Here is a 53,700-nt window from a genome sequence, read left to right on the forward strand (position 1 = left end):
AGGTAGCGGACTACTCCGACTTGAAGCAGAAGGCATTGACGTACTGCCGACTGCATTCGGTAACGGTGATGTGACGTTTCAGCTAAACCAAGGCTTTATTGAACGTTCAAATGTAGATGCTGCACAAACAATGACGGAGATGATGAATGCCTTCCGTTCATTTGAAGCAAATCAAAAAGTATTGCAAGCATACGACCGTAGCTTAGAAAAGGCAGTTAATGAGGTTGGTCGAATTGGATAGAAAGGTGTTAAGTTAACATGAACACACAAATGCTAATGTCGTCTGTTACCATGGGTCAACTGCAAAAGAAACTAGATACAATTTCTCATAACCTAGCAAATGTTAATACGCAAGGATATAAACGTCGTGAAGCTACATTTTCAGATCTTCTTTTTCAACAAGTAAATAATCAGTCTTCTGACCGTTATGAAGAGGGACGTTTAACTCCAAATGGAATACGTGTTGGTTCTGGTGCGAAGATAGGACAGACTGCACTTCGGATTGAACAAGGCTCCTTGCAAAGCACGGACCGACCTTTAGATGTGGCAATCACTCAAAAGGGTCACTTCTTCCAAATTGGGGTTAATGTTGACGGTGCACTTGAAACCCGTTACACAAGGGACGGAGCTTTTTATTTTTCACCTGTCCCGGGAAATGAAGCACTTCTAAACTTAGTTACACAAGATGGAGACTATGTTTTAGGTCAAGGTGGTCCAATTACGATTCCTGCTAATCATTCAGAGATTCAAATTAGCAATCGAGGAACGATCACTGCTCGCTTTGAAGATGGGACAACAGAACAAGTCGGTCAGCTTGAGCTTGTAAATGTAGAAAGACCACAAATGTTAGTTCAAATGGGTCAAAATAACTTTGGGTTACCTGGTAACCTAGCAGAGCTTGGATATGTAGCTGCAGATATTCTCGGAGTTATTCCTAATGGTCAGGTTTCCGTTGAACAAAACATGTTAGAAATGTCCAATGTCAATTTACAAAAAGAAATGAATGACCTGATGCTTGCACAACGCTCTTATCAATTTAATTCAAGATCAATAAGCATGGCGGACCAAATGATGGGACTAGTAAATGGTATTCGTGGATAAGGGGAGGTAGGATAGATTATCCTAGTAACTACCTCTTTTATATAGTATACGAGTATGAAAAAAAGGAACAAATGAGGAGAAACTATGAGTACTGAAGAAAAGCAGTCGCGACTGAGCAAAAGAGAAGAGGAAAGAGAAAAGCAAAAGGAAAAGAAGCGAAGTAGAGGACGAAAGAGAGAACGTATTCGTCTCATTCCTATTTGGGTTCGTTTAATCATTGTTGCTGTTCTTGTGTTCCTCAGTCTAATAGCTGGTGTAATGTTCGGTTACGGCATTGTCGGGGATGGTACTCCTACAGACGCTCTAAAAGCAGAAACATGGCAGCATATTTTTAACATCCTTAGCGGCGTAGAAAAATAAAGCAAAGGATGTTTTTCCTATACATATGAAAAATTTATTGGAGGTCATACTATGTCTATGTTAACAATTGAAGAAATAAAAAAAATCATTCCTCATCGTTACCCATTCTTATTAATTGACCGTATTGAGGAAGTAGAAGAAGGAAAGCGCGCAGTTGGTCTGAAAAACGTATCAGCCAACGAAGAATACTTCAATGGACACTTTCCTGATTATCCTGTTATGCCAGGCGTTCTCATTGTTGAAGCATTAGCACAGGTTGGCGCAGTAGCAATCCTTAAAAAAGAAGAAAACCAAGGAAAGTTAGCTTTCTTCGCTGGAATTGACAACTGCCGTTTTAAGGAGCAAGTAAAACCAGGAGATCAACTTCGTTTAGAAGTAGAAATTGTTCGCCTGAAAGGTCCAATCGGAAAAGGTAAAGGTATTGCAACAGTTAACGGGAAAACTGTTTGTGAGACAGAGTTAATGTTTGCGGTGAAGTAAAAATTAAATGTTAAAAGTGTTAATAGTCGCCTTACTTAAATGAGTATAGGCGGCTATTTCTTTTTATTACAAGTTTTAAAAATAAAAGAGGAATTTGTCACTTTTTATAGAATATTTAGTAATTAGATATTTAAAAATAGCTTTGTTTCAAAATAAAATGATTAATTTCACTAAAAGATTCAACTAATTTAGACTAACTAGTTATCAAAAAGCTTGTAAGATATTTATAATAGAAGAAACAGATATTTTTTAGAGGGAAGGGGGAAGGCAGCACCCCAATTTAGGCTCATCGAGGGAATGCCACAGCATATGAAAACATTATTTGAAAAATTCACTAGTGATAGTGAGAATGTATGGAAATTATTTACCTTTATGAAGGATGGCTTGATTATTACAGACTACCATCAACGAATTGTTGCCATAAACCCAGCATTTGAAAAGATTACAGGTTATAAATACAAAGAGGTTTATATGCAAAACCCTAAAGTCTTGCAATCTGGTAAAACAGAGCCCAAGACATTCCATTCTATGTGGGAATCATTGAGTAATGAAGGAACATGGACTGGCGAAATTATTAATAAACGGAAGACCGGCGAAGAATTTTGGTCGTATATTACAATCACTTATATAAAGAAAAAACGAAAAGAAGATTGCTATTACATCGGGATTATGAGAGATATCACAGAGCAAAAGCAGAACGAAAAGAAAATATCACATTTAGCCTATCATGATACGTTAACTCAGTTACCAAATAGAGCACTGTTTGTAAAAAAATTACGACAATCATTAAAAGAGGCAAGTGAGAGTAATAAAAAACTGGCTCTACTCTTTTTAGATTTGGACCGTTTTAAAAACGTTAATGATTCACTGGGCCATCAGGCTGGTGACCAGTTATTACTTGAAGTCTCGCGAAGGCTACAGCAAGTAATTGGCGACCGAGGAATTGTGAGTCGATTTGGTGGGGATGAGTTTACGATATTACTTCATCCAATTGAATCTGAAGATGAAGTCCATAAGTGTATTAATAACATATTCCATTCGTTAGATTTACCGATAGAGGTAGTCGGAGAATCAATTTATATTACATTAAGTATAGGAGCGAGCTTTTACCCTGAGCACGGTAGTGATATTCATACGCTTTTAAAAAATGCCGACAGTGCGATGTATCGAACGAAGGATGAGGGTCGAAATAATTTTCAATTTTACGACCATGATATGAATGAAGGCTCGTTGGAAAAATTTTATTTAGAGCATGAACTCCATCGTGCGATTGAGAATAATGAATTCGAAGTTCACTATCAGCTCCAAGTCGATGTACAAACGGGAATGCCATATGGTGTAGAGGGGTTAATTCGTTGGAACCATCCTAAAAAGGGCCTTATCTCACCAGCACAGTTTCTACCTTTGGCTGAAGACACAGGCCTAATTGTTCAGATGGACCACTGGGTGATGAAAACAGCTTTTGCTCAAACGAAAAAGTGGCATGAGAAGGGTCATAGCGACTTAATGATTTCTGTTAATATTTCTAAACAGCAATTTGAAAGCTACCACTTCATTGATAAGGTGAAGCAAACAATTCTCGAAACTAGAATTGACCCTCATCTTGTTTGTCTTGAAATCACTGAAAATATGGCAATTAATAATGTTGAGCAAGCAGTGAATAAATTAACTGAATTAAAAGAAATGGGTATTCATGTGTCACTTGATGACTTTGGAACGGGATATTCATCATTAAGTCAGTTGAAAAACTTCCCAATTGATACGTTGAAGATCGATCAATCATTTGTTCGAACACAAAGCGGTGGGGGTAAAAATGATGCGATTGTAAAACTAATAATCGCGATGGCAAAAAGCCTCAATTTTACCGTTACATGTGAAGGTGTAGAAACAGAAGAGCAACTAATTCTTATCCGTAATGAGGGCTGTCACCATGCTCAAGGGTTCCTTTTTAGTAAACCGCTTACACACGAAAAATGTGAAGCGATGATGGGACAAATGAAGGAAGTAATTGAAGAAGAGTAATCAACTCAAACTATGGGATACTCTCTTTAAATATGTAAAAATGTCAAATGAATACCAAAAAATCCCGAAAACTATAGACCCCCGGAATCTGATTTGCTAAGATAACTTCAGATTAACGAAGAAGTTAATCCTACATACAAACCATTAGGGGGTTTATAATTATGAAAAAATTCTTATTATCAATAGCTTCAGGTGCATTAGCATTAAGCGTATTAGCAGCATGTGGAGAGACACCAGCAGAAGAAGAAGCACCAGTAGATGAAGATACAAATATCGAAGAGCCAGCAGGAGAGGAAGCACCAATCGACGAAGAGCCGGCTGAGGAAGAAGAGCTAGAGCTTGAGATTGAAGAAGCTGAAGAGCCAGCAGAAGATATTGAAGAAGATGAGGAAGACGAAGCGTAAGGGTAATCCCTTGTTATAAAATCATACACATACATTGAAACAGCCTTGCCATAATGGTGAGGTTGTTTTTGTCTTCTAGTTAGATTAAAAAATCTCTTGAGATGTATCCCACTTCGTTATATATATAGTGCGACAACAAGTACAATTAAGTGAAAAACTTGGTCTGCTATAATCCCAAGCCAAAATGATTCTTTTCCCTTTGCTTGCATTATTGTAGATACCCACCATTGGACAAAAGTTCTTCGGTCTAAAAACACATGTGATAGAAAAATGAATAAGATCGCCCAAATTGATAATCCACCAAAACCAATATAAGCTACTACTGACACAATCAATGTGTATACAAATGAGTGTGTAATGAGTGCTCCCCAATGTTTGGCTTTGTTCATTGCCATCCAACTAGTTTGAAATAAATAATCACCAATAAGGTGAGCAATAAATAAAAATGCAAAAGGAGACATGAGTTCTCTTCCCTTCTATAATCAGGTATTATGTCATTTCTCTCTGCTATTTCCACAGCTAGGATTAAATATGTATCTATTTCATAGTTAGTACCAAATACTTCCGTTAAATATAATTCTACCATGATTTTCTCTAGCTTTCTATAGAAGGCAGTAACCACTTACGTAAACATTAGTAAAATCATATCTTCTTCCAAACTTTATAAAATGGTATGATAATAAAAATACGATAATAAGAAAAATTTGTTAATAGTCTGTAAAATTATAATAAAATATAATTGGTGGTCAATACTTTTGTATTAAAACCTCGTAAATAAGATTAAAAGGAGAATCTATATGCATAATGAACATGATTTAGATATTGATAAGTCCTATTACAAGAGAGATTTAACATCAGAAGAATTGCTCTCTGTCATTTTTGACTATGCTTCCAAGATAGCTAATGAAAAGGTTCTGGATCGACTTCTTTTATTAATGGCTGATATGGGAAGAGATCTTGTAGTATCTGACCGTTGTACACTCTGGCTGTTAGACAATCAACGTCAAGAATTGTGGACGAAGGTTGCGCATAACATTGATGACATCCGAGTTCCATGTACTGCAGGATTAGTCGGGCATGCTGTACAAACAGGTGAACCTATTTATATTGATGATGCATATGAAGATGACCGATTTAATCAAGATGTAGATAAGCAAACAGGTTATCGCACAAAAGCTATCCTAGTCATTCCTATTCGTAACAATGAAGGTAAAGTGATCGGTGCTTATCAGGCTATTAACAAAATGACAGAAGGAGAAAAGTTCACTGAAAAAGACCAGAAACACCTAACTTTAGCAGCATCATATACGGGTAAATCATTAGAATCGGCGCTTTTAAACAAAGAAATAGAAGATACGCAAAGAGAAATCATTTTTACAATGGGTGAAATCGGTGAAAGTCGCTCAAGAGAAACAGGCAACCATGTCAAGCGTGTAGCAGAATACTCCCAGTTACTCGCCTTAAAGTACGGACTTTCTGAAAAAGAGGCAGAATTAATCAAAATGGCTTCACCGATGCATGATATAGGAAAGGTAGCAATCCCAGATTCAATCTTGAAAAAACCTGGTAAGCTAACAGACGAAGAATTTAATGAGATGAAGATGCATTCGTCAATTGGCTACAATCTTTTAAAAGGGTCAAAAAGGGAACTTCTGCAAACCGCTGCCATTATTGCATACGAACATCACGAAAAATGGAATGGTCGAGGTTATCCTAACGGAAAGAGAGAGGATGAAATTCACCTATATGGTCGAATTACTGCAATTGCAGATGTGTTTGACGCCCTTGCCAGTAACCGAGTGTATAAAAAAGCCTGGGAGCTAGACCGAATCCTCAATCTGTTTAAAGAAGAAAAAGGTCAACATTTTGATCCCACTTTAACTGAATTATTTATCGAAAGCTTTCATGAGTTTGTCCAAATAAAAAACAAGTATGAAGATGTCTGAAAAATAGTTAAAAGAACACTAGTCTGATTGGTAACAAATAGATAAAATGAAAGAATAATAAAAAAATTGATAATTAATTTACTAAAAGATTCCCAGATGTAAGGAGGGCTACTAGATATGAAGCAAACTAGCTTGAGAAAAACAGTATTGACGACGACAATGGCGACTGGCGTTCTATTCACATCTCCATTAGTAATTGATGCAGCGTTAGGAGACCAAACACTAAAGAGTGGGATGAATCACACAGACGTGAAGGAACTTCAAGATTTATTGAAGGAAAAGGGATACTTTGATTACCATACATCTACAGGGTATTACGGGACAATAACAGAAGAAGCTGTTAAGCAATTTCAAAGGGATAATGGTATCCAATCAACAGGAGTCGCTGGCAAACAAACACTAACAGCTCTATTACAAGTAAGTTCTGCGAATAATGGAGAAACAACAAAACCAACACAACGAAAGGTATTAACATTAGGTGCTCAAGGGGATGAAGTTAAGAAGCTCCAGCAATTGTTAAAGGAGCAGGGACATTTTAATCACAAAGTTACAGGGTACTTTGGAAGAGTTACCGCAGCTGCGGTAAAAGAGTTTCAATTAAAGAATGAATTAACAGTTGATGGAATCGTAGGAGAACAAACGAAATCAGCACTTACACTTCAGCCGATGGCGATTGCCACTTCAACGAGAATCTATCAACCGTCATCACAAGTATCTAGTACAAGCTCTACTTCAGAGATCCTCCGTATTGGTGCAAAGGGAGAGCAAGTCATTCACTTGCAAAAGCTTTTAAAGGATGCAGGATTTTTTAACAGAGAGATTACAGGGAACTTTGGAGAGGTAACTGAGCAAGTGGTTAAAGAATTCCAAAGACAAAATGGATTAGCTATTGATGGAATTGTGGGCCCAAAAACGATAGGAGCACTAAACCAATCAGCAAGTATAAATACACCTCAGACTACTACAGGAGAAACGAGCCAAGAAGTCAAGTCTACTTCTATTTTAAAACATGGTGACCGCAGTCAAGCGGTAGCTAGCCTCCAAACTCAGCTTCAGTCATTAGGCTACTTTTCACAAGAGCCAACAGGCTACTTTGGTACGGTCACAGAGACAGCTGTACGAAAATTTCAACAGGATCAATTGTTAAAGAACACAGGACAGGTTGATTCAGAAACAAAAGCAAGGCTACTAGAGCAAGTAGCAATAATAAACATGGGACAAGCTTCAACTACGAAGTCAAGTATAATCAACATAGTTGCAGATGCAGCGGAATTAGTAGGAGTACCTTATCAATGGGGCGGGACAACCCCGGACGGATTTGACTGCAGTGGTTTCCTTACATATGTCTTTAAGAAAAATGGAGTCACGCTTCCAAGGACTGTAGCTGCTATGTATCAAGTAGGAGAAAAAACAAATGAGCCACAAGTAGGGGATCTACTATTCTTTGAAACATATACAGAAGGGCCCTCTCATGCAGGAATCTATATTGGAAATCAACAATTTGTCCATAGTGGTACATCAACTGGAGTAACGGTGAGTAGCTTACATACACCCTACTGGAGTGAACGTTACCTTGGGGCTAAACGATATAAGTAATATATGCAAGGGGGATCAATAGATGATTGATTCTCTTTTTTAATGCAGGAATTACATAAAAATATTCATGAAAATAAGACAATATAACCATCTAATCGACAACCTTTCATGGTACAATTTTTCTGTATGAAAACAAGTCAAGTAAGGTGCACTATCTAATAAAAGTAGATTGAAAGAGTATAAGGAGTGATACTATGCGGAGAGTTGTTTTGCTCCTACTTGCGGTCGTATTAGTAACGTCTCAGTTCATTTATCAAGGAGAGGAAGGAACAGCACAGGCTAATACGCAGTTTCCAGACTTAGGAACGTCCGGTCGAGTTGAGGTAAAAACCTTAGTTGATCAAAGTATTATAACAGGATTCCCTGATGGTAGTTTCAGGCCGAACACGCATGTGACAAGAGCCCAAGCAGTCACAATGATTGCAAGAGCTTTACAACTAGACGAGGGTATGGAGGATGAGTCTTCTGTTTTTCGTGATGTACCTGCAAACCACTTTGCTATAAATTACATAAACCTAGCTGTGGAAAAAGGCATTGTTAGTGGATTTGAGGATGGAACCTTTCGTCCAGAGCAACCAGTCACAAGGGGACAAATGGCGATTTTCCTTGCAAGGGCTTTTCAGCTAACGGAAACGAGTAACCAAACTTATTCAGATGTTCATTCGTGGACACTTGGGGCAGCTGAAATCAATCGTATTACCGGAGCTCGTATATCTGCTGGCTATCCAGATGGAACGTTTCGTCCAAATCAAGCAACTACAAGATTAGAGTTCTCGCTCTTTCTCGCTAGAACGATTGAACCAGCATTTCGTCTGTCGGTTCAACAGATCACAGACCAAAAAGGAGCAACATTACACCGAGCGACTGTAGTTAATGCTCCAAATGGCTTAAATGTCCGTCCGACACCATCAACAAACAACACACCATTAGGTCGTATCTCTAATGGAACGGTAGTTGAGTACACCACTACAACGAATGGTTGGGTCGAAATTAACTATGGCGGACAGATTGGATATGTCTCCTTGCAATTCCTATCATTAGTAGGTAGTGGGGAATCAGAAGTTCAAAAAGGTTCATTAGAGGGAGTGACTATTGTAATTGACCCTGGTCACGGGGGGAGAGACCCAGGAGCAACAGCTTATGGAGTGAGTGAGAAAAATGTGGTATTAGCTGTTGGCCTTAAGCTAGAGAAGAAGCTCAAAGATGCTGGAGTCAATGTCATCATGACCCGTAAGACAGATACATTTCTTGAGCTTTCAGAACGAGTGGCGATTGCAAGACAACACAATGCAGATTCCTTTATTAGCATTCATGCCAATGCTGCAGGAAGTGAAGCCGCACATGGAACAGAAACATACTGGAATCGTACGGCATCAGACAAGGAAAGCAAAGAATTAGCAGAGAAGATTCAAAAACATTTAATTGCTACTTTAAAAACAAGAGACCGAGGTGTGAAGGAAGGAAACTTCCATGTTATCCGTGAGACAAGAATGCCAAGTGTACTAGTCGAACTTGGGTTCATTACAAATCGAAGTGAAGCGCAACGGATGAGTACAAATACGTTCCATGAAGAAGCAGCAGAAGCGATCTACAAAGGGATTGTTGAATTCTATCAATAAATACCAAAAAAAGATAAGGCTATTCCAAAAGGTTTCCTCTTTTGGAATAGCCTTTTTTGATAACAAAACTGATATGTATATAACAATTTTTCCCTATATTCAAGCGCATAAGCTTAGTTTATGCTAATCTATAAGAGTGAATCTATTAAAAGTAGAGGTGTCTCATCATATGAAGCAACGAATTATTGCACCAATGATTTTACTAGCTTTTCTTTTTGCTTTCATAGGAACGGTTACAGCGATTACAGCTGAAAGTAGATACATTGTCATCTACCAAGAAGAAATCAATGAACAGCTAGTTGAGAAATACCAAGGAACAATAGAAGAACGCTTGGACAGTATATCAGCTTTAGTCATCACACTACCAACTGAAAAGGTAGAAATGCTATCTCAGTATCCTGAAATTGAATCAATAGAAGAAGATGGACAGGTTCAGGTGCAGCAGCAGCGAATTGAATGGGGAGTCAGTAAAGTCAATGCCCCTAAAGTATGGGAAAATAACCTCACTGGAAAAGGGGTTAAAGTAGCTATCATCGATACCGGAATTGCCACTCATAGTGATTTAGAAGTGAAGAAGGGAGTCTCTGTAGTTTCTTATACGAGCTCCTATGAAGATGATAATGGACATGGAACACATGTAGCTGGTGTTATTGGTGCTAGAGACAATGGAAGAGGAATTGTTGGAGTAGCACCAGAAGCAAATCTATACGCCGTAAAAGCACTAGATGCTGATGGCAACGGCTATCACTCAGCTATTATTAAAGGGATTGAATGGTCACTAGAAAATAATGTAGATATTATCAACTTAAGTATGGGAAGTATGGACCATTCCACTTCATTAGAAAGAGCATTGAAAAATGCCTACGATCAAGGTGTATTAATTGTTGGTGCAGCTGGTAACAGTGGGAATCCAACTGGAAGAGGAACAACGATTGAATTTCCGGCTTCTTATAGTGCTGTAATCGCAGTAGCGGCTACTGATGAAAATGATAGAAGAGCGCACTTTTCAGCAACAGGAAATGCCGTAGAAATAGCAGCACCAGGTGTACGTATTCGAAGCACATACTTAAATAACGGCTATGAGTTAATAAGTGGAACGTCAATGGCAGCACCTCACGTAGCGGGTCACCTTGCTCTTTTAATGGAAGCAAGGCCTCACTACACACATGAAGAAATACGTGTACTTCTACACGAGCAAACGGTCGATTTGGGAGAACAAGGAAAAGACCCATGGTTTGGACATGGGAGAATCTCAATGCCATCAACACTTCAGTTAGAAAAGCCAGAACCACTTGCTCCAAAGGGAGTAGAGGGTCAAGTTGTTGCAGTTGATGAACAAAAAGGACTTATCCGTTTAACATGGAAGTCCGTCGACAATCCATTAATAAAAGGCTATCGCATCTATAGAAATGGGAAGAGAATCAAGGAGTTGACTTCTCAAGAAATTTTCTATTCAGAATACGTAGATGAAGGAATTCATCAATATGAAATCACGGCCTTTGATAGTTTTGGAGATGAATCAAGAAAAAGTGAGCCAGTCGTTCTGGAACTTGTCCTTCAAGAGAAGGAACTAGAAGCTCCGATTGAAAATAACAAACCAGAGCCATCAATAGAGCCATCACCTCAAGAGGAAGAACCAAGCATTCGACTCAACTTCAATGATGTAAGTAACACCGATTGGTTCTATCAATCAATTACGTACCTTGCACAAAAAGGTATTATCGAAGGCTATCAAGACAAAACTGCAAGACCAAATGACAGAATCAAACGTGCTGATGTAGCCATCATGCTGGGGCGAGCGTTAGATCTACCGGCAACTGAATATAATCAGGCATTTAGCGATGTACGATCAACACACTATGCTGCAAATTACATCCAAGCAGCGTTCAATCGTGGACTAATAGGTGGATATGACGGGGGCTTATATAAACCAGAACAACAAATTACGAGAGGAGAAGTAGCAGCAATTTTAACACGAGCCTATAATGTCTCAGGCACAAATCAATTAACCTTCTCTGATGTTCATTCAAATTACTTTGCCTATCATGCAGTCAACAGAGTAGCAGCTGCTAACATTGCAAGAGGGTATCCAGACGGAACATTCGGCCCACATCGTTCAGTAACAAGAGGAGAATTTGCAACATTCCTAGCGAGAGTACTTGCACCAGATTTAATCAATTAAGAACAAAGTCGCTTTTTTAGAATCATTATTCGAAAAGGTTGCATGATTTAAAAAGTCAAGGACAAGGAGACTTCTTTCCATTTGACACGCAGTCTGCTTGAATTCAATTACTATCAAACGAAATAATATCTTCCATAAGAAAGAAACCCTCCTTGCACTTCAAAGCAAGGAGGGTTTCTTTCTATCTATATTTAATTCAAGGCTGAATGCAATATCTTTGCAAATTGTGCTCGTGTAACATCCTCGGAAGGACGGTATGTATTGTCTGGAAAACCGCTAATCACTCCGCTAGATACTAAACCATTAACTTCTTCATAAGCCCAATGAGAAGGATCTATATCTGTGAATGTTATACTCGTAGATTCATTTTGTAGCTCGAAGGCTGTTGCAATAAGGTAAGCAACTTCTTCACGAGTAAGTGCTTGAGAAGGTTTAAATGAGTCTGTCACTAAACCACCGAAATACCCTGCGTCAGTTACAGCTTTAATGGAACCAGCTGCCCAATGGTCATTTGAAATATCATTTAAAAGCGATGTATAGTCATCTGTTTCTAAACCAAGTGAGGTAGCTAACATAACAGCAGCTTGTGCTCGTGTTACAAGTTCATTAGGTTTAAAAAGTTGTTGCTCAAATCCATTAATAATACCTCTTGTACTTAACTCTCTGATTTCTGCAACAGCCCAATGGTCTCTCGCTACATCATGAAATTGTCCAACCGGTAATGTTGCAAGGATGTGATGTGTTTTTTCTTCCTCGACTGCTTGTCCCTTTTCTTCTTCTAACACTCGTTTGGCTCCTAAATACCGCGGTCCCCAATAGTGAGGATCATTAATAGAAGAAATTGTGATTCCTCTTGATGAAGAAGCATGAATAAATTGGTTATCTCCAACATATATTCCTGAGTGGGATGGACCTGGTTTATAGGTTTCAAAGAAAACCAAATCCCCAGGAGTAAGTTCTGACTTCTTTACAGCCATACCTGTATTATATTGTTCAGTGGCTGTACGTGGCAATGTAATCCCTGCTTGTTTAAATGTATATAGGATAAAACCAGAACAATCGAAGCCGTTAGGTGTTGTACCTCCAAACCGATATGGAACTCCAATATGTTTCTTAGCGTTTGCAACAATGGTATCAGTTGTACTTGCATATGTAGTTTGAAGATTTGATAGTATGGAAACTATCATAGTAAACACTAAAACTATAGTTAATTTCTTTCGACTCACAAAAACCCTCCTAAGAAATAAGAATATAATCTATGACTATCAATATTTCGACATTATTATGTAACACAAGATACAGTCTACCATACATAAACTAGATTAATATTACAGTCATGTAACAAAAAAATAATAAATGATTTACATAAGTAACGTTTATTTTTATAATAAGGAAGTAACTAAAAGGCTAGAAGGTATATACAGTAAAAGTAAAAAAAATGTAGAAAAATGCTTTGACAATTACTTTCAATATAGTAGAATGATGATAATATGTCTCATGTTAATTGCCACAAGACTAGTATTTTAATTGGAAATGTGAACAATTTAGTAAATGCCTGGTAATTGCCAGATTTTCTTTTAGAGCAGTTGACATTGGAATGAAAGGTAATTATACTAATCTTGCAGGTAAAATTGGAGACTCACTAATTTAAGGGGGCGAGTTATTGAAATAGAAACAAACATATTAAACTATTAAAGTTAACTGACTAACAGCTTAGATTGTTTCTAGTAAAACGCCCTATTAAAATTAGTACATCGTACAACCTTAAAATTGTACATAATAAAAGGAGGATTTTTTAAATGGCTTATCAACCAAAGTCTTACCGTAAGTTTTTAGCAACATCATTATCAGCAGCAATGGTAGCTACTGTAGCAGCACCATTAGCAGTACCTACAACAACAGAAGCAGCTTCTAAGTTCCCGGACGTAGCAAGTAATGCTTATTATGCAGATGCAGTAGAATACCTTGTAAACAAAGGTGTTATCGAAGGTATGCCGAACGGAACTTTCGCACCAAACGAAGGAGTTACTCGTGCACAAGCAGCTAAGATGCTTGCTGAAGCTTTAGAGCTTGAAGTTAGCACAACTGCAACTCTAGGATTCTCTGATACTAAGAATGACGCTTGGTACGCACCATACGTTGCAGCATTAGTTGAAGAAGGAATCATCGAAGGTCTTCCAGACGGAACTTTCGCTCCAAATGCAACAATCACTCGTGCTCAATTAGCTAAAATGGTAGTTGAAGCTTATGAATTAGAGCAAGACGCAACTGCTATTATCCCATTCACTGATACTGTAGCTGGTGCTTGGTATGAAGATTATGTAAATACTTTATTCTCATTAGGTGTAGTTAATGGTATGACTGACACTACATTTGCACCTGGTGCAACTGTAACACGTGCTCAATCAGCTGTATTCTTACACAGAACATTAGAACCAACTGAGCGTGTAGACGTACCTCGTGACGAGCCTGTTTACACTTCTCCAACAATCGTATCTGTTGATGCAGCAGTAAATGCTAACAAAACAGTACTAGTAACTGGTGATGCAGCACTTCTTGATGAAGTAACTGTTGAAATCTTTGAAGTGGATGTTGAAGAAGCATTAGTAACAGCAGAAGTAGAAGTACAAAATGACTCATTTGAATTCACTTCAGAGGAACTTGCTAACGGAAACTACGTAGTTGTTGTATCTGCTGAAGATGTGGATGCTGTTGAAGTTGAGTTCAGTGTTACTGATGTAACAGCAGCTCCTGGAACAATAACATTTGAAAATCAACCACAGACTACTACTCTAGCTTTTGGAGCACCTTTAAATGAAGTATTTAAATTCCAAGTAACTGCTGGAAATGATGATATTACATTACGTTCTATCCAATTAAATCAGTATGGTACTGCTAGAACAACTACTCAAGATATTGTAAATATACATTTAATGGTGGATGGAGAGATCGTAACTTCTGGTACTATTAATACTCATAGTCAAGTTCGTTTAAACCGCCAAGTTACAGTGCCCAAAAATTCAACTCTTGAATTTGTGGTTTTAGCTGACATTAACTCTACAGCAGGTGCTACAAGAACAGTTCAGTTTGGTCTTGATAGTGTAAATGGAATTAATGCTAATGCTAATATTAACGGTTCTTTTCCAGCAATAGGTAACTCATTCTCACTAATTGCAGGTAATGTTGGTAGTTTATCACTTACTCAAAATACAACACCACGTACTGTTGAAGTAGGGAAAGAACAAGAGACTATTGGACAATTCTCTTTACAACCAGTAGATGAAGCTGTAGAGGTAAGATCGGTAACGCTTACTGCTAGAGATTTAGATACTGATAAATTTGCCAATTACTACCTATATAACAATCGTACTGGTGAACGTATTGATGTTGAAGGTATTATACGTTCAAACGATAAAGTAGTATTTAATTTAGCAAACAATCCAATTAAGGTTGATAGAAATCAAAGTTTCCAGTTCCAACTTAAAGCTGACCCTACTGATGTAACTGGAGGGAATCCTAATTCAAGATTTGAAATTCAGAATTCTTACGATATAATTGCAAAAGGACTAAATAGTGGCTTTAATAACAATACTACTGTAACAAGTCCAATTCAGTTATCGGGTCAAATTACAGTTAATGCTGGACTACCTGAGTTATTAATTAGTACAAAATCACCAAGAGCTAATGATACTATCGTTGCTACTTCTTCAGAGGCAGGTGTTGTACGTGAGTATAACTTTGTAACTAAAGGTGAAGATTTAGAGCTTCGTAACGTATCATTCCATGTAAATGCACAAGATGCATTACAAAATCCTGTTGCACTTAACCAAATCCGTGAAGTACAACTTATTGATAAAAATTCTGGTTCTGTAGTAGCTAATGTTACTAATTTAACTGGTACAGGTGCAAATACATTTACTGTTAATAATATTAATTGGTTATTTGACCGTGCAAAGACATCGGAGTTACAAACTCGTGTGATTTTAGCTGATAGTTCAACTGTTCGCTATGTAGATGTACGTCTTGGTGAACTAACATATAGGCTAACGGATACAAGAACTGATAATACTATTCATAATGGTGGGTTACCAACATCAGCACAGTTTAAACAAGTGGCTGCAGAAGGCACAGTGAAAATTAGTGATGATGGCGGACAAATTAAGGGTTACTCTTTATCATCAGGATTATCTGAGGCTTCTTTAGGAGGATTTACATTTAAACCTGAAAATGAAAATGTAGACCTTCGTAAAGTATATATAAATGCATCTGCTTTAGGTTCAGGTACCGCATTAAATAATGTGTTAGCTAACCCTGTATTAAAAGTTGAAGATACAGTTGTTGGTTATGGTACATTTAACGGCAACCAAATTAGATTTGACCTATCTACAGCTTACCAGTTAGAAAAAAATGAAGAAGTTGAACTACAATTATACGCAGATGTTCTGGACTCTCCAAGTGTAACAACTGCAGATGTACTTAACCTTAATTTAACTAGTTATGAAACTCGAAGTTCTACTACAGGAAACATTGTTCCAGTAACTGGTTTGACACAGTCTTTAACTGAAGAAACTAGTACATCTGGTGTTTACGAAACGTTCAACTTCCGTGATACATCAGTTGTAGTTGATGTAAGTAATGAAGCGGTTGATACTAGTTGGGGAACTTCTCGTACCCTATTAAGGTTCACTGTAGATAATCTTGCTAGCGTAGAAACTAATGAGAAACGTGCAACATTAGAGCAAGTACAGTTTAAAAACTTATTTAACTTTACTGCTGCTGCAACATCGAATGATGTACTTACATTTGTAGTTAGAAGAAATAATTTAAACCCGGTTACAAGCGGTACGTCAGTATTCTCTACAGATGCCAATGGTAATCATGTTATTACAGCAACTGGTGGAAGCCGTGTAGTTGGTGGTACAAAATCTGAAACATTCTTACTTAATGCTGACTTAAGCGAAGCTGGTTTTGAGGGTACAAGAATGCGTTTAGATGCTGTACGTGGTAATTGGATTATTCGCGATAACAGTGGTAATGTAATTACTCCTTTATTCAAAAACGATAAAGGACCTGATATTAGAATAAACTAAAATTGGTGTTCATAATAAGGGTATTTAACTTAGCCCTATAAAGAAGAACAGGCTATCCTAAAAGTCAAAATGGACTTGGGATAGCCCTTTTTATTTGGCCTTCCTTTAAAAATTAAGGACACAATTTCTTAATTCTATCTCTTTAGAACCAATGTGGGCTAACCCGCATTGGTTCTAACCATTTGGTCCCACATAGTTTTCTTTAAGTTGGATGCTTCTTTACTTCTTTAGCTGGTGATATGCCAACTCCTTTAACACAACACAAGTCATCCAACCCTGCATCATAAACCGCTTTTGGTGATTTAAAATACCCAATTAATCGCTCTTGTAAAACAGGACCGACTCCTTTACCTCGTACTAAACCATATCCAATATTCTAACAAGGCTACCACGCTTTCAATTTACTAGTAGCTAGGAGGTTAACTAAACAATAACAAATTCTTTTTCTAACGCTCTAAATCTCTAGATAGTAAGGTAGCCAACATATGCTTCCTCGATATTTTTTCGTTCCCATTCATCAAGAAAAAGAACACCATGGTGAGCTAAGGCAATTTCGCCTGTTAAGGGACGATCTCTACCGCCAATGAGAGAATTCGTTGAGGCATTATGAGGAGCACGAAACGGTCGACTCGTAATCAAACCACCATTTTTTTCAACACTGTAGATTTTTGTGATTTCTAACGCTTCTTGCTCGGTCATTGGTGGTAAAGTGGTCGGCAGTCGTTAGAGAGCATCGATTTACCGCATCCTGGTGGACCAATCATGAGCATATTATGACCACTAGCTGCCACAGCTAAGTATTCACTCAGTATGTCTTGCCCTTTTACATCTGCAAAATCTAAGATGATGAGTCTTCTGTTTGTTTGATTCGGATAAAATCATAGTGGGAATTTGTTCTCGATGTTTCAAAACATCAATGATCTCAAAAAGTGTCTGACAACCAATCACTTGAATGCCCTTGACAAGTGTAGCTTTTTGTAAGTTTTCACAAGCGACAATCAAGTGGAAATGCCATTTTCCTTTTTGTGGCAATAGCCATTGGTAGAACCCCAGCCACAGGACTAATCTGAGCATTTAGAGAAAGTTCTCAAATAAGGCAAAGGAGGTTAATAATCATCTTTTTCTCAGGAAATTGAAAATTACAATACGTAATAGCAGATTCAATTCATTCTTTTGATTCTTTTACAGCAGTGTCACCAAGACCTACAATCGAAACACTTTGCTGTCCACTAATCGTATCAGCTTCAACTTCAATTATGTGACCGTCTACACGGCAAGTTGCAAAACTATGAAAAATGGAAGTCATTTTCTCACTCCTTTTGTTAGGGAATAGCACTTAACCATTAGCAATTCGCTTTTAATATTAAGACTAAAGATTTAGAAAGGGTTTATTGTGGTCGGGAGGCTAAGGCAGTTCGTCTTCCTTTTCAACAAATTGTTGATAATGAAAACTATGTGGTTGGGGGAAGTATGATAAAAAACGCTTAGTTTGTACATGGTCATTCTTTTCATAAAAAATATAAGTCCTATAGCTACTATATGGATAATGCTCAGGATTTTTTACCATATTTGCTTCATATGGATTGAGGTAATATATTTACTTACTTTTAATTCATATTGCTTTGAATCAATCAATTCAGCACCATACCTTCCTGGAAACAGTGCCCAACAAAATGGTGTTTTCGATTGAAATATTTAAAGTTATAAGAAACATAATTTTATCAATAGAGTCATTAGAAGTTTGGATTTGAAGATAGAATAGAAAAGAAAAATGAATTTTAGCGGAGTACAACGTCTGACGTACGGCGGTGGAAGAGGACGTTCAAGGTACCTTGTAGTATTTACTTCTACTCTATCAAAAATGATAGAAAGTACTCATTAATTATGCAAAAATATGGTATTCTTATAAAGACTATGTAATTGTATGTAAATAATACTTTATAATTCAAGCCTAATTAAATTTAGCAAAGGTGGTGTTATTCTTTTTGCGAAAGCTGTTATCAGTGATATCAATCTTTTTAGTTGTTGCAACACTCTACTTCTTTAATTTCTTTTACATATTTTCTAATAATCTAACAGACTTATTTGTACAAGAGCCTGGTGAGGCTGATCCGTCTATTAAAATACTTGCGATTAATGACGAGAGTCTTGAACAGGTAGGAAGGTGGCCGTGGTCACGTGACGTGATTGCTGGAGTTTCGGAGCTATTAGCTGAAAATGGAGCCACAGCTGTGTTTGTAGACGTCTTATATACTGAATCAAGTGAAACCCATGCTGAAGATGATGAGTTTCAACGAGTACTTAATGAGCATCAAAATATCTTCTTACCCGTTTATTTTCATTTAGATCAGTACCAAGTGAATCGAGACTATCTTTCCTATCAAAGATTAAACAAACCAATCTATCAAATCGATAGAAGTCGAAAAGGACATATAAATGCGTGGGAAGGTAGTGACCGTGTTGTACGTGAGGTTTTGTTAGGAGTTCCTGATGAAGCAGGAGAGATTATTCCTGCAATGGGAGTACAATTGGCAAATCTGAAATTACCCGAAGAAAAACAAATCAATTGGAATGAAAACAATGAGTGGTTTTTTGGTAAGGAACCGATCAAAACTGGTTCCTATAGTGAAGCCTACTTCTCCTATACATCTACCCCTACCCAATCATCCTTTGCAACTTACTCTATTGGTAGTGTCTTAAATGGAGAGGTAGAAGCGGGTTATTTCAATGACAGTATTGTCCTTATTGGACCTTATACTGTTGGGTTACAAGATTTATTTTATGTTCCGCAAAGCCAAACGAGGATGTTCGGTGTTGAAATTCATGCGAATATCGTTCAAAGTTTGCTGGAGCATACAATCTTTTATGAAGTTTCAAAGCTAATTGGGCTTTTAATAATAGGAATGGTAACGGTGATATCTTTCATTACTATGGAACGCGTTACCGCAAAGTGGGCCATCTTGGTATGTGCTACCTACATAACTTTATATACAATGCTATTTAACTTCTTAATTGAAACTCAGAATATGATTTTACCGTTTTTCTATGCGCTCTTGGCAATTGTCTTTTCTTACGTGACATCTGTTGTTTCTCATTATTTAAAGGAACGTCGAGAACGTAGCAGAGTAACAGGGATTTTTGGGCGATATGTTGCAAAAAGCGTTGTTACAGAAATCTTATCAAATCGAGAAGAAATCCAGCTTGGTGGGGAACGGAAGGATGTAACATTACTGTTTGTAGATATTCGTGGATTTACCACCCTTTCAGAAAAGATTGAGCCGGAAGAAGTAATTAATATTTTAAATGAATATTTAGATTTATGTACACGAGCGATATTTAAGTATGAGGGAACACTTGATAAATTTATGGGTGACGGTGTTATGGCTATCTTTGGAGCACCAGTTCCACAAGAGGACCATGCTAAGCGAGCTGTACAAACAGCCTTAGAAATGAAAAGAAATGCAGGACATTTAGCGTTAAAATTAGAAGAAAAATATGGCCGAACAGTCAGTTTCGGAATTGGTATCAACACTGGGCCAGCCGTTATCGGAAACATTGGTTCAAAGGAGCGTCTTGAATATACAGCGATAGGAGACACAGTAAATCTAGCAGCTCGTTTGGAGTCTAATGCAAAGCCAGGTCAGATTCTCATTAGTGAAGATACATATCATAGGGTTAAAGGTGATTTTGAAATAAAACCATTAGATGTAATCAGCGTAAAAGGGAAAGAAAAAAAAGTAATGATTTATCAAGTAGAAGGAGAGAAGTAATGAAGATAAAATGGGTTATTCTATTATCCACTATTCTAGTATTTTTCTTAGTTCCTACAATTAATACTGAAGCGAGTTCAACGGCTCTATTAAAGGAGATAGAGGGAGAAGTGTTTGTTCAAAAAGTAGGTGGGAAGAAAGAAATCAAAGCCTATGACGGCATGAGTATTCATCTAGGTGATACGATACAAACAGGTGAAGGGGCATCAGTCAAAATTGATTTTGGGGATAATAATCAAGCCACTTTAGGGCAATATGGAAAAATAACAATTGCTGAGTTAGTTACAGATCGAGTGAGCATTCCGAATATGATTGAAATTGCATCAGCCAATGGAAAAAAGGTTGGTGTCAAACAGGAGTCAGGAGGCCTTTGGAGTAAAATAAAAGGTGTATTTGGCGCTGGTGATCGACACCGTGTTGAAACATCAACTGCTGTCATGGGTGTACGAGGAACATTATTCTTAACTGTAGTTAACCAAGAGAGTGGTAACGAAAGAGTCGCTGTAGTTGATGGTGAACTAGGAATTGAAAGGTCTAGAGCATCAGGGGTTACTGATCCATTGAATGAACCGCGGGTAAGACCAGGCCAAGAGCAATCTCTTGATGAAGATTCCAGTGAACCGATAGCGATTAATTACCAAGAGACAATAGAAAGTATTGATGATGTTCTCGTTGTGGAAATGATCACCGATGCAATTGAAGCAGCCGAAGAACGTACGGAAGAGGCTAATAAAGAAGTAGAAGAGTTAGATGGAATGAACGATTTAGAAAAAGCGAAAAGAGCATTAGAAATGGCAGCTAGTGCAGAACTACTTTCAAGAATTACAGAAACAATTGTTCAGCAAACACAACGTTCCAATAAGGTTGAAGCGATTAACTCAAGATTACAAATTAGAGAGCAATCGCTTGAACAACTAGCTGAGAGAGCAAGAGAGGTTCGACAGAATGCTGAAGAAACAAGAAGCAATGTTGAGCAAAGAGCAAGAGAAGTTGGTGTTAGTGAAGATGATATTGAACAATCGAGAGAAGAGACAACTAGGGTCATAACTGAAATAGAGGAAACAACTACTGAGCAAAGTCAACCGACAGCATCTCCGCCATCTTCAGGAGGTGGCGGAGGAGGAGGTAGTACGGGAAGTGGTGAAAATCATGTCATCTCTCCACCAACCACATTAACTCCACCTACTGAAATTAGCACTGAAAGTATCACAAGCGGATACGAGGTTTATAATCGAATCACTTGGGAAGAAACTCTAGGTGCTGATGAAGGAGTCTATCAAATTTCAAGAAATACGACTAACTCTATGGAAGGTGCAACTATAGTAGCAAATAATATCTCACCAACGGAAACGGAGTACATAGATTACTCAGTAACACCAGGGGCTGAATATTATTATTTCGTCTCAGTTCGAAACGTTGATGACAGTGAATCCATTTCAATTTCAACAGATGGTACTTATGTACGAACGGTGTTGTTAGCTTGTTCTTATGAAAGAGAATCATTGTACGTACATTATTCTTCTGTTAATGAATATAACGAAATGAGTATCCAATGGTATCACATTTATTACTCTGATTTTACTTATAATTACAAGATATATATAAATGATGAATTAGTCTCTACACAAGATGTACAACAGTTTACACACCAATTAGAATTTAATCATGATTATGAAGTAAGAGTTGAAGCATGGCATGAAGGTGCCCAAGAGGTAAGTGTCTTTCATGAGATAAATGTATCAACTAGTCCTTTCAGAGAGGCGAGCTATGAGTACACAAATAATGAGATTGATGTAGAACATATAGAAGTCAACTATAGAAATGCTGGGTTTTCGATAGGCGATCGTGAAGTACATCTTGTTCTCGATGGGATAGAAACTGAAAATGCCTATACTATGGCATCTCCTGATAGCATCGGTTTACAAGGTACTTATATAGAACAGAACTCTACGTTTTACGTATTTTTATATGAGGACGATATAGAAACGTTTAAGCAGATGGAAAGTAATCTCTTTCAGGTTATCGCTAGGGGAGAAGACCTAGAGTATAAAGTAACTGGGAACTACTATGAACAGTTTGAGCTAACTCCTTCTATAAATGGAGATACAGTAACCTTAACATGGGAAATAGAAAACTTTAACAGACACTACCATTTCCATGTGTCCTATGGTGGGTATTTACCTTACCATGAAGGGAACACTTCTAGAAGTTCTAGCCATTATAATCAAAGTTCGATATGTAGTGATGGGATATGCAGTATTACTTTTAACGAATTAGAATATGGCCTTCATTATCAATTTGAATTAACGAGCTCTTGGGGCGAAGGTTTCATAGACGATGTCCTAATTGAAGTTCCAGAAAATGCAGCAGCATTGCTTTTAGGAATAGCTATGGAGACAAATGTAGAGGGCTTTTATCAGACTCTTGAAGACCTTTTGTTAAAAAGGGTAAACGCAAACTATAAGGAACACTATATGGAGCAATATATTTTGAAACAAGCAGATTTTGATATCGAAATAACAGAGGGGAATATTGAATTTGCTTATGTTCTGTTGCAGGAGCTGATTGATTATGTAAATGCGTTTAATGAAGTGCAAAATAGTCTAGTAAACAAGGATGATGAGGACTTTAGTGGTTACTATTTACCAACAGGTGCTTACTTACAAGAAGACGACATCATCATCCATCATTCAAGAATAACAAACACGAACTATACCTTTAGATCAAATCTCTCTATTGTAAATGTTAACCTAAAGGATGAATGGAATGGTGGTTCTTATTCATATGGAGTAAACTGTCATACTTCAACAGAGAATTTAGCTTATTATTTCGTAGGTATCGATCTACCATTAGGTGAAATAGATAATATTATCATAAAAGTAGAAACAAGATTCAATACCTATCTAAGTTACAGTTTCATTAATGAAAACTATTATAAAATTCAATTTGAAGATTCTGATTTAAGTATGACCCCGATAACTGAAGAATCGGCTTATGCTAATTTTCTTTACTAATAATAAAAGTAGGTGAAATCCATGTTAGCGAAAGGTACAAAACTATTCTTTTTAACGGTAATGTTACTTTTACCTTGTCATTCAATTCTTGCAGCACCCCTCCCAGCAGAAATCCACACATATGCTGGAAACGGCTATTTAGGCTTACAAGACGGAGCGAAACTAGATTCACAGTTTCGCTTCCCGTCCTATGCTACCGTTGACAAAGACGGAAATGTCTATGTATCAGATAGCAAAAATCATCTCATCAGAATGATTGATAGCAATGGCACCGTATCGATTATAGCAGGCGTTACGTCCGAAAGAGATGAGTATGGTCAACCAGTTGGTGGATACGAAGATGGCGACATTGACACTGCTATGTTCAATGAACCAAAAGGGATAGCCGTAGATCGTAATGGGGTTATCTATGTGGCTGACTCAAAAAATGGTGCGATTCGCGTAATCGAAAATGGACAAGTCTCCACTCTAGTTACTGGTTTTGAATTACCGGTAGGCTTAGTGCTAGGAGAAGACCAGGAGTTATATATTTCAGACACATTAAGACACCGTATTATTAGATTGGATGCAAATAGAAGCGCAACGATTCATGCTGGTGGTGGCTATCGTGAGGTAGATGGATGGCTTTTAGGTGGGCTGCAAGATGGAACACGATCATCTGCACAGTTTAATGAGCCAACAGGTCTAGCACTTGGTGAGGACGGAACACTGTACGTCGCAGATACAGGCAATCAACGCATTCGTGCAGTTACCCCTAACGGAACGGTCACAACAGTAGCTGGCTCTAGTGTAGAAACAATTGATGGTACGAATTATATCTACGGCGGCTTTGCCAACGGCTTAGCTGATGCAGCACGTTTTCATTCGCCACATGGTGTTGCAGTCGCAGAAGATGGCCGTTTATTTGTAGCAGACACATTGAATCATAAAATCCGCATGATTTATGAAGGAAAAGTAAGTACAGTAGCCGGTATCAATGAACATGGGCAAATAGATGCGGATGATTTACATGCAAGCTTCGACCATCCTTATGATGTTGTCTTAGTAGACAATGGTGATTTACTAGTCGTGGATTATTGGAATCATTCTCTTCGAATGATTGAGTGGTTTAAGCTTCCAGAGGAGTTAAAAAGTAAAGATCAAATTCACGTTATTTATCAGGGGAATGTGTTAGAATTTGACGATGTTCAACCACAAATTATTTCAGATAGAACCTTCTTACCAATCCGTCAAATCACAGAAGTGTTTGGTTATGATGTATTCTGGAATCCAACACATCAAACTGTCACATTTACAAATGATGAAAAGAGAATCTCTATGAAAATTGGAGAACAGTCGATTACAGGAGATGTGGACATCGAAATGGACATAGCTCCATTTATCAAAGATGAGCGTACAATGATTCCTTTACGTTATGTTTCCGAAGCATTTGATAAACAAGTATCGTGGCTTAGTGAATCAAGAGCTGTTTATATTAGGTAGTTTAGGTTAGGAAGTTGTTGCTTTTATACGACCATATGATATTGAGGTTATCTCAAAGGTAAAGATTTGAGATAACCTCTTTTTTTTCTTTCTATGAAGGAATAAAGAAGGAAAATCCATACTGACCTAGAATAATATATAGTTATTTTTTATCTTGATTGCTCAGTATAAGTACATAAAGGGGGAGAAACGGTGAGAAGGAGAGCGCCATATTTTATTTCTAGTTTTCTATTATTATGTGTTCTCTTTCTTCCATTTAATCAAGCTGAAGCAAGTTTTACGGCTTTGTTAAAGGAAGTTGAGGGAGAGGTAGTTGTCACCAAAATGGGAGGGAAAAGAGAATTTAGTGCAGAAGAAGGAATGGCAATCTACTTAGGGGACACGATTCGAACAGGAACAGAGTCGTCGGTGAAAATCGATTTTGGGGATAGGAACGAAGCTACCTTAGGAGAACTGGGGAAAGTTACGATTGCAGAATTATCAAGTGACTTGGAGAGACTCCCAGGGGTCATAGAGATGGCCTCTCGAAATGGGAAAAAGGTGGGAGTAAAGCAGCAATCAGGTGGTCTTTGGAGTAAGGTAAAGGGTGTGTTTAGTGCAGGAGATCGTCACCGAGTGGAAACGTCTACTGCTGTCATGGGAGTACGTGGGACCTTGTTCTTGACGTATGTCAACGAAAGGCTTGAACAGGAATATATCACTGTTTTTGACGGCGTTGTTGGGATTGAAAACTCAAAAGCAACTGGGAGAACAACTGTAGCCAATGAACCAACAATCACAATAGGTCAGCAAGCATCATTATATAATGAACCGACAATCGAACCAAGTGGTATTCAGTATCAGCAAATGGTAGAGCAACTAGATACTGCATTACTAGTAGAAATCATAGTAGATTCAGTGGAAGCCTCAGAGGAAAGGGCAGAGCAAGCAAGACAAGAGGCAGATAGACTTCAGGGAGTGTTAGAGGAAGAACGAGCAAGAAGGGCACTAGAGGTATCCAAACAAGCTGAATTATTATCAGCAATTACTGATCGAATGATTCAAGAAGGGGCAAGAGCTACGAAAGTGGAAATGATTGAAGCTAGGCTTGAAGCAAGAGAACAATCACTCCATCAGCTACAAGAAAGAACAAGAGAAGCAAGGCAACGGATTGAGGAAGCAAGAAACCGAATTGAGAGGGCAGCAGAAGAAGTAGGTGTTCGTCACGAGGAAATTGTCAGAGAGAGAGAAGCGCTTGAACGGGCTATTCAAGAGATTGAACAATCAACATCTGAACCAAGTCAATCACCACAAGCACCAACTACTAATACAGGAGGAGGTGGTGGAAGCAGTAATACGGGAACTACCGTCATTAGAGTATCCGATGTTAAGATGAACGCAAACTCAATCTCCCTAAACCTAGGTGAGAGCTACCAATTCCAAGCAACCGTTCATCCGAGCAATGCAACTAATAAAGCTGTTAGCTGGGAATCAAGTAATCCATCTGTAGCACAGGTTGATCAAAGGGGGAACGTAACAGCAGTTAGTACTGGTCAAGCGGAGATTACCGTAAAAACAGGTGACGGAGCAAAGGTAGCAACCGCACGTGTAACAGTCGCTCAGCCACTTGGAGAGACTCTAAGTACTTTACAATCAGTAATTTATTACCGTTCCTCAGGTGAACTAAGTCGATTAGAGCTATTATTTAATGCATTACTTCCAGAAGATATTGACATAGATACAACCAAATTATCTATTAAACCTACTGATGATACAACAGGATACCAGTTTCAAGGTCATTATACGAAAGCAGAAGGCTATATTGATGACCCTGGTACATACCGTATCAGAGAAAATAGTTTAGTTTTCAATTTAGATGAGGTTGATAGACAGCAGTTTATTGATTCTTTCCTAGTAGAACATACATTTAGCGCTGAAGAAGGCTGGCTTCTTATTAACGAAACCCCATTCGAACAAATAAATAATCAATCCATACATCGTGCATTAGGTCTGATTATAAATGTTACTTCTACTAATCTTTTAAAAGTAAATTGGGACTATTATAGCGGATTTTACTATCATATTTATTTAGACGGTGAAAGAGTAGGAGAAACAGCAGTAGATGAGAATGAATTTATTCTCATAGGACTAGAAGACGGGGAAACATACGAGGTAAAGCTAGAGGCTTATGATACAAATGATGAAGTGAGACATGTATCAACCAGACCTTATCTCTTCAGTGTTAGTCAACCAGGAACCATCACAGGGACTGTATATGAAGTGATAGCAGATGACTTTTTCAATCAAAGTCCACAAGTAAGCCAAGTTGAATATGCCTCTTTGTCTGTGATCAATCATGTAGGAGAGGTGATACAGGAGGGAACATCAGATTCATTTGGCTTTTATAGACTAGATAATCTCCCAGAGAACGAATGGTTCATAATTAAAGCAGAGTTTCCACATTCTTTGTTAGGTGTTGAAACGGTATATTCCAAACCAAAGCAGGTTTGGGAAACAAATGAAGAAGTAGATTTATATTTCTATAATCATCTCTCGGTTCCGTATAGTACCCTCACTACTGATATACTTGAAATAAGTGAGGATGAAGTGAAGGTGAAATTCCGTATCGGTGACAATGAAAATCAAATCATTTATTCCGTATATGATAATGAAAGCTATTATGACGGTCAAGGCCCTTTGGTGTTAGAAGCTGATGAATACACAATCGATGTGGTTGAAACGGACTTTCTATTTATAACAGTGGAAGATACAGAATGTGAACTAGGTGAATTTGGATATTGTGAAGACTCAGTGATAATCGGCAACTTTATCTTTTCAACATGGGGAGAAAAGCATCTGGAAAGTCTGAAAGTAGGGGAAGTTGAGGGGCTAACAGTCGAAGCAAAAAATGATGCGATTGTTTTGCAATGGACTGAATCTGAATCCTATTATAGAGCTGATATTACAGTGAATGGCGAGTATCTAGCCACACCGACTACTCCATACTATACAATCATTGATTTAGAGCCATCTACAGATTATGAAATAGAAGTAGAGACGTATGAGGGTGCGAGCGATTTCTTTTCCCAATCTGGTCATTCGATTATTTCCGTACAAACGACGGAAACAGCATTGATGAATTCTCTTGAAGCATCTGAAATCCTACACGATGAAATTGAACTGAGCTGGGAGCCCGTTACTAATGCAACAGAGTACAGAGTATTTAATGAGAACTTTGTTGAGCCATTGCATGCATCCAACCACTTTCACTATACATTTGAAGGGCTCATCCCTAATACTGACTATGTTTTTAGAGTTGAGGCCTGGAACGATATGACTTTATTAGAAGCTTCAACAGTTCGATATAGAACGTATAGAGAAGTACACGGAGTTAATATTGAAGAAAATAATGGTCAAGTGATATTACAATGGGAAGCTCATTACCCTTGTATATCTGGCTGCTATCGCTCTAGTAATTATGAAATTTATATAACTGACTCCGCAAATAATACGATAAAATTAGAGCATGGTAATGTAATGATTGATAACATAAGCTATGACATCTCAGAGCATATTCAGCAGGGAGACACATATCGTTTGAAAATCGTTGCTCTCTCAGATACTAATGGACAGCCGCTTGCTACTGGGGTTATGAGCTATACGATGAATCCAACACAACTTGATACTTTTGAATTATCTGTTGTGGAAGAGGTTTTATTTGGGGAAGACACACTTGATGTCACATGGTCATGCAGTTTAGGTGATTCCTACCGACTCTTTATAAATGATGTAGAAAGAGCTTCTGGAACGGGAGGGTGTCAATATTATCTATCTTTAGGCAACTACCCTGGTGAAACTAATTTTGAAATCATTGTAGAAATATTTGAAGCAGGTGAGGTAGTAGCCAGATCAATACCATACAATTACGAATATATAAATTAAGCAAAGGTGGAAGTATCACTCTAGTTTCATCGAAGTGGTACTTCTACTTTAAGGTTTGAAAAAAGTGATCATCCACAATATACAATTCATATTTCATATCCCGTACTATCTTTGTTATACTATCCTAGAAGAAACGAGGAGGCATGAAAATGAAAACATTACAAGCAAACTCATACACCATAAATATCCCTGACAACTACGTGCAATCAATCCCAGAGCAGCAGTTCACGAACATACAAGAAACAATAGAAGAAATAACATTACCAGAAAATGAAGCAGGTATTATTTCTCTTGACGTACAAGCAAATGAAAAAGGCTTACTTGTGTTCGTGCTGTTGTTTAATACGACAACAGAAGAGGTCCAAGACAAAAATATCGAATTTCGTTTATATGACGAAAAAGATGAGTTGTGTGCTGCGGGCTACATGGCTGAAGCAAATCTTCCTGTGCTAAAGCAAAACGAAATTTACTTCTGGCATTTCTTCTTCCCAAATGAAGCATTTGTGAAAAAAGATGTCGGACTAGCTACATGGCGATTAAACATGCAAGGAAAACGAGATGCATATGAAGAAGGGAAAGACATTGAAACAACGCGTCAATATAGCTTTTATCATATATTGAAGAATGAACAACAAACAACAAACCAAATAGATACTAAAGCACACATTACTCTGATGAAATCAGCTACCGAATACAAAAGTGAGCTTGACCTTGCAAAAGAAGATAGCGATACGGTTATATTATCAGATGAGGATAAAGAGAAATAAGTATTATAGAAGAGATTTCCTGAAAAAGAAGGAAATCTCTTTTTTTCTATTTAATTGTGGACACAGTTCAATTCAATTGTGGTATTATAGTCATGTTAAATATCCTCAGCTTTTGTGAGAAACTGTCGAGAGAGGTGTACGAATGAATTACATAAACCAATATCGCAATTGGATTTTCCTAGGTGCGATTTGTTTAACGATAATCCTATTATTTATTGCAAACATTATTGGGAATCAAGAAAATCAACAATCACTTGAAGACCAAGCGAAATTCAATTACGCAGTAGAGCTACTATCACAAGACCAACCAGACCAAGCATTAACCTTCTTAGAAGAATTAAAAGGAGATTACAAAGACAACCATCTAGTAATCTGGCAAAAAGGATGGGCACATGGTCAACTTGGTGAATTAGAAGAAGCCATTGACTACTTCCTAGATGCTCAAGAAATAAATCCTGTATTAACACGTCAACCAATCTTTCTAATTCAATTTTCCTATGTCATGCTAAATGCTGAACGATTTGATGAAGCAAGGGTGTACTTAGAGCATAGTAAAAATCAACGAGGAATTACAGAAGAACAAATAGAGCTAGTCGATACTTGGCTTGAATTCATAGAAATAGAAACTGAAGCATCATAGGGAGGAAGCAAGATGGATTATAAACTCAACGTCCCCCGTGACACAGAACAAGACAATAAAGAAACAAAACGTATAGATAAGTTTATTTTTGCAGCGCTAATCGCGATTATTGCGATCATGCCACTAATCGTAAGGGCAAAAGTAATCGATTTTGTCAGTCCAACAATCACCAATGAATCTATCATGGCAAGTGGGCCACAGGCGGATGTATTTACTTATTATAAATTTATATTTCTAATCATCGTAACAGCCATCATATTAGGTTTGTTCTTATACAGAACCTATGCATTAGGAAACTCAGTCCAACTTGGGCCAATCCAACTTAGTATGCTAGCTTTTATGGTTATCATAGCTGCATCAGCAGTAGCGTCTCCGTACACATCATTAGCACTGTGGGGGATGTATAATAGACATGATGGGGCTATTGCTTGGATAATAGTCATTACCCTGTTCTTTATTGCTTCAAACTTAACATATACAAAGAAACAATTATATATCATTGCATATGCATTCACACCAGTTATTCTAGTGAACCTAGTATTTGGACTATTAAATTTCTATGGTGTGAACTTACTGGAGCAGGAGTTCATCCAAAAGTTAATTATTCCTTCGTCAATTGGTGCAGATGCAATGTCAGGTGGTTCACGTTTGCAAGCAACAATAAACAATCCCAACTACGTAAGTGGATATGCAGGTATGACGACTATCCTATTCCTAGCACTTGGATTGTTTATCAAACAATGGGGACATAAGATTGCATTCCTATTATTGTCGTTAGCGTCTTTTGTAATGCTACTAACGTCATTATCGTCAAATGGATTCTTTGCATTTGTCATCGCTTTCGTTTTACTAGTTGCACTAATTTTGCTATTTGGTGAATTGAAAAGAACTTCCATTCCTATCTTTGTGATGCTTGCATTATTCTTTACTTCTATTTATATCATGCAAGAACAGAATCATCGTGTATGGAATGAAACATTCGGCTTTTTTAAGATTGAGAATCCGTTTAGAGAACAAGCGTTGGAATACCCGAAAACAGAAGGAGGCTCTTTCAGTTCGGCTATTGAGTTTGGGAGCAAAGTATATGCATCAGGTAATGTAGTAGAAAGATCTATCGAACTTCCCGAATTCCCTAGTAGTGAAATTTCGGCTGGGACAGGTCGTGGATACATCTGGGACCGTACCGCATCACTAGTCTTAGAACGACCTTTACTAGGTTTTGGTTTTGACACTATTATCTATGCCTTCCCTCAATATGAACCGGAAAAACAAGCTGGTTTAAGACAGATGGAAACAATGGTTGATAAACCTCATAATATTTTCATCGGAATTGCGTATAGTTCAGGGGTACTTGGTTTTATCGCTTTTCTAGGCGGTCTAGCATTTTGGGGAATAAATAGCGTGAAAACAGTATTTAAATCACGTACACTTAATAAAAATATGTTATTCCTACTAGCCTTTTCGTTAGCATGGGTCGCTGTACTAGCTCAAGGTATAGGTAATGACCCGATAATGGGGACTTTTCCTGTTTTTTGGATAGGGTTTGGAATAGTAGTTTCTTTACTGCACAGTTTGAGAACTAAAAAAGAAGAAACGGTTAGTGGAGGATAAAAATGGAGGAAACAAAAATAAATCAAGGCTATAGTCAAAATGATGAAATAGAGCTCTCGGAAATAATAGCGGTATTATGGAAGTGGAAAGTACTCATTATCGTACTTCCTCTAGTAGCAGCTATAATCGCCTTTACAGCCAGCCAATTTATGACACCTACGTATAAGTCAAGTACAAAACTTTACTTAGGGAACTTTGGTAATGAAATGTATACCAATTCCGATGGAGCGGAACAAGTAATAATGAGTAGAGACCTTCTGACTCCTGTTATGGAAGAGCTTGAATTAGAGTACGAAAGAGTAAGAAACTTTAGAAATATCATTAGTGTTAACAGCTTACCATCCTCAATGATTGAAATAGTAGTATCATACCATGAACCTGAGAAAGCTCAAGAAATTGCAAATGCAATTATTGATGCTTTCATTACAAAGGCTGATCCTAGCTATCAAGAAAAGTTAGCATTAGTTGAACAACTATATGATAGTACACTAGCACACTATGAAAGAACGAGTGAAAGTTTAGATAGAAATAAACAAGCTTTAACTGATGTTGAACAAAATCAAGAATTATCGAATGCTGAGAAAGATTTAACAAGAGCTCGTTTGATTGACTATATTACAGCTGATGAAAATAAGATTGTAAGTATTGAGTCTCAGTTACAATCGCAACAATTACAACTATTAGATATTGAAAAAGCTGAGGTATTTGAAACAGCATCTTTACCACACTCTCCTTCTTCACCAAATAAGATGTTAAATACTGCAATTGCTATCGTCGTTGGAGGAATGTTAGCTGTAGGGATTGCATTTCTAATGGAGTATTTTAAAAACAATCCAATACGCCGAGAAAATCAATAAAGAGAGGTGAGCTATGGTGAGCTACCGCATGAGGTTGTTATTACTAGTTTCAATTGATTCACTTGTTGTTTTATTTTCAATCTATTTGTCACATTTCTTTTTAAATCCATTCGCTGCTCATGTGAATGAAATGATCGTAATCACCTCGGTTACGTTATTAGTAGCTCATCATCTATTTGCCTTTATCTTTGGCTTTTACCGAAGAGCTTGGCGTTATGCCAGTATGGGAGAACTATTGGCTCTAGTGGCTGTTGTTGTATCCTCACTGAGTTTAACGGCCATAGTTCAGCAAATAACGTTCGATAATATTTATTTAAGAGGACTATCCCTTGCCTTTATGCTCCATATTTTACTTTTGGGTGGTATCCGCTTTGCTTGGAGATATTATCAAACAGAATTATTTCACTACATTCATAAAAGTAAAAACCAAAGAAAAATGAAAAGAACTCTTATCATAGGTGCAGGTTCAACAGGAAGAATGCTTGTTCGACAATTAAGAGAACACTCAACTTCAACATTGCTGCCTGTTGGCTTTTTAGACGATGATAAACAGCTCCAAAACTTAAACATTGATGGTGTTCAAGTTAAAGGGGAAATTTCTGATATCGAGAAAGTTGTCAAACGTCTAGCGGTAGAGCATATTGTTATTGCTATCCCATCGCTATCAAGAACCCGTTTAAATCAAATTATTACATCCTCAAAAAAGGTATGTAAAAACGTGCAAATATTACCACAAATAGAAGAATTAGCATTAGGTAATTTATCAGTTAATCATATAAGAGATGTATCAATTGATGATTTATTGGGGAGAGAACCAGTTGAGCTAGATGTAAAAGGAATTGCCTCTCTTATTTCTGGAAAAATAGTGCTAGTAACAGGAGCAGGAGGTTCAATTGGCTCAGAAGTGTGTAGACAACTGTCGGTGTTTAAGCCAGAAACACTGATTTTGCTTGGTCACGGTGAAAATAGTATTTATTTAATTGAACAAGAATTAAAGCAAACTTTTAATGAAGTGACGTTTTTAACTGAAATTGCAGATGTTCAGGATCGGGAAAAAATCTTCTCAATTCTAAAAGAGTACAAGCCAAACTTTGTTTTTCATGCAGCTGCTCACAAGCATGTGCCATTAATGGAACGAAATCCTGAAGAAGCGGTAAAAAATAACATCTACGGGACAAAAAATGTTGCCGAAGCATCAGCTGTTGCTAGAGTTGATACATTTGTGATGATTTCCACCGATAAAGCCGTGAACCCAACAAGTGTCATGGGAGCGACAAAACGAATTGCTGAGATGATCGTTCAAGAGCTTGATGAAAAGTTTGATACACGCTTTGTAGCTGTTCGTTTTGGTAATGTCCTAGGTAGTCGTGGAAGTGTTATCCCCCTTTTTAAAAAGCAAATTGCTTCAGGTGGACCTGTCACAGTGACACATCCGGATATGGAGCGCTATTTCATGACGATTCCAGAAGCTTCTCGACTTGTGATCCAAGCAGGTACACTAGCCAGAGGCGGAGAAGTCTTTGTTTTAGATATGGGTGAGCCTGTGAAGATTGTTGACTTAGCGAGAAATTTAATTGAGCTATCAGGCTTTACTAAAGAGGAAATTAAAGTTGAATATACAGGAATGCGTCCGGGTGAAAAGCTCTATGAAGAACTTTTAAATGAAGATGAAGTATATCCAGAACAAGTTTATCCAAAGATATACATTGGTAAATCACTTCATATAAATACTGAATATATTCTAAGGCAAATAGAGCAAAACAAAGCAAACAAAGTAACATTAAGAGACACTTTATTGCGACTTGCAAACCATAAAGAATTAACAGAGAGTAATTTAATTGAACTTGTAAAATAATATAAAATTAGGTAATTCCTTTAAATGCATTGATAAAAAACCTCTTTACGAGTAAAATTATTACTCGTAAAGAGGTTTTTTATATTACGTAGAAGGTGAAGCCTTTGTTAGATTATTTAATTACATCGAAAACAAGATTAAAATTAATGTTGAAGTTCTTCCTAAACCCGAATACAAGTGCATATTTACGTGGGTTAGCAGAGGAATTTGGTGAATCGACTAATGCGGTCCGGGTTGAATTAAATCGCTTTGCAGAGGCTGGTTTACTTAATTCATCAGAAGAGGGACGAAAGAAAATCTATAAAGCAAACAAGAGTCATAAGCTATTTAAAGACCTGCATACCATTGTTCAGAAATTTATTGGTATTGACCAGTTAGTTGAACAAGTGGTTAATAAGCTTGGAAATGTAAAGGTAGCATACATTACAGGAGATTATGCCAGAGGGATAGATTCAGGAACAATTGACCTAGTAATAATTGGAGAGGTCGATAGTAACTATTTAAAGAATCTAGTTGAGAAAACAGAAAGAATGATAGAAAGAAAAGTTGATGTCAAAGTGTTGGCTAAAGGTTGTCTAAATGAGGATATTGACAGCGATGATATTTTAGTAGTATGGGGACAACTTAGTTAAATCAATAAAAAAGGTGATGCCATCTTACCTATATCAACGGTGGCACTCGGTCATGCTGTGGATTCCCTTAAAAGGATTCTTAGACACAAAGTTGTCGGTGGTATGGTGTGAGGTGAGGTTAAATGCCTCATAAATTTAAAAGCTTAAACTGTGGATTCTATAAAAAGAGAAAGTGGAGTTTAAACTTTTAGAAGATTCTTAGTTGGAAAGATGGAAAGGGGTAAGTTGGAAGTGAAGATTCAAACCCAAAGAAACTTAGCTAATACGCTAATAATTAAGAACAGTAATCAAAGGTGAAAGACTATGATTAAGATATAAAATAAAGAACACTGTTCCAACTCTACCAACTTACCAACTCATTCACCTATAAAAGGAGTATTCCTATGTATAACGATACAAGTAAATTAATCGTCTACCAAAAAGCACATACACTGGTCCTAGAGGTTTATGCTATAACCAAACTCTTCCCGAAAGAAGAACAATACGGCCTAACTTCCCAAATCCGAAGAGCCGCCGTATCCATCCCCAGCAACATCGTCGAGGGCAAAGCCAGAGGTTCAGCTAAAGAATATAGAAGATTTCTATTAATGGCTAGAGGCTCACTAGAAGAAGTCAAATATCAACTATTACTAGCAAGAGACTTAGAGTATATAGATACAAAGACGTATACAGAAGTGTTGAACCTAGCACAAGAAGTCGGAAGAATACTAAATGGAGTATTAGTAGCGGTGGAGAAGGGATAGATTGAAAGTTGGAAGAGGTGGAAAGGAAAGGGCAAAATCCTTTTCCAACTGTCTCCTTACCAATTTTCCTACTAATAATTAATCAAGACCACAAGCTCCATTAAAGGAGAAAGCAGTATTAAGAGAATAAGGGAAACCCAACCTCTTCCAACTGTCCCCTTACCAACTTTCCAACTATTAACGAAAGGATTTGTTTAATCAATGAAAAAAGTCCGTAAAGCCATAATACCTGCTGCAGGGTTAGGTACAAGATTCCTCCCTGCAACAAAGGCGATGCCAAAAGAAATGTTACCGATTGTTGATAAGCCGACAATTCAATATATAGTGGAAGAAGCAGTTATGTCAGGGATTGAGGATATTATTATTGTTACAGGTAAAGGGAAACGTGCAATAGAAGATCATTTTGACTATGCATTTGAACTAGAACAAAATTTAATGGAAAAAGGAAAGGTTGAACTTCTTCGTGAGGTTCGTAAATCTTCTAATATGGTTGATATTCACTACATTCGCCAAAAAGAGCCAAAAGGTCTAGGTCATGCGGTATGGTGTGCACGTAAATTTATTGGCGATGAGCCGTTTGCAGTTTTACTAGGTGATGATATTGTGACAGCAGAAAAACCTTGCCTAAAACAGTTAATAGAGCAGTATGAGGAAACAAGAGCGTCAGTTATTGGTGTGCAAACAGTTGCTGATAATGAGACACATAAATACGGTATTGTTGACCCGATTACTAGTATAGGTCGGAGGTACAGCGTCAACCAATTTGTTGAGAAGCCAGAGCCAGGAACAGCCCCTTCAAATCTAGCAATCATGGGACGATACGTATTAACTCCGGAAATCTTTATGTTCTTAGACCAGCAGCAGACTGGAGCTGGCGGTGAAATTCAATTAACAGATGCTATCCAAAATCTAAATGAAATCCAACGCGTCTTTGCCTACGACTTTGAAGGAAAGAGATACGATGTAGGAGAGAAGATGGGATTTGTGAAAACGACAATTGAGTTTGCGTTGCAGAACGAAGAGCTACGAGCAGAGTTGTTGGAGTATTTAGAGGGAGTTATGGGGATGGAAAGAATGAAGTGAATTAGGGGAAAGATGGAATGAAAGGGCAGGAGAAAGGGTAAGGAAGTTAGTTTGCTAGTAGGAAAATCCAAACCGTATTAGAAGGTCCAGAGCCCATCTACCCTAACTCTAGTTTAAACTATTAAAAGCTTGTCTACACTAAATTCTAAATACTAGAATGAAGGTGATAGGCAATGATGAAACGAGTTTATGAGATAAAGAAAATTATGTATAAAGAGGTAAAGTTGCGTGTTGGTGAAGGAAAAGAGGCTGGCTTTAGTTGAGTTGATAGCGGTATTAACTATTATAGGTATCATCGCAACAATTGCAGTTCCATCAGTAGCAGCAATGATTAAAAAAACGAAACAAGAAGTTTGTCTTGCAAATATGCTTCAATTAGAAAGAGCATATAACATCCACTTGATACTTAAAGGAATAGAATTTTCAGAAGTTGTTTTTGAACAGTACTTGCAAGAATTTGGGCACATCTGTGAGGGTGATTGTGAAGTGGCCATTTGTGGATGGAAAAGTTGGGTGTAGTTCGGTGGTAGCTGAAGACCCCGAGGAAAGGGAGATACAGGAGTACCTATACTGTGAAAAGGTTAGATGTTAATTTTACGTAAAGCGTTAATTGAATTCCCCAGTCCAAATTATATATGTAAGTGTAAAGCCTTGTCCGTTACTATATGAATAAGGCTTTTTATTATGCTTTAATGGAGTTCTTGTTTTCCTAACTACTTAACCAATTAAGACACTAATTCCTTACCAACTGTCCACTTTCCAACTTTAATTATTGAATGGTAATGGGGAACTGACTATCGTAATCAGATAAGGTGCTGGAAGGCTTGGGGCATAAGGGTTTCGAGTGTTTTTGGTAGTTTTATAGAGTTGATTGAATGGCAGTTTAATAGGATGAAACACGGTTGAGATTAGTGTAAAAATGAAAAAACTTCGTGATTGAATGTTGTTGATTGAATAGATATTACAAGGGTGTATTGTAATAGGATAAGAAAACACAATATGCAGTATATAAATTAAGTTTTCCTTGCAATAACATCCTATATGTTGATTTTTACATCTATACCGCATATTGAATATTCGGTACGAGGTGGCTATTGGTTATAGATAACGTTTAGTAGATTAGTAGTTACTTGGAATGAGTCTTAATTAAGTACTAAGTTACTAAGAAACTATTAAAGCCTAGAGATTAAAAAACATAAGCGAGGTAAATGATATGTCATATTTAGTTGTTATTGCACATCCAGATGATGAAGTTTTAGGAGCTGGTGCTACTATGTATAAATTAGCACAAGAAGGACATTCCGTAAATGTCTGCATCCTTTCAGGTGATGTTAATGCTAGAAACTTCAGACCGAGCACTGAAGAGTTAAATGAAGATGTAAATAGTTCTATGAATATTTTAGGTGTTGATAGAGTTATTACTGGTGACTTTCCAAATATTGAGTTTAACATGGTCCCACACTTAAAACTTGTACAATTTATTGAAAATGCAATTATTGAAACTGATGCGGATGTAATATTCACACACCATCCAGCAGATTTAAATAACGATCACCTACACGCTTCTTTGGCTTGCCAAGCTGCATCGAGGTTATTCCAACGAAGAAGCGATGTTAAACCTTTAAAAGAATTACTCTTCATGGAAGTTCCATCATCAACAGAATGGGGACTTAACAAAACCTTGAATCAGTTTTCACCGAATACTTTTATAGAAGTTGGTGAAGAAAGTGTTGATAAAAAGATAGAGGCTCTAGCTCAGTATCGTGGAGTAATGAGAGACTATCCTCATCCTAGAAGTAATGAGGCAATCAAAGGATTAGCAGCCTATCGTGGTGGGCAAGCTGGGATGGTTTATGCTGAGGCCTTTGAAAGTGTATTTCGACGTGGATTCTAGATAAAGAGAGGATGAGATAAGTTGAAGAAAAAAATAGCTTTTGCTACTTGTGTACAATTAGGTCTGAGTTGTATTGAAGAAATATATCGCATTGGTGGTAGCTTAGATTTACTTATCACGCTTAAGGACGAAAAAGCAAAAAATAAGTCAGGGAGAATTTATCTTGATAAATTTGCATCGGAGCACGATGCTCCTCTTTTGAAAATTAATAATATCAATGACCAAGAAGTTCTTGATGCACTTAAAGAAAATCAAATTGACTGGCTATTCATTATAGGGTGGTCTCAAATTGCAAAAAAAGGAGTACTTGAGGCACCAACTTATGGATGCATTGGAATGCATCCTACATTATTACCTGTTGGTAGAGGAAGAGCGGCAATACCATGGGCAATTATTAAGGGGTTAGATGAAACGGGTGTCACCATGTTCAAGTTGGATGAAGGTGTAGATACAGGAGAAATTATTGGTCAAGGTATTATTAGCCTTAGAAATGATACAACAGCAACTGAACTTTATGCAAAAGTGGATGATATGCACATTGCTCTTATTGCAAAGTATTGGGATGATATTGTTAATAACAACGTTACACTTACAAAACAGAGTGAAGTAGATGCTACTGAGTGGCCTGGTAGAAAACCAGAGGACGGTGAGATATTAAATAGCATGACTATGTATGAAGCGGATAAATTAGTGAGAGCTGTTACTCATCCGTATCCTGGTACTTTTTATAATGATGGAGAAAAGATAATTAGGATATGGTCAGCTAAGACAAATGTAAATGATGGTGAAATAAAGCTTCATGATGGATTTTTAATTCCTATAGATTATGAGATTGAGGGGTAGTCATGGAAGATAAAAAGTTTCAAAAAGGTATTAAACGATTATTTGATGTAGTTGTTTCTTTAATGGTACTTATATTATTTCTTCCTTTATGGGTTGTAGTTGCTATATTAATTAAGACTACTTCGGAAGGTCCGATATTTTTCTTACAAGAAAGACCTGGGTTTCATAGAAAAATATTTAAGGTCTATAAATTTAGAACTATGAAACCTGGGTCAGAAAAAATGGTTAAAGGTAAAGAAGTAATGAAGGACGATGATAGAGTTACCACTATTGGTAAATTTTTAAGAAGAAGTAAAATTGATGAGATACCTCAAATCCTAAATGTGTTAAAAGGGGAAATGAGTCTTGTAGGACCAAGGCCGGAGCGTGTTGCATCTCTAAGTGACTACACAGATGAAATTTCAAGAAGGTTGAATATGAAGCCAGGATTAACTGGACTAGCCCAAGTGAGTGGTAATATCTATCTTTCATTGCAAGATAGATATAAGTTTGATGTTTACTATGTAGATCACTATAGTTTGTGGCTTGATATTAAAATTATTATTAGGACTGTTGGTGTAATTCTTTTAGGTGAAGATAAGTACGTTGATAGATGTCTGGTTGAAATTAAAAAAGGAACTGCTGAAGTAACTGCTACTAAAGAGGAGACTGTTTCAAAATGACAAAGGTGCTTATAACAGGGGTTAATAGTTATATAGGTAAATCCTTTGAACAATGGGTTTTGCAATATAAAGATAAATATATAGTCGATAAAGTAAGTTTGAGAGATGAGCTTTGGAAAAGTAAATCTTTTAAAGGTTATGACGCAATAATTCATTTAGCAGCAATTGTTCATGTTAAAGGTGACGAGGAAGAGAAGTACTTTAAAGTTAATCGAGATTTAACTCTTGAAGTTGCAATGAAAGCAAAGCAAGAAGGTGTCAAGCAGTTTATATTTCTAAGTACAATGGGAGTGTATGGTACTGAAACAGGCTATATCACAGAAGACACTTTACCAGCACCGAAAACGAAGTATGCTAAGTCAAAATATGAAGCTGAGAAGGCTATAAAAGAAATTGAAGCTTATGACTTTAATGTGGCAATTATTAGACCACCGTTAGTTTATGGTAAGGGTTGCCCTGGAAACTACGCAAGACTTGCTAAAATGGCTCTTAAGGTACCATTTTTTCCAGATATAGAAAATGAACGTAGTATGATTTACATTGATAATTTATCAGAATTCATAAGGTTGTTACTGGGAAATAATGCAAGTGGTTTATTTTTTCCCCAAAATAAGGAATTCGTAAGAATTACAAGTCTAGTAAATTTAATTGCAAAATATAATGGCAAGAAATTGAAGAAAACAATAGTTTTTAACTTCGCTATTAAATTAGCTATTAGTCAATCCAAAACGTTCAGAAAGGTTTTTGGTTCTTTAATTTATGATAAGAAAATATCGGGGGGGCCCATGACAGTGATTAATGGGAAAATGATAGATTATGAAACTATTCCTTTTGAAGAAACAATCAAAAAAACCGAAGCGATGTCTTTAAAGGGTGAAAACTAGTGATGGACAAAATACAAAAGTCAGTTTTGGTAACTGTAATAATGCCAGCATATAATAGTGAAAAGTACATTGAAGAGTCTATTGAATCAGTTTTGTTACAAACATACTCAAATATAGAATTAATTGTTCTAGATGATGGTTCAACAGATAATACGATTAAAATTATTGAAAAACTCAGTAGTAAAGACCAACGAATAAACTTATATAAAAATGAACGTAATTTAGGTGTATCAGAAACAAGAAATAAAGGTATATCAATGGCTAAAGGGGAATGGATAGCTTTTTTAGATAGTGATGATATCTGGGAAAAAACAAAATTAGAAAAACAGATGATGTATGCTGAAGCTTCAAATGCAGAATTTTTATATACTGCTGTTACCTATATTAATGAGGAGGGTAGAGCGTATAGTGGTCAATTTAAGGTTCCTCCAAAAGTATCTTATAAACAGTTACTAAGACAAAACATAATTACTTGTTCATCAGTCCTATTGAAGAAGGACTTCTTTAAAAATATAAAAATGGAGAGAGACGAAATGCATGAGGATTATGCTGTATGGCTTAGAATTTTAAGGACAGGCGTATATGCTCATGGAATTAATGAACCACTATTAATTTATAGAATTTCCAAAAATTCTAAATCGGGGAATAAAGTAAAAACTATTAAGATGACATATAGAGTGTTCAGATTCATAGGTTTAAACCAATTAAAATCTGCGTACTTTACTCTTAGGCATGTGATAGGAGCATTTTATAAATATAAGAAGATTAGTTTTAAGTAGGAATAAATAAATTATAAAAATATTAAAACAGGGGTGATTATGTTGAAGATCGGAATTGTAAGTATGTATCCTTATAGACCGCATGTTCAAGATTTAGTTTATTTGTCAGATCAATTAGAAAAGGAAGGACACACTTGTTACTTTTTATCTTGTGCAGCTTCTTTACCGACTTGTTATTATAATTTATTTAAAGGAAAAGAAAAATCTTTAACTCAATGCCTAAAATGCCAGCTTGGTGGAATAAAAACTTATAAGAATGAGAACGTTACATCATTAGATAAAAATATAAAAACCAAACTAGACAAAGAAGATATATCATATATATTAAAATCAACTATAGGAAGCTTAGGTAGAATTGAAAATGATAGTGAGTCCGAGAGTGTTCTTTCAAATGATACAAAAGAAAAGTTGGTTGAGTCTGTAGAAATTGTTTTAGGAAATGCGGAAAACTGGATAAAAGAGGAAAAGTTAGATGGTGTGTTATTGTTTAATGGGCGGTTAGACGTTACTCGTTCAGTGATGGTTGCTCTTAAGAAAAAAAACATTCCCTTCATATCTGTTGAAAACCATTTGAATGGTATAACCTTAAATTACAATGAGGATTGTTTATCTTTAAAATTTATTAATGCTATAAATAATAAATTTAAGGAAATTCCATTAAATAAAGAACAAGCTGAATTTGCGGGAAAAATTATCGGTGAAATGTTCTTGAAAAAGCAAAAGATTTGGAGAACTCACAACCTTGAAAGTATAGAGGCTAGTTGGCCTGTTAGAAACACTAATGATAAAACCAGAAAAAAAGTATTAATTACTCCAAGTAGTAAATTTGAATTTTTGGGGAATCAAGAATGGGAAGTGGAATGGACCAAGGATTATACTGAAGGTTACGAAAAAGTGATTAGATCATTAGGTGTTGACTTTGAAGATTGTGTTTTAAGATGTCATCCTTTTTGGAATGAAAGCTTAGGGAGTATTGGTAAAGGTGATAAATCAGAAAATCATTATAAAACATGGGCAAAATCAAAGGGTATTCATGTTATAGATAGTAAAGACAATACAAATACTTTAGATTTAATTAAAGAAGCGGATATTATTCTCGTTAATGGAGGAACTGCAGGAATTGAAGCAGCTCTCTTAGGAAAAACAGTTGTATCAATAGGTAAAAGCAGGTATTACAAAGCGGGGTTCACTACAAATGTGTTTAAAGAAGCGGATTTAAAAGAATGTTTATCTAGGATAAATAACCTAAATAAAAATCATATCCAAAAAAGAGCTGTTAGATACATTTATAATTATCACGGTAGGTTTGAGCAATTTCATGATTTAGTTAATAAAGAAACCACGCTCGAGAATGCTTATTTCTCATCGGATGTTGTCGCTGAAAAAATAATTAAAATTTTTAAGGATGGTAAGATAGAACCATATGATATTAGGGTGACAGAAGAAGTTAAGTATGAGGATGAATTAGTAAACTCTATTAATGAGAATAATTGGGATGAGTTGATCTCTCTTGGAATAAAAAATGATGAAGTAGATGATAAAAGATATGACATTAATAAGAGAGGAATTTATAGAATGGTAGATATAATAAGAGATAAATTACCAGCGGGGCATTATTGATGAATGATTTAACGGAAAATGGAAAGAAGAGGGATGTTTACTTTCTCATTTTTAAATTTTTTTTATTTATTCAGTTTATAATATTAATATTTGAGATAGTTCTTCCTGTGAAATCCGCTATAGGTAACTTTTCGCATAGGTTTTTAATAAACGTGTTATTCTTTTCAATTATATTCGTTGTTGCATTATTTACAAAGGATTTTTTTTACCACAAAAAGCGAACTAAAATTAATACTCAAAAAGTTAGGTTGTTATCGTTAAAAAAGCTATCGTTTCTAATTAATCTATCTACTAGTTTAGGATTTTTGGGAATAGCTATGCTTATAGTTGATAGAGTTATCCTTAAAGGTATCGATTATAGCCTTGGACTAAGACATGCACGCTATCAGTGGGAAAATGCTGTTTCTCCTTCTGTTTTTTCAGAAATAATTAGCATGTTAGGGAATATCTTAGTGCCAATGGCATTTATATCAATTTTGTTGCTATTCTTGTATTGGGAAGACTTAAAAACTATTAGAAGACTTAACAATTTAGTTATTTCTTCACTAAATGTATTACTATTTGCAGCAATGAATGGTTCACGTTCATTGATTTTTATTCAGGTTTTTTTATTGTTATGTATCTCTATATTAAGGAAATATAAAAATCGAAGCATAATACCTGCAAAGAGAAGAGGGAAAAGGTCAGATAAAAAATTTTATTTCTTCCTCTTAATAGCAATTCTTTATGTTATATCAGTATTCAATTCAAGTGCTGCATTAGGAGATTATAGCTCGAAGTATCTATTTGAAATTTTTTCAAATGATTTAGGTGGACAAGTTAAAGATGGGTATTATCTGTTTCTGAATAATATATTGAATGAAAATAGTATTATTTATTCTTTGTTTTCTGCAATAATCTACTTGATTCATAGTCAATGGACAACTGAAGCCATTTTGTTGTTGCCAACTAAGGAAGGAGATATATTCTTCTACTCAATACTCCACTTTTTAAATCAGTTAGGGATACTGAATGAAGCACCTATTGGATATCAGTATGCAGGCTTATTTATTTCTTTACCAGGTGCTATAATATATGACTTTGGATTTACGGGTTTAATTATTTTATCAATAATCTATGGTTTGTTATTAGGCATTGTAATTCTTCTAATTAAGAACCCTAATAACTCTGGAGGATTATCATTTGCGTTGATTTTATTTGTATTGTCATCAATATATGTTGCACCCTTTATTCCAGCACATGGTTTTATATATTTTAACTTTATAGTATTTGATGTGATTTTGTTACATTTTATTTCGAGAATATTCTTTGGGAAATCTACATGGTTACATTTAGATAGCAAATAGTCTTTGTTTGAATAGTAAGATTGAATAGATAATTTGATTTTAATGGAGGAATATATATGTTAAATAACAAAACAATTTTGGTAACTGGTGGAACGGGTTCATTTGGTAAGAAGTTTATTTCTAAAGTACTAGAACAAGACGTGAAAAAAGTAATTGTTTTCAGTCGTGATGAACTAAAGCAATATGAAATGGCCCAAGAGTTTACTGACCCTAGAATTAGATTTTTTATAGGTGATGTTAGAGATAAAGATCGTTTATACCGTGCTTTTGATGGAGTAGATATTGTCATACATGCAGCAGCATTAAAGCATGTGGGTGCATGTGAGTATAATCCTTTTGAAGCGGTTAAAACAAATATACATGGTGCCCAGAATATTATTGAGGCTGCTATTGATAGAGGAGTTCAACGTGTAATTGCATTAAGTACTGATAAGGCAGCAAGTCCAATTAACTTATATGGTGCGACTAAGTTAGCTTCAGATAAATTATTTGTTGCAGGAAATTCATATGCAGGTAATAAAGAAACAAGATTCTCGGTAGTACGTTATGGTAATGTAGTAGGAAGTCGTGGGAGTGTAGTACCTTTCTTTAAAAAACTTAAAGCACAAGGAGAGATTCAGCTTCCAATAACTGATGAACGCATGACACGTTTCTGGATTACTTTAGAGCAAGGTGTACAATTTGTAATTGACAATCTCCAAAGAATGAAGGGTGGGGAAATCTTCATACCAAAGATTCCTAGTATGAAGGTTGTAGATCTGGCTGAAGCGATTGCACCAGAATGTGAAATAAAAATAGTTGGAATTCGCCCTGGAGAAAAAATGCATGAGGCAATGATTAATGAAGATGATGCTCGCCAAACTCTAGAATATGACACTTACTATGTTATCCAACCAGAATTTCCTTGGTGGAGAGAAGAATTTTCAAACGGTGGTAAACCATTACCAGAAGGTTTTACCTATATAAGTGATGTAAATGACCATTGGTTAACTGTTGATGAACTAAGAGAATTAATTAAAGATTAATTATTATTTCTTCTATTTAAACATGAAAGGAAGTTTGTTTAATATGGGTAATAAAGCAATCAGAAACAGTTACTTACCATATGGGAGGCAATGGATTGATGAAGAAGATATTCAGTCCGTGGTAAATATATTAAAAGGTGACTATTTAACAACTGGACCAGCGGTTGGTGAGTTTGAGACAGCTGTTGCTTCTTACGTTGGATCGAAGTATGCTGTTGCATTTTCGAATGGAACAGCTGCCCTTCATGGTGCTTGCTTTGCTGCAGGTATTGGAGAAGGAGATGAAGTTATTACAACACCGATGACGTTTGCTGCTAGTTCTAATTGTGTTCTCTATCAAGGTGGTAAGCCAGTTTTTGCTGATATAGATTCCAAAACTTATAATATTGACCCCAAAAAGGTTGAAGAGTTAATTAATGAGAACACAAAAGCAATTATTCCTGTTCATTTCACTGGACAACCAGTTGCTATAGATGAAATTCACCAACTTGCTGAAGAACATAATTTGGTGATAATCGAAGATGCTGCACATGCCTTGGGTGCGACTTATAAAGGTAAAAAAATAGGTGCAATAAGTGATATGACAATGTTTAGCTTTCATCCGGTGAAACATATTACATCAGGAGAAGGTGGGATTATAACAACTAATAATGAAGAGTATTATCAAAAATTATTACAATTTAGATCCCATGGAATAACAAGAGAACCTGATACGTTGATTGAAAATCATGGTCCTTGGTATTATGAAATGCAGTTCTTAGGTTTTAATTATCGAATGACCGATATTCAAGCTGCTCTTGGTACTAGTCAATTGAAGAAGATTGAGATGTTTGTTGACCTAAGAAAGAAGTATGTATCAATATACAATGAGGCTTTTAAAGAGATAAATGAAGTTCAAACTCCATATCAGGATCAGTACGGGGCATCAAGCTGGCATCTATATATATTACGTTTAGATTTAGAAAAGCTTTTAGGGAATAGAAAAGAGATATTCGAAGCTTTACTTAATGAAAATATCGGTGTTAACGTACATTATATTCCTGTCCATCTTCTTCCATACTATTCACAATTAGGTTATCAACGAGGTATTTGCCCTGATGCAGAGAAGCTGTATGAGGAAATCATAACATTACCTCTTTTCCCTGCAATGACAGAAGAAGATGTAATGGATGTAATAGCAGCTGTAAATAAAGTAATAAATACTTATCGAAAGTAGGGTAATTACATGAAAATTGCAGCTATTATACAAGCAAGAATGGGTTCAACTAGACTTTCAGGAAAAGTAATGAAAGATATAAAGGGAAGAACTGTATTATCGCATGTTATAGAAAGAGTTAAACAATCTAATTTAATAGATGATATTATAATTGCTACAACAGTACAAGAGACAGATAATCTCATTGAAAACGAAGCAATTAAATGTGGTGCTAAGGTTTATAGAGGGAGCGAAGAAGACGTTCTAAGCCGTTACTATTTAGCAGCAAAAGAAAACAATATAGATATTATTGTAAGGATTACTTCTGATTGCCCTGTAATTGATGCAAATGTATTAGATAAAATTCTTAATTTCTATTTAGAAAAAAAATATGACATCGTAACAAATGCTGGATCAGATTTAAGTCAAAGAACATTTCCTAGGGGATTGGACACAGAAGTATTTTCTTTTAAAGTATTAGAAGAGGCATTTCATAATGGGAGAGAAAAATATCATAGAGAACATGTTACTCCTTATATTTACGAAATAAGTACTAAAATACACTACTTCAAAAATGATGTTAATTATTCTAATCATCGGTGGACATTAGATACAGAAGAGGATTTCGAACTAATAAGTGAAATATATAGTAGACTTTATAAAGGAACACATGATTTTTATCTTCAAGATATTATTGATTTATTTAACCAAGAACCGAAACTTTTTACAATCAATGCACATATTGAGCAAAAGAAAATCAATTAAACATAAGGATGAAAAGTATGAGGGCGTTAATTTTCACAGAAGGTGGCAGTCAAATAGGCTTAGGGCATATCTCAAGATGTAGCTCCTTATATGATGAATTGGCAGACAGAGAAATTGAAGTTGAATTCATTATTAATAGCGACACTAGTCAAATTGAAATAATAAAAAATAAGCAATACAAGGTAGTAAATTGGTTTTCAAAAGAGTTCTTAACAAACTATATTAAACAAAGTGACTATTGCATTGTTGACTCTTACTTGGCTAGTCAAGACTTATATCGAGTTATTTCAAGTCAATCCAAAAAGTCGCTATTTATTGATGATAATGGAAGGAGTGAATATCCAGAAGGTATTGTAGTTAACCCTTCTCTAAGTACTGAAGCAGTTAAGTATCCTATAAATGATACTAACTGCTATTTACTTGGACCCAAATATATCATTTTAAGAAGCCCCTTCATTCAAGTTAATAGAGAGAACATAAACATGGAAGTAAAAGAAGTACTAATAACACTAGGTGGATCTGACATACACAATTTAACTCCAAGTATCCTAAATCGACTGGGTAATAAAAACTCAGAAATTACTTTTAATGTAGTAATAGGAAGCGCATTTAATAATATTGGAGAAATAAAGTGTTTGTCCTCAAAGAACATAAAGTTTTATGAGAATGTCACAGCTAGGGAAATGAAATCTATTATGCTTAGATCTGATTTTGCCATAACGGCTGCAGGACAGACAATTTATGAATTGATAGCTACTCAAACACCTTTTATTCCAATAAAGGTAATAGACAACCAGCATCATAATATTTTAGCTTTAAAAGAACTTAATTTGATTGAGACAGCTCTTGAATACAAGGATACTTTCTTTAATGAAAAAATAATTTGTGAAACGGAAAAATTAATGGAATTTAGTACCCGGAGTGTATTGGTTGAGAAATATAAGGAAGTAATTGATGGATTTGGTAGTAAAAGAATTATTGATGCTTTATTATCAGGAGATGTTTTATGGAAGGAAATTACTTTTTAAGAGCCGTAAAAGATGAAGATATTTTATGTGTGTATCAACTTTCTAATGAGGATTATGTAAGAAAGTACTCAATAAATTCTGCAGAAATTGATTGGGAAGATCATAAGGTATGGTTTGAAAGTATTTTAAAGTCAGATAATGATGTGTTTTATGTGGTAACAGATAATACTGATAATTTTTTAGGACAATTGAGATATAAAATAGAAGATAAAATTGCAACAGTTAGTATTAGTTTGTGCAAATCAATTACTGGAAAAGGATTAAGTAAAGAATTAATTAAAATGAGTATAGGGAAAATTCGCAAGGAAAGAAGTGAATTAAAGAACATTGTAGCTTTTGTTTCAAGCGATAATACTGCATCAAATAAGCTGTTTGAAAGGGTAGGCTTTGTATTACAAGAAAGTAATAACTATCTATTGAAGTATGTTTACTCAATTAAATAAAGGTGGATTAAAATAAATGCTTATAGATAATTTCGACATAACTAAAAAAGTATTCGTAATTGCAGAGATGTCAGCTAACCATGGGCATGATATAAATATTGCGAAAGAAACAATAAAGGCTGCTAAAGAAGCTGGAGCTGATGCTATTAAACTGCAGACTTATACAGCAGATACTATAACGATTGATTGTAATAATGAATACTTTCAAGTAAAGCAAGGTACAATTTGGGATGGCAGAACTTTATATGATTTATATAAAGAGGCCTATACACCATGGGAATGGCATGAGGAACTAATGGCTTATGCCAAGGAACTTGATATAATCTGTTTCTCAAGTCCTTTTGATAAAACATCAGTTGATTTGCTAGAAAGTCTGAACGTTCCTGCTTATAAAATAGCTTCATTTGAAATAACAGATATTCCTTTAATAGAATATGTTGCATCTAAAAAGAAACCAATAATTATTTCAACTGGAATTGCAACTCTTAGCGAAATAGACGATGCTGTACAAGCATGTAGAAAAGTAGGAAATGATCAGATAATTTTATTAAAATGTACATCTGCATATCCAGCAAAAATTGAAGATGCAAACCTTAGCACAATGCAAAACCTAAGAGAAACATTTAATGTGGAAGCTGGCTTATCAGATCATACATTAGGTGTAACAGTTCCAGTTGTATCTGTAGCTTTAGGAGCAAAAGTAATTGAAAAACACTTTATTTTAGACAAGAGTATTGGTGGTCCAGATGCTAGCTTTTCTTTAGATAAGGAAGAATTTAAATTACTAGTTGATTCAGTTAGAGAAGCAGAGAAAGCAATAGGCTGTGTTGATTATGAACTTACAGATAAAAAGAAAAAAAGTAGGGAGTTTTCCCGTTCTTTATTTGTAGTAGAAGATGTAAAAGAAGGAGAAATATTCACTAAGAAGAATATTAGGTCTATTAGACCTGGATATGGCTTAAAACCGAAGTGCTATAATGAAATTATTGGTAAATTATCTAAAAAAGAAATTAAAAGAGGTACTCCATTAAAGTGGAGTCATATTGATTAAATTTAAAAAAATAATGAAAGTAAGTTGATAATGAAAAAAGTTGCGCTAATACTAATGGTATTAACAATTCTATCAAAAGTATTCGGTTTTTTAAGAGAAATAACACTAGCGTATATATATGGTACATCAAATATTAGTGATGCATACTTAATTTCTACTACTATTCCTAGAGTTATATTCGGTTTTGTAACAGTGGGAATAATATCTGCGTTTATTCCAATGTATAGTAAAATCTTTGAGAAAAATGGTGAAGATGAAGCTCGTAATTTTACAAACAACCTTATTAATACACTATTAATTGTTGTTACTATTATAGTATCTATTTCACTGTTATTTACCGAAGCAATTGTTAGTGTATTTGCTTCAGGTTTTGATATAGAGACATTTGATATGACAGTTAAATTTACAAGAATTTGTTTATTTGCTCTATACTTTCTTGTTGTTATATCAGTATTTACAGGGTATTTACAAAGTAAAAATAAATTTGTTATTCCTGCTCTAATAGGATTACCATTTAACATTGTTATAATAATATCACTTTTTATAAGTGTTAAATTAAATGTTTTAATTGCTCTTCCTATAGGGTTTGTTATTGCTATTTCAACTCAATTTTTATTTATGGTATATACTATACGAAAAGTAGGTTTTAAATATAAAAGAACAATAAACTTTAAGGATCAACATCTTAAAAAAATGTTTTTTATAGCTCTACCAGTTATTTTAGGTATATCAGTAAATCAAATTAATGTTTTAATAGATAGAACGTTAGCTTCTCAAATAGCTATTGGTGGTATCTCTGCATTAAATTATGCAAGTACGCTTAATGAGTTTGTTCAGGGGATATTTGTATTATCTATAGCAACAGTATTATATCCTTTAATATCAGCAATGGCAGTAAAAAATGATATGATCGGATTAAAAAATTCTTTGTCGGGAGCAATGACTGGTATTTTTATTACGGTTTTACCAATTACATTTATTACAATGACATTTGCTGTTGAAGTAGTTACGTTGTTATTTGGAAGAGGTGCATTCGACATAAATGCCATATCTATGACATCTTATGCCCTATTTTTTTATTCAATTGGTATGATAGGTTTTGGTTTACGTGAAGTATTATCACGGGTGTTTTATTCAATGCAAGATACAAGAACACCTATGATTAATGCGTCAATAGGTATGGCCTTAAATATAATTTTAAATATTTTTCTCTCAAGATATCTAGGAATTGGAGGGTTAGCTTTAGCAACAAGTATTGCTGCAATTTTTACTTCTTTACTAATGTTAGTTAGTTTAAGAAGAAAAATAGGTCCTTTTGGTATTAAGCGAATGACTAATTCATTTATAAAAATTCTTATAGCTTCCCTTATTATGTCTTTTGTGGCTAATAAAACGTTTAATTTTGCAAATGATATTTTAAGTCAGAGTTTTTCTTTATTATTAGCTGTTGTAGCTTCTGTGATTTCGTATTGTGTAATTATTTATTTCATGAAGGTAGATGATGTAGAAATTATAGTAAATGCATTAAAAAAGAAAATTACAAAAGTAAGGGGCTCTATATAACAAATTTTAATTAATATTTTACAATTGTTATTATAGTGTGGAAGTTTTTTGTCGATGCTTCTAAGGCAAAGAATGAGCTTGGTTGGACTGTCAAACGTGATATTTGTAGCAATGTGCTGTAACGGGTGTTGATGTGAGAAGAATTATAAAGATTAGTAAAAATAATAAGCCTGCTAAGTAGAGGGGTGAACTGTAACCCATAACGGACAGTCTAAAAAAGACACCAATAGCCTATGCAGCTAATAGATGACTCCGGTACTGATTAAGGGCACTGAAAAAGTCGGAACTTTCCACTGCCTTTATGCTTTATAATAAGGATATTAATATATAGGTGGTATTCAAATGATTTCAGGGGTAGCGGTGTCAGACACCATATATGGACAAAATTACTGTATTTTCCGCGGTGGATGGACACTATTCAGGAATCAAAATGAAAGTTTCGTATCCAGCGAAGAAATCTTCGTATCAGTTTGGTGTTTTTGTGTAAATAGTTTGATGGAAATGGTAACTAGAGTAGTAGAAAGAGAAATAGTGTTTGATATAATTGCAATAGCAACTATATAAGCAAGGTGGCGGCTGAACTCCCTGAAGAAAGGGGCTGAGGCTATGACGACATATCAAGCACTTAGTTTACAGGCGCAATTTAATTTCGTGCTAATAGCTGTGACTGCTAGAATAAAGTGAACAGTTTTTGCTTAATATTAATAAATCAGGAGAGCGAACATTTATTGTAAATGGACGGCCCTCCTGACTTATTATTTTTCTATTCGAGTGATTTTTGATGTGGGTGACGAATTAAAAATATTTCAACTTGATTTGTTGTTATTCTATAAAAAACTTTATAAGGATCTGATTTTTCCAATAGACACTAGTACGATTCGTAAGTCTACAGGCATTTTTTGAATGAGAACTTGCCGGCCAGGAATAAAGATTGAAAAATCTTGGTTCTTGAAGTAAAGTTGAATTGTATCTTTTAGGTGTGAGGCTATTGGTGGTAGCTCAATGCTACTTCTCCATCGATCTAATTGCACTAATGAGGTAATAGCTGATTTTCTCCAAACTATTTTCATGATTACCTCTCAAATATCTTTTTGATTTCTTCTTCTGTTAGTATAGGATTATTTCCATTTAATGCAGCTGTTAATTGCTTTTCTTCTTCAGGATCAGTAACTTCATAACAATCATCGTTACTAATATCCTCAACCTCCATTAATAAAAACTTTCTTTTGCCAATTTGGATGTATGAATGACCAGATTGAATTATCTTTTTTATGTCCTCATGTTCAATTCTTATAGGTTCCATTTACATCACCAACTTTAATTTATTTAACTTTATTCACTAGTGTTGCATAAATATTGTTGGAATTTTCAGTTTTAATGTTTTCTCTGCTTAGAGCCAAAAAAGGAAATACCTAACCAAAGGTGGT

44 protein-coding genes and 1 pseudogene (1 of these 45 running past the window's edge) are annotated in these 53,700 nt (G+C 35.8%); 39 read left to right on the plus strand and 6 right to left on the minus strand.

What is annotated here, in order from left to right:
- From CD003_RS20295 to CD003_RS20320, 6 genes are all read left to right on the plus strand, one after another.
- A protein-coding gene (locus CD003_RS20295) for a flagellar hook-basal body protein (protein WP_096203080.1) crosses the window boundary here: on the plus strand, nt 1-241 show its final stretch. Its footprint begins 587 nt before the window's first position; only the last 241 of its 828 coding nucleotides appear in the window; its start codon lies beyond the left edge, outside the window; the stop codon is at nt 239-241.
- 17 nt (nt 242-258) lie between these two features.
- Nucleotides 259-1,101, plus strand: coding sequence for a flagellar hook-basal body protein (locus CD003_RS20300; protein WP_096203081.1), 843 nt, complete (start codon nt 259-261; stop codon nt 1,099-1,101).
- Nucleotides 1,102-1,185: 84 nt separating this feature from the next.
- Nucleotides 1,186-1,461, plus strand: a complete 276-nt coding sequence (locus CD003_RS20305; protein WP_096203082.1) for a DNA-directed RNA polymerase subunit beta — start codon at nt 1,186-1,188, stop codon at nt 1,459-1,461.
- A 57-nt stretch (nt 1,462-1,518) separates the two neighbouring features.
- Nucleotides 1,519-1,941, plus strand: coding sequence for a 3-hydroxyacyl-ACP dehydratase FabZ (gene fabZ, locus CD003_RS20310; RefSeq protein ID WP_096203130.1), 423 nt, complete (start codon nt 1,519-1,521; stop codon nt 1,939-1,941).
- A 309-nt stretch (nt 1,942-2,250) separates the two neighbouring features.
- Complete coding sequence (locus tag CD003_RS20315; protein ID WP_179295646.1) at nt 2,251-3,963, plus strand: EAL domain-containing protein; 1,713 nt, start codon at nt 2,251-2,253, stop codon at nt 3,961-3,963.
- Nucleotides 3,964-4,124: 161 nt separating this feature from the next.
- Nucleotides 4,125-4,367 carry a DNA primase gene (locus CD003_RS20320; protein WP_096203084.1) on the plus strand — a complete coding sequence of 81 codons (243 nt, stop codon included), beginning with the start codon at nt 4,125-4,127 and terminating at the stop codon, nt 4,365-4,367.
- 116 nt (nt 4,368-4,483) lie between these two features.
- Here CD003_RS20320 and CD003_RS20325 read toward each other — a convergent pair whose 3' ends face one another.
- Entirely contained in the window at nt 4,484-4,828 is a 345-nt protein-coding gene (locus CD003_RS20325; protein WP_096203085.1) for a DUF3307 domain-containing protein, read from the minus strand.
- Nucleotides 4,829-5,164: 336 nt separating this feature from the next.
- Here CD003_RS20325 and CD003_RS20330 point away from each other — a divergent pair, with 336 nt between their 5' ends.
- From CD003_RS20330 to CD003_RS20345, 4 genes are all read left to right on the plus strand, one after another.
- Nucleotides 5,165-6,313 carry an HD domain-containing phosphohydrolase gene (locus CD003_RS20330; protein WP_096203086.1) on the plus strand — a complete coding sequence of 383 codons (1,149 nt, stop codon included), beginning with the start codon at nt 5,165-5,167 and terminating at the stop codon, nt 6,311-6,313.
- A 117-nt stretch (nt 6,314-6,430) separates the two neighbouring features.
- Nucleotides 6,431-7,909: a C40 family peptidase gene (locus CD003_RS20335; RefSeq protein ID WP_096203087.1), complete on the plus strand. Its 1,479-nt coding sequence runs from the start codon at nt 6,431-6,433 to the stop codon at nt 7,907-7,909.
- 194 nt (nt 7,910-8,103) lie between these two features.
- On the plus strand, nt 8,104-9,528 hold the full coding sequence (locus tag CD003_RS20340; RefSeq protein ID WP_096203088.1) for an N-acetylmuramoyl-L-alanine amidase: 1,425 nt from the start codon (nt 8,104-8,106) through the stop codon (nt 9,526-9,528).
- Nucleotides 9,529-9,697: 169 nt separating this feature from the next.
- On the plus strand, nt 9,698-11,710 hold the full coding sequence (locus CD003_RS20345) for a S8 family peptidase (RefSeq protein WP_096203089.1): 2,013 nt from the start codon (nt 9,698-9,700) through the stop codon (nt 11,708-11,710).
- A 191-nt stretch (nt 11,711-11,901) separates the two neighbouring features.
- Here CD003_RS20345 and CD003_RS20350 read toward each other — a convergent pair whose 3' ends face one another.
- Complete coding sequence (locus tag CD003_RS20350; protein WP_096203090.1) at nt 11,902-12,936, minus strand: C40 family peptidase; 1,035 nt, start codon at nt 12,934-12,936, stop codon at nt 11,902-11,904.
- Nucleotides 12,937-13,509: 573 nt separating this feature from the next.
- On the opposite strand from CD003_RS20350, the gene CD003_RS20355 reads away from it, so the two are divergent.
- On the plus strand, nt 13,510-16,800 hold the full coding sequence (locus tag CD003_RS20355; protein WP_096203091.1) for an S-layer homology domain-containing protein: 3,291 nt from the start codon (nt 13,510-13,512) through the stop codon (nt 16,798-16,800).
- A 462-nt stretch (nt 16,801-17,262) separates the two neighbouring features.
- Here CD003_RS20355 and CD003_RS20360 read toward each other — a convergent pair.
- Nucleotides 17,263-17,591: pseudogene (locus CD003_RS20360) on the minus strand (ATP-binding protein).
- A gap of 374 nt (nt 17,592-17,965) precedes the next feature.
- Nucleotides 17,966-18,106 carry a hypothetical protein gene (locus CD003_RS22050; RefSeq protein WP_179295647.1) on the minus strand — a complete coding sequence of 47 codons (141 nt, stop codon included), beginning with the start codon at nt 18,104-18,106 and terminating at the stop codon, nt 17,966-17,968.
- Between the two features lie 679 nt (nt 18,107-18,785).
- Between CD003_RS22050 and CD003_RS20370 the strand changes: the two genes are divergently transcribed.
- The 28 genes from CD003_RS20370 to CD003_RS20505 all read left to right on the plus strand — a co-directional run bounded on the left by CD003_RS20370 (nt 18,786) and on the right by CD003_RS20505 (nt 52,837).
- Nucleotides 18,786-20,570: an adenylate/guanylate cyclase domain-containing protein gene (locus CD003_RS20370; RefSeq protein ID WP_179295648.1), complete on the plus strand. Its 1,785-nt coding sequence runs from the start codon at nt 18,786-18,788 to the stop codon at nt 20,568-20,570.
- Nucleotides 20,570-23,584, plus strand: a complete 3,015-nt coding sequence (locus CD003_RS20375; protein WP_096203094.1) for a FecR domain-containing protein — start codon at nt 20,570-20,572, stop codon at nt 23,582-23,584. Before CD003_RS20370 ends, CD003_RS20375 begins: the two co-directional genes overlap by 1 nt.
- A gap of 21 nt (nt 23,585-23,605) precedes the next feature.
- Nucleotides 23,606-25,066, plus strand: coding sequence for a stalk domain-containing protein (locus CD003_RS20380; RefSeq protein WP_096203095.1), 1,461 nt, complete (start codon nt 23,606-23,608; stop codon nt 25,064-25,066).
- Nucleotides 25,067-25,258: 192 nt separating this feature from the next.
- Complete coding sequence (locus CD003_RS20385; protein ID WP_096203096.1) at nt 25,259-28,987, plus strand: Ig-like domain-containing protein; 3,729 nt, start codon at nt 25,259-25,261, stop codon at nt 28,985-28,987.
- Nucleotides 28,988-29,136: 149 nt separating this feature from the next.
- Nucleotides 29,137-29,754: an SLAP domain-containing protein gene (locus tag CD003_RS20390; protein ID WP_179295649.1), complete on the plus strand. Its 618-nt coding sequence runs from the start codon at nt 29,137-29,139 to the stop codon at nt 29,752-29,754.
- Nucleotides 29,755-29,896: 142 nt separating this feature from the next.
- A complete protein-coding gene (locus CD003_RS20395) occupies nt 29,897-30,394 on the plus strand; it encodes a tetratricopeptide repeat protein (protein ID WP_096203098.1) in 498 nt (165 codons plus the stop codon).
- A 12-nt stretch (nt 30,395-30,406) separates the two neighbouring features.
- On the plus strand, nt 30,407-32,005 hold the full coding sequence (locus CD003_RS20400; protein ID WP_096203099.1) for an O-antigen ligase family protein: 1,599 nt from the start codon (nt 30,407-30,409) through the stop codon (nt 32,003-32,005).
- A gap of 2 nt (nt 32,006-32,007) precedes the next feature.
- Nucleotides 32,008-32,862 carry a YveK family protein gene (locus CD003_RS20405; RefSeq protein WP_096203100.1) on the plus strand — a complete coding sequence of 285 codons (855 nt, stop codon included), beginning with the start codon at nt 32,008-32,010 and terminating at the stop codon, nt 32,860-32,862.
- A 16-nt stretch (nt 32,863-32,878) separates the two neighbouring features.
- Nucleotides 32,879-34,717, plus strand: a complete 1,839-nt coding sequence (locus CD003_RS20410) for a polysaccharide biosynthesis protein (protein ID WP_096203131.1) — start codon at nt 32,879-32,881, stop codon at nt 34,715-34,717.
- 104 nt (nt 34,718-34,821) lie between these two features.
- Nucleotides 34,822-35,349: a transcriptional regulator gene (locus CD003_RS20415; RefSeq protein ID WP_096203101.1), complete on the plus strand. Its 528-nt coding sequence runs from the start codon at nt 34,822-34,824 to the stop codon at nt 35,347-35,349.
- Between the two features lie 383 nt (nt 35,350-35,732).
- Nucleotides 35,733-36,092, plus strand: coding sequence for a four helix bundle protein (locus CD003_RS20420; protein WP_096203102.1), 360 nt, complete (start codon nt 35,733-35,735; stop codon nt 36,090-36,092).
- 201 nt (nt 36,093-36,293) lie between these two features.
- A complete protein-coding gene (galU, locus tag CD003_RS20425) occupies nt 36,294-37,175 on the plus strand; it encodes a UTP--glucose-1-phosphate uridylyltransferase GalU (RefSeq protein WP_096203103.1) in 882 nt (293 codons plus the stop codon).
- Nucleotides 37,176-37,403: 228 nt separating this feature from the next.
- Complete coding sequence (locus CD003_RS20430) at nt 37,404-37,694, plus strand: hypothetical protein (RefSeq protein ID WP_142302907.1); 291 nt, start codon at nt 37,404-37,406, stop codon at nt 37,692-37,694.
- A 694-nt stretch (nt 37,695-38,388) separates the two neighbouring features.
- Entirely contained in the window at nt 38,389-39,069 is a 681-nt protein-coding gene (locus CD003_RS20435; protein WP_096203105.1) for a PIG-L deacetylase family protein, read from the plus strand.
- A gap of 21 nt (nt 39,070-39,090) precedes the next feature.
- On the plus strand, nt 39,091-39,912 hold the full coding sequence (locus tag CD003_RS20440; protein WP_096203106.1) for a formyltransferase family protein: 822 nt from the start codon (nt 39,091-39,093) through the stop codon (nt 39,910-39,912).
- A gap of 2 nt (nt 39,913-39,914) precedes the next feature.
- Nucleotides 39,915-40,574, plus strand: coding sequence for a sugar transferase (locus CD003_RS20445; protein WP_096203107.1), 660 nt, complete (start codon nt 39,915-39,917; stop codon nt 40,572-40,574).
- Entirely contained in the window at nt 40,571-41,458 is an 888-nt protein-coding gene (locus tag CD003_RS20450) for an NAD-dependent epimerase/dehydratase family protein (protein ID WP_096203108.1), read from the plus strand. The genes CD003_RS20445 and CD003_RS20450 overlap by 4 nt, the downstream gene beginning before the upstream one ends.
- A 2-nt stretch (nt 41,459-41,460) precedes the next feature.
- The gene (locus CD003_RS20455; RefSeq protein ID WP_096203109.1) at nt 41,461-42,237 is read left to right on the plus strand and encodes a glycosyltransferase family 2 protein; all 777 of its coding nucleotides are present in this window, start codon (nt 41,461-41,463) and stop codon (nt 42,235-42,237) included.
- Between the two features lie 42 nt (nt 42,238-42,279).
- Nucleotides 42,280-43,857: a hypothetical protein gene (locus tag CD003_RS20460; protein ID WP_096203110.1), complete on the plus strand. Its 1,578-nt coding sequence runs from the start codon at nt 42,280-42,282 to the stop codon at nt 43,855-43,857.
- Complete coding sequence (locus tag CD003_RS20465; protein ID WP_096203111.1) at nt 43,857-45,203, plus strand: hypothetical protein; 1,347 nt, start codon at nt 43,857-43,859, stop codon at nt 45,201-45,203. The genes CD003_RS20460 and CD003_RS20465 overlap by 1 nt, the downstream gene beginning before the upstream one ends.
- Before the next feature lie 56 nt (nt 45,204-45,259).
- Entirely contained in the window at nt 45,260-46,228 is a 969-nt protein-coding gene (pseB, locus tag CD003_RS20470; RefSeq protein ID WP_179295650.1) for a UDP-N-acetylglucosamine 4,6-dehydratase (inverting), read from the plus strand.
- A 43-nt stretch (nt 46,229-46,271) separates the two neighbouring features.
- Nucleotides 46,272-47,444, plus strand: a complete 1,173-nt coding sequence (pseC, locus tag CD003_RS20475) for a UDP-4-amino-4,6-dideoxy-N-acetyl-beta-L-altrosamine transaminase (protein ID WP_096203113.1) — start codon at nt 46,272-46,274, stop codon at nt 47,442-47,444.
- 9 nt (nt 47,445-47,453) lie between these two features.
- Entirely contained in the window at nt 47,454-48,188 is a 735-nt protein-coding gene (locus tag CD003_RS20480; RefSeq protein ID WP_096203114.1) for a cytidylyltransferase domain-containing protein, read from the plus strand.
- Nucleotides 48,189-48,205: 17 nt separating this feature from the next.
- Nucleotides 48,206-49,216: a UDP-2,4-diacetamido-2,4,6-trideoxy-beta-L-altropyranose hydrolase gene (gene pseG, locus CD003_RS20485; protein WP_179295651.1), complete on the plus strand. Its 1,011-nt coding sequence runs from the start codon at nt 48,206-48,208 to the stop codon at nt 49,214-49,216.
- Nucleotides 49,195-49,659 (plus strand): GNAT family N-acetyltransferase, encoded by a 465-nt coding sequence (locus CD003_RS20490; RefSeq protein ID WP_096203116.1) that lies wholly within the window; start codon nt 49,195-49,197, stop codon nt 49,657-49,659. The genes pseG and CD003_RS20490 overlap by 22 nt, the downstream gene beginning before the upstream one ends.
- Nucleotides 49,660-49,675: 16 nt before the next feature.
- On the plus strand, nt 49,676-50,710 hold the full coding sequence (gene pseI / locus CD003_RS20495) for a pseudaminic acid synthase (RefSeq protein WP_096203117.1): 1,035 nt from the start codon (nt 49,676-49,678) through the stop codon (nt 50,708-50,710).
- Between the two features lie 30 nt (nt 50,711-50,740).
- The gene (murJ, locus tag CD003_RS20500) at nt 50,741-52,273 is read left to right on the plus strand and encodes a murein biosynthesis integral membrane protein MurJ (protein WP_179295652.1); all 1,533 of its coding nucleotides are present in this window, start codon (nt 50,741-50,743) and stop codon (nt 52,271-52,273) included.
- A 342-nt stretch (nt 52,274-52,615) separates the two neighbouring features.
- Nucleotides 52,616-52,837, plus strand: a complete 222-nt coding sequence (locus tag CD003_RS20505) for a hypothetical protein (protein ID WP_096203118.1) — start codon at nt 52,616-52,618, stop codon at nt 52,835-52,837.
- Nucleotides 52,838-53,112: 275 nt separating this feature from the next.
- Here CD003_RS20505 and CD003_RS20510 read toward each other — a convergent pair whose 3' ends face one another.
- On the minus strand, nt 53,113-53,343 hold the full coding sequence (locus CD003_RS20510) for a hypothetical protein (RefSeq protein ID WP_096203119.1): 231 nt from the start codon (nt 53,341-53,343) through the stop codon (nt 53,113-53,115).
- 2 nt (nt 53,344-53,345) lie between these two features.
- Nucleotides 53,346-53,576, minus strand: a complete 231-nt coding sequence (locus tag CD003_RS20515; protein ID WP_096203120.1) for a hypothetical protein — start codon at nt 53,574-53,576, stop codon at nt 53,346-53,348.
- Nucleotides 53,577-53,700: the final 124 nt, after the last annotated feature.

Origin of the sequence: Bacillus sp. FJAT-45350, from assembly GCF_002335805.1 — a bacterium.
Taxonomy (GTDB): Bacteria; Bacillota; Bacilli; order Bacillales; family NISU01; genus FJAT-45350.

Excerpts from the sequence above, each read along its gene's own strand:
- CD003_RS20300 (WP_096203081.1), top strand. The coding sequence starts at position 259 with ATGAACACACAAATGCTAATGTCGTCTGTTACCATGGGTCAACTGCAA.
- CD003_RS20305 (WP_096203082.1), top strand. The coding sequence starts at position 1,186 with ATGAGTACTGAAGAAAAGCAGTCGCGACTGAGCAAAAGAGAAGAGGAA.
- fabZ (WP_096203130.1), top strand. The coding sequence starts at position 1,519 with ATGTTAACAATTGAAGAAATAAAAAAAATCATTCCTCATCGTTACCCA.
- CD003_RS20315 (WP_179295646.1), top strand. The coding sequence starts at position 2,251 with ATGAAAACATTATTTGAAAAATTCACTAGTGATAGTGAGAATGTATGG.
- CD003_RS20320 (WP_096203084.1), top strand. The coding sequence starts at position 4,125 with ATGAAAAAATTCTTATTATCAATAGCTTCAGGTGCATTAGCATTAAGC.
- CD003_RS20325 (WP_096203085.1), bottom strand. The coding sequence starts at position 4,828 with ATGTCTCCTTTTGCATTTTTATTTATTGCTCACCTTATTGGTGATTAT.
- CD003_RS20330 (WP_096203086.1), top strand. The coding sequence starts at position 5,165 with ATGCATAATGAACATGATTTAGATATTGATAAGTCCTATTACAAGAGA.
- CD003_RS20335 (WP_096203087.1), top strand. The coding sequence starts at position 6,431 with ATGAAGCAAACTAGCTTGAGAAAAACAGTATTGACGACGACAATGGCG.
- CD003_RS20340 (WP_096203088.1), top strand. The coding sequence starts at position 8,104 with ATGCGGAGAGTTGTTTTGCTCCTACTTGCGGTCGTATTAGTAACGTCT.
- CD003_RS20345 (WP_096203089.1), top strand. The coding sequence starts at position 9,698 with ATGAAGCAACGAATTATTGCACCAATGATTTTACTAGCTTTTCTTTTT.
- CD003_RS20355 (WP_096203091.1), top strand. The coding sequence starts at position 13,510 with ATGGCTTATCAACCAAAGTCTTACCGTAAGTTTTTAGCAACATCATTA.
- CD003_RS22050 (WP_179295647.1), bottom strand. The coding sequence starts at position 18,106 with ATGACTTCCATTTTTCATAGTTTTGCAACTTGCCGTGTAGACGGTCAC.
- CD003_RS20375 (WP_096203094.1), top strand. The coding sequence starts at position 20,570 with ATGAAGATAAAATGGGTTATTCTATTATCCACTATTCTAGTATTTTTC.
- CD003_RS20380 (WP_096203095.1), top strand. The coding sequence starts at position 23,606 with ATGTTAGCGAAAGGTACAAAACTATTCTTTTTAACGGTAATGTTACTT.
- CD003_RS20390 (WP_179295649.1), top strand. The coding sequence starts at position 29,137 with ATGAAAACATTACAAGCAAACTCATACACCATAAATATCCCTGACAAC.
- CD003_RS20395 (WP_096203098.1), top strand. The coding sequence starts at position 29,897 with ATGAATTACATAAACCAATATCGCAATTGGATTTTCCTAGGTGCGATT.
- CD003_RS20400 (WP_096203099.1), top strand. The coding sequence starts at position 30,407 with ATGGATTATAAACTCAACGTCCCCCGTGACACAGAACAAGACAATAAA.
- CD003_RS20405 (WP_096203100.1), top strand. The coding sequence starts at position 32,008 with ATGGAGGAAACAAAAATAAATCAAGGCTATAGTCAAAATGATGAAATA.
- CD003_RS20420 (WP_096203102.1), top strand. The coding sequence starts at position 35,733 with ATGTATAACGATACAAGTAAATTAATCGTCTACCAAAAAGCACATACA.
- galU (WP_096203103.1), top strand. The coding sequence starts at position 36,294 with ATGAAAAAAGTCCGTAAAGCCATAATACCTGCTGCAGGGTTAGGTACA.
- CD003_RS20435 (WP_096203105.1), top strand. The coding sequence starts at position 38,389 with ATGTCATATTTAGTTGTTATTGCACATCCAGATGATGAAGTTTTAGGA.
- CD003_RS20445 (WP_096203107.1), top strand. The coding sequence starts at position 39,915 with ATGGAAGATAAAAAGTTTCAAAAAGGTATTAAACGATTATTTGATGTA.
- CD003_RS20450 (WP_096203108.1), top strand. The coding sequence starts at position 40,571 with ATGACAAAGGTGCTTATAACAGGGGTTAATAGTTATATAGGTAAATCC.
- CD003_RS20455 (WP_096203109.1), top strand. The coding sequence starts at position 41,461 with ATGGACAAAATACAAAAGTCAGTTTTGGTAACTGTAATAATGCCAGCA.
- CD003_RS20465 (WP_096203111.1), top strand. The coding sequence starts at position 43,857 with ATGAATGATTTAACGGAAAATGGAAAGAAGAGGGATGTTTACTTTCTC.
- pseB (WP_179295650.1), top strand. The coding sequence starts at position 45,260 with ATGTTAAATAACAAAACAATTTTGGTAACTGGTGGAACGGGTTCATTT.
- pseC (WP_096203113.1), top strand. The coding sequence starts at position 46,272 with ATGGGTAATAAAGCAATCAGAAACAGTTACTTACCATATGGGAGGCAA.
- CD003_RS20480 (WP_096203114.1), top strand. The coding sequence starts at position 47,454 with ATGAAAATTGCAGCTATTATACAAGCAAGAATGGGTTCAACTAGACTT.
- pseG (WP_179295651.1), top strand. The coding sequence starts at position 48,206 with ATGAGGGCGTTAATTTTCACAGAAGGTGGCAGTCAAATAGGCTTAGGG.
- CD003_RS20490 (WP_096203116.1), top strand. The coding sequence starts at position 49,195 with ATGGAAGGAAATTACTTTTTAAGAGCCGTAAAAGATGAAGATATTTTA.
- pseI (WP_096203117.1), top strand. The coding sequence starts at position 49,676 with ATGCTTATAGATAATTTCGACATAACTAAAAAAGTATTCGTAATTGCA.
- murJ (WP_179295652.1), top strand. The coding sequence starts at position 50,741 with ATGAAAAAAGTTGCGCTAATACTAATGGTATTAACAATTCTATCAAAA.
- CD003_RS20505 (WP_096203118.1), top strand. The coding sequence starts at position 52,616 with ATGATTTCAGGGGTAGCGGTGTCAGACACCATATATGGACAAAATTAC.
- CD003_RS20510 (WP_096203119.1), bottom strand. The coding sequence starts at position 53,343 with ATGAAAATAGTTTGGAGAAAATCAGCTATTACCTCATTAGTGCAATTA.
- CD003_RS20515 (WP_096203120.1), bottom strand. The coding sequence starts at position 53,576 with ATGGAACCTATAAGAATTGAACATGAGGACATAAAAAAGATAATTCAA.